This window comes from Bacteroides sp. Phil13 (assembly GCF_001940965.1).
GTDB lineage: Bacteria > Bacteroidota > Bacteroidia > Bacteroidales > Bacteroidaceae > Bacteroides > Bacteroides intestinalis.
Genome location: NZ_MSHA01000022.1, coordinates 20,953 through 78,623, shown reverse-complemented (window position 1 = coordinate 78,623; position 57,671 = coordinate 20,953). Strand labels below are relative to the sequence as shown.

At 43.9% G+C, this 57,671-nt stretch carries 47 protein-coding genes and 1 riboswitch (1 of these 48 running past the window's edge); of the genes, 25 read left to right on the top strand and 22 right to left on the bottom strand.

Annotated features, from left to right (window positions below; all coding sequences use genetic code 11):
* Both BWI44_RS03370 and BWI44_RS03365 read left to right on the top strand, forming a co-directional pair.
* Positions 1 to 674, top strand: the 3' portion of a protein-coding gene (locus tag BWI44_RS03370; protein ID WP_021967368.1) for an HlyD family secretion protein. 316 nt of this gene lie to the left of the window's left edge; only the last 674 of its 990 coding nucleotides appear in the window; the start codon falls outside the window, past its left edge; it ends in the stop codon at positions 672 to 674.
* A gap of 19 nt (positions 675 to 693) precedes the next feature.
* Positions 694 to 3,063, top strand: coding sequence for an ABC transporter permease (locus BWI44_RS03365; RefSeq protein WP_286811545.1), 2,370 nt, complete (start codon positions 694 to 696; stop codon positions 3,061 to 3,063).
* On the opposite strand, the gene BWI44_RS03360 is transcribed toward BWI44_RS03365, so the two are convergent.
* Together BWI44_RS03360 and BWI44_RS03355 are read right to left on the bottom strand one after the other, a co-directional pair.
* On the bottom strand, positions 3,045 to 3,641 hold the full coding sequence (locus BWI44_RS03360; RefSeq protein ID WP_286811463.1) for a cob(I)yrinic acid a,c-diamide adenosyltransferase: 597 nt from the start codon (positions 3,639 to 3,641) through the stop codon (positions 3,045 to 3,047). The genes BWI44_RS03365 and BWI44_RS03360 overlap by 19 nt on opposite strands.
* Positions 3,642 to 3,667: 26 nt before the next feature.
* Positions 3,668 to 5,005 carry a cobyrinic acid a,c-diamide synthase CobB gene (locus BWI44_RS03355; protein WP_286811454.1) on the bottom strand — a complete coding sequence of 446 codons (1,338 nt, stop codon included), beginning with the start codon at positions 5,003 to 5,005 and terminating at the stop codon, positions 3,668 to 3,670.
* Between the two features lie 82 nt (positions 5,006 to 5,087).
* On the opposite strand from BWI44_RS03355, the gene BWI44_RS03350 reads away from it, so the two are divergent.
* Both BWI44_RS03350 and BWI44_RS03345 read left to right on the top strand, forming a co-directional pair.
* Positions 5,088 to 6,518: a RapZ C-terminal domain-containing protein gene (locus BWI44_RS03350; RefSeq protein ID WP_115501878.1), complete on the top strand. Its 1,431-nt coding sequence runs from the start codon at positions 5,088 to 5,090 to the stop codon at positions 6,516 to 6,518.
* 60 nt (positions 6,519 to 6,578) lie between these two features.
* On the top strand, positions 6,579 to 7,319 hold the full coding sequence (locus tag BWI44_RS03345; protein WP_117707446.1) for a nucleotidyltransferase family protein: 741 nt from the start codon (positions 6,579 to 6,581) through the stop codon (positions 7,317 to 7,319).
* Here BWI44_RS03345 and BWI44_RS03340 read toward each other — a convergent pair.
* Positions 7,314 to 8,303, bottom strand: a complete 990-nt coding sequence (locus tag BWI44_RS03340) for a hypothetical protein (protein ID WP_044532548.1) — start codon at positions 8,301 to 8,303, stop codon at positions 7,314 to 7,316. The two genes, BWI44_RS03345 and BWI44_RS03340, sit on opposite strands and share 6 nt — an antisense overlap.
* 144 nt (positions 8,304 to 8,447) lie before the next feature.
* Between BWI44_RS03340 and BWI44_RS03335 the strand changes: the two genes are divergently transcribed.
* The 11 genes from BWI44_RS03335 to BWI44_RS03285 all read left to right on the top strand — a co-directional run bounded on the left by BWI44_RS03335 (position 8,448) and on the right by BWI44_RS03285 (position 23,410).
* Positions 8,448 to 10,331 carry a DUF4139 domain-containing protein gene (locus tag BWI44_RS03335; protein WP_502688824.1) on the top strand — a complete coding sequence of 628 codons (1,884 nt, stop codon included), beginning with the start codon at positions 8,448 to 8,450 and terminating at the stop codon, positions 10,329 to 10,331.
* Between the two features lie 206 nt (positions 10,332 to 10,537).
* Entirely contained in the window at positions 10,538 to 11,116 is a 579-nt protein-coding gene (locus BWI44_RS03330; RefSeq protein ID WP_115501876.1) for a DUF4251 domain-containing protein, read from the top strand.
* Positions 11,117 to 11,479: 363 nt separating this feature from the next.
* Positions 11,480 to 11,730, top strand: a riboswitch (cobalamin riboswitch).
* A gap of 51 nt (positions 11,731 to 11,781) precedes the next feature.
* Positions 11,782 to 13,824 carry a TonB-dependent receptor plug domain-containing protein gene (locus tag BWI44_RS03325; protein ID WP_286811439.1) on the top strand — a complete coding sequence of 681 codons (2,043 nt, stop codon included), beginning with the start codon at positions 11,782 to 11,784 and terminating at the stop codon, positions 13,822 to 13,824.
* 7 nt (positions 13,825 to 13,831) lie between these two features.
* Positions 13,832 to 14,086: a sirohydrochlorin cobaltochelatase gene (locus BWI44_RS03320; protein ID WP_306440567.1), complete on the top strand. Its 255-nt coding sequence runs from the start codon at positions 13,832 to 13,834 to the stop codon at positions 14,084 to 14,086.
* Positions 14,087 to 14,230: 144 nt separating this feature from the next.
* Positions 14,231 to 15,649, top strand: coding sequence for a precorrin-3B C(17)-methyltransferase (gene cobJ, locus BWI44_RS03315; RefSeq protein WP_044532418.1), 1,419 nt, complete (start codon positions 14,231 to 14,233; stop codon positions 15,647 to 15,649).
* 11 nt (positions 15,650 to 15,660) lie between these two features.
* The gene (locus tag BWI44_RS03310; RefSeq protein ID WP_044532419.1) at positions 15,661 to 16,929 is read left to right on the top strand and encodes a bifunctional cobalt-precorrin-7 (C(5))-methyltransferase/cobalt-precorrin-6B (C(15))-methyltransferase; all 1,269 of its coding nucleotides are present in this window, start codon (positions 15,661 to 15,663) and stop codon (positions 16,927 to 16,929) included.
* A complete protein-coding gene (gene cobM, locus BWI44_RS03305) occupies positions 16,926 to 19,016 on the top strand; it encodes a precorrin-4 C(11)-methyltransferase (protein WP_286811427.1) in 2,091 nt (696 codons plus the stop codon). Before BWI44_RS03310 ends, cobM begins: the two co-directional genes overlap by 4 nt.
* A 107-nt stretch (positions 19,017 to 19,123) precedes the next feature.
* Positions 19,124 to 21,019, top strand: coding sequence for a cobalt-precorrin-5B (C(1))-methyltransferase CbiD (gene cbiD / locus BWI44_RS03300; RefSeq protein ID WP_117691375.1), 1,896 nt, complete (start codon positions 19,124 to 19,126; stop codon positions 21,017 to 21,019).
* Between the two features lie 106 nt (positions 21,020 to 21,125).
* The gene (gene kdsR, locus BWI44_RS03295) at positions 21,126 to 21,929 is read left to right on the top strand and encodes a 3-ketodihydrosphingosine reductase (RefSeq protein WP_007662998.1); all 804 of its coding nucleotides are present in this window, start codon (positions 21,126 to 21,128) and stop codon (positions 21,927 to 21,929) included.
* Between the two features lie 107 nt (positions 21,930 to 22,036).
* Positions 22,037 to 22,306 (top strand): hypothetical protein, encoded by a 270-nt coding sequence (locus BWI44_RS03290; protein ID WP_195208950.1) that lies wholly within the window; start codon positions 22,037 to 22,039, stop codon positions 22,304 to 22,306.
* Positions 22,307 to 22,732: 426 nt separating this feature from the next.
* Positions 22,733 to 23,410 (top strand): porin family protein, encoded by a 678-nt coding sequence (locus BWI44_RS03285; protein ID WP_195208949.1) that lies wholly within the window; start codon positions 22,733 to 22,735, stop codon positions 23,408 to 23,410.
* 1 nt (position 23,411) lies between these two features.
* Here BWI44_RS03285 and BWI44_RS03280 read toward each other — a convergent pair whose 3' ends face one another.
* The 8 genes from BWI44_RS03280 to BWI44_RS03245 all read right to left on the bottom strand — a co-directional run bounded on the left by BWI44_RS03280 (position 23,412) and on the right by BWI44_RS03245 (position 31,425).
* A complete protein-coding gene (locus BWI44_RS03280; RefSeq protein ID WP_195208948.1) occupies positions 23,412 to 24,773 on the bottom strand; it encodes an MATE family efflux transporter in 1,362 nt (453 codons plus the stop codon).
* Complete coding sequence (locus tag BWI44_RS03275) at positions 24,770 to 25,783, bottom strand: ABC transporter ATP-binding protein (protein WP_195208947.1); 1,014 nt, start codon at positions 25,781 to 25,783, stop codon at positions 24,770 to 24,772. Before BWI44_RS03275 ends, BWI44_RS03280 begins: the two co-directional genes overlap by 4 nt.
* A 24-nt stretch (positions 25,784 to 25,807) precedes the next feature.
* Entirely contained in the window at positions 25,808 to 26,845 is a 1,038-nt protein-coding gene (locus BWI44_RS03270) for an iron chelate uptake ABC transporter family permease subunit (RefSeq protein WP_007663004.1), read from the bottom strand.
* Positions 26,842 to 27,996, bottom strand: coding sequence for an ABC transporter substrate-binding protein (locus BWI44_RS03265; RefSeq protein WP_118422654.1), 1,155 nt, complete (start codon positions 27,994 to 27,996; stop codon positions 26,842 to 26,844). The genes BWI44_RS03270 and BWI44_RS03265 overlap by 4 nt, the downstream gene beginning before the upstream one ends.
* Positions 27,997 to 28,112: 116 nt before the next feature.
* Positions 28,113 to 29,468 (bottom strand): FAD-dependent oxidoreductase, encoded by a 1,356-nt coding sequence (locus tag BWI44_RS03260; RefSeq protein WP_138293300.1) that lies wholly within the window; start codon positions 29,466 to 29,468, stop codon positions 28,113 to 28,115.
* 4 nt (positions 29,469 to 29,472) lie between these two features.
* The gene (locus BWI44_RS03255; RefSeq protein WP_195208945.1) at positions 29,473 to 30,063 is read right to left on the bottom strand and encodes a DUF417 family protein; all 591 of its coding nucleotides are present in this window, start codon (positions 30,061 to 30,063) and stop codon (positions 29,473 to 29,475) included.
* 86 nt (positions 30,064 to 30,149) lie between these two features.
* Complete coding sequence (locus BWI44_RS03250; RefSeq protein WP_195208990.1) at positions 30,150 to 30,998, bottom strand: helix-turn-helix domain-containing protein; 849 nt, start codon at positions 30,996 to 30,998, stop codon at positions 30,150 to 30,152.
* Positions 30,999 to 31,155: 157 nt separating this feature from the next.
* The gene (locus tag BWI44_RS03245) at positions 31,156 to 31,425 is read right to left on the bottom strand and encodes a branched-chain amino acid transporter permease (RefSeq protein WP_007663012.1); all 270 of its coding nucleotides are present in this window, start codon (positions 31,423 to 31,425) and stop codon (positions 31,156 to 31,158) included.
* Positions 31,426 to 32,133: 708 nt separating this feature from the next.
* On the opposite strand from BWI44_RS03245, the gene BWI44_RS03240 reads away from it, so the two are divergent.
* From BWI44_RS03240 to BWI44_RS03215, 6 genes are all read left to right on the top strand, one after another.
* Positions 32,134 to 32,844 carry a precorrin-2 C(20)-methyltransferase gene (locus tag BWI44_RS03240; RefSeq protein ID WP_007663014.1) on the top strand — a complete coding sequence of 237 codons (711 nt, stop codon included), beginning with the start codon at positions 32,134 to 32,136 and terminating at the stop codon, positions 32,842 to 32,844.
* A 92-nt stretch (positions 32,845 to 32,936) separates the two neighbouring features.
* The gene (locus tag BWI44_RS03235) at positions 32,937 to 33,332 is read left to right on the top strand and encodes a DUF1573 domain-containing protein (RefSeq protein WP_138293298.1); all 396 of its coding nucleotides are present in this window, start codon (positions 32,937 to 32,939) and stop codon (positions 33,330 to 33,332) included.
* 135 nt (positions 33,333 to 33,467) lie between these two features.
* Positions 33,468 to 35,459 (top strand): OPT family oligopeptide transporter, encoded by a 1,992-nt coding sequence (locus BWI44_RS03230; protein WP_007213898.1) that lies wholly within the window; start codon positions 33,468 to 33,470, stop codon positions 35,457 to 35,459.
* A 10-nt stretch (positions 35,460 to 35,469) separates the two neighbouring features.
* The gene (locus tag BWI44_RS03225; protein ID WP_115501865.1) at positions 35,470 to 36,339 is read left to right on the top strand and encodes an alpha/beta hydrolase; all 870 of its coding nucleotides are present in this window, start codon (positions 35,470 to 35,472) and stop codon (positions 36,337 to 36,339) included.
* Positions 36,340 to 36,354: 15 nt separating this feature from the next.
* Positions 36,355 to 39,570, top strand: a complete 3,216-nt coding sequence (locus tag BWI44_RS03220) for a glycoside hydrolase family 2 TIM barrel-domain containing protein (protein ID WP_195208944.1) — start codon at positions 36,355 to 36,357, stop codon at positions 39,568 to 39,570.
* Positions 39,571 to 39,658: 88 nt separating this feature from the next.
* Complete coding sequence (locus tag BWI44_RS03215; RefSeq protein ID WP_117694231.1) at positions 39,659 to 40,444, top strand: N-acetylmuramoyl-L-alanine amidase-like domain-containing protein; 786 nt, start codon at positions 39,659 to 39,661, stop codon at positions 40,442 to 40,444.
* A gap of 373 nt (positions 40,445 to 40,817) precedes the next feature.
* On the opposite strand, the gene BWI44_RS03210 is transcribed toward BWI44_RS03215, so the two are convergent.
* Entirely contained in the window at positions 40,818 to 41,939 is a 1,122-nt protein-coding gene (locus tag BWI44_RS03210) for a PspC domain-containing protein (RefSeq protein ID WP_115501863.1), read from the bottom strand.
* A 52-nt stretch (positions 41,940 to 41,991) separates the two neighbouring features.
* Positions 41,992 to 42,318, bottom strand: coding sequence for a PadR family transcriptional regulator (locus BWI44_RS03205; RefSeq protein ID WP_007218263.1), 327 nt, complete (start codon positions 42,316 to 42,318; stop codon positions 41,992 to 41,994).
* A 246-nt stretch (positions 42,319 to 42,564) separates the two neighbouring features.
* On the opposite strand from BWI44_RS03205, the gene BWI44_RS03200 reads away from it, so the two are divergent.
* Complete coding sequence (locus tag BWI44_RS03200; protein ID WP_286811384.1) at positions 42,565 to 43,065, top strand: GNAT family N-acetyltransferase; 501 nt, start codon at positions 42,565 to 42,567, stop codon at positions 43,063 to 43,065.
* A 78-nt stretch (positions 43,066 to 43,143) separates the two neighbouring features.
* On the opposite strand, the gene BWI44_RS03195 is transcribed toward BWI44_RS03200, so the two are convergent.
* The 4 genes from BWI44_RS03195 to BWI44_RS03180 all read right to left on the bottom strand — a co-directional run bounded on the left by BWI44_RS03195 (position 43,144) and on the right by BWI44_RS03180 (position 48,904).
* Entirely contained in the window at positions 43,144 to 44,706 is a 1,563-nt protein-coding gene (locus tag BWI44_RS03195; RefSeq protein WP_195208942.1) for a peptide MFS transporter, read from the bottom strand.
* A gap of 94 nt (positions 44,707 to 44,800) precedes the next feature.
* The gene (gene ybaK, locus BWI44_RS03190) at positions 44,801 to 45,280 is read right to left on the bottom strand and encodes a Cys-tRNA(Pro) deacylase (RefSeq protein WP_044270263.1); all 480 of its coding nucleotides are present in this window, start codon (positions 45,278 to 45,280) and stop codon (positions 44,801 to 44,803) included.
* 3 nt (positions 45,281 to 45,283) lie between these two features.
* Positions 45,284 to 48,112, bottom strand: a complete 2,829-nt coding sequence (gene uvrA / locus BWI44_RS03185; RefSeq protein ID WP_195208941.1) for an excinuclease ABC subunit UvrA — start codon at positions 48,110 to 48,112, stop codon at positions 45,284 to 45,286.
* Positions 48,113 to 48,904, bottom strand: coding sequence for a T9SS type B sorting domain-containing protein (locus BWI44_RS03180; protein WP_278577515.1), 792 nt, complete (start codon positions 48,902 to 48,904; stop codon positions 48,113 to 48,115).
* A gap of 98 nt (positions 48,905 to 49,002) precedes the next feature.
* Here BWI44_RS03180 and BWI44_RS03175 point away from each other — a divergent pair, with 98 nt between their 5' ends.
* On the top strand, positions 49,003 to 50,781 hold the full coding sequence (locus BWI44_RS03175) for a LysM peptidoglycan-binding domain-containing protein (protein WP_118294572.1): 1,779 nt from the start codon (positions 49,003 to 49,005) through the stop codon (positions 50,779 to 50,781).
* Between the two features lie 27 nt (positions 50,782 to 50,808).
* Positions 50,809 to 51,489, top strand: a complete 681-nt coding sequence (locus tag BWI44_RS03170; RefSeq protein ID WP_118294571.1) for a porin family protein — start codon at positions 50,809 to 50,811, stop codon at positions 51,487 to 51,489.
* 76 nt (positions 51,490 to 51,565) lie between these two features.
* Here the strand turns inward: BWI44_RS03170 and BWI44_RS03165 are convergent, their stop codons facing one another.
* The 5 genes from BWI44_RS03165 to BWI44_RS03145 form a co-directional block, all read right to left on the bottom strand.
* Positions 51,566 to 52,024, bottom strand: coding sequence for a DUF4293 domain-containing protein (locus BWI44_RS03165; RefSeq protein WP_195208939.1), 459 nt, complete (start codon positions 52,022 to 52,024; stop codon positions 51,566 to 51,568).
* 77 nt (positions 52,025 to 52,101) lie between these two features.
* Positions 52,102 to 52,437, bottom strand: a complete 336-nt coding sequence (locus BWI44_RS03160; protein ID WP_007663044.1) for a DNA-directed RNA polymerase subunit omega — start codon at positions 52,435 to 52,437, stop codon at positions 52,102 to 52,104.
* Positions 52,438 to 52,454: 17 nt separating this feature from the next.
* Complete coding sequence (locus tag BWI44_RS03155) at positions 52,455 to 53,279, bottom strand: outer membrane protein assembly factor BamD (RefSeq protein WP_118294569.1); 825 nt, start codon at positions 53,277 to 53,279, stop codon at positions 52,455 to 52,457.
* A 151-nt stretch (positions 53,280 to 53,430) separates the two neighbouring features.
* On the bottom strand, positions 53,431 to 53,856 hold the full coding sequence (locus BWI44_RS03150) for an ACT domain-containing protein (RefSeq protein WP_007663046.1): 426 nt from the start codon (positions 53,854 to 53,856) through the stop codon (positions 53,431 to 53,433).
* Between the two features lie 96 nt (positions 53,857 to 53,952).
* Positions 53,953 to 55,251: a phenylacetate--CoA ligase family protein gene (locus BWI44_RS03145; protein WP_118294796.1), complete on the bottom strand. Its 1,299-nt coding sequence runs from the start codon at positions 55,249 to 55,251 to the stop codon at positions 53,953 to 53,955.
* A 115-nt stretch (positions 55,252 to 55,366) separates the two neighbouring features.
* On the opposite strand from BWI44_RS03145, the gene uvrB reads away from it, so the two are divergent.
* Complete coding sequence (gene uvrB / locus BWI44_RS03140) at positions 55,367 to 57,415, top strand: excinuclease ABC subunit UvrB (RefSeq protein WP_195208938.1); 2,049 nt, start codon at positions 55,367 to 55,369, stop codon at positions 57,413 to 57,415.
* The last annotated feature ends 256 nt before the right edge of the window (positions 57,416 to 57,671 follow it).

Below are 57,671 nucleotides of genomic sequence, written 5' to 3'. Positions count from 1 at the left end.
CACGCCGGCAGATCATCGCCACCGCCCAGCAACTCTGGAACAAAACCAAGAGTGACCTGACCCTGGCACAAACAACTTACGGGCGCATCCTGACACTTTATAAAGACAGTGTCGTCACCTCCCAACGGAAAGATGAAGTAGAGGCCATGTACCGTGCCGCACAAGCTGCTGAGCGCGCCGCTTACGAACAATACCAAATGGCCGTAGACGGAGCACAAAGCGAAGACCGCGCATCGGCACGCAGCATGGTAGATGCTGCACGCAGTACAGTAGATGAGGTGTCCGCCCTCCTTGTCGATGCACGTCTGACAGCACCGGAGGCAGGACAGATTTCAACTATATTTCCCAAGCGTGGAGAGCTTGTTGCACCAGGCACACCTATCATGAACCTTGTCGTTATGAATGACGCTCATGTTGTACTCAATGTACGCGAAGACCTGATGCCACAATTCAAGATGGACAGTATATTCCACGCAGATGTCCCTGCCATCGGTAAAAAGAACGTAGAGTTCCGTATTTATTATATCAGTCCGCTGGGTAGCTTCGCCACTTGGAAATCAACCAAACAGACGGGAAGCTATGATATGCAGACCTTTGAAATACATGCCCGTCCCACACAAACGGTAGAAGGGTTGCGTCCGGGAATGTCGGTGCTGCTTACTATTAATGATTAACCGATAATCTGTGTGAATGATGAAAAGTCCGTTATACAATGTACTCCACCGCGAACTTTGCCGTATGACCTCCCGCAGGTTATACCTCGGCGTATGCCTCGTACTGCCCCTATTCTGCTTATTCTTCATGGCAACCATTTTCGGTAGCGGACAAATGGAGAACATTCCTATTGGCATTGTCGATCAGGACAATACTGCCACATCCCGGCAAATCGCACGAAATATATCTGCCGTACCCACTTTCAGCGTCACACGGCATTTTACCGATGAAGCCGCCGCCCGGCAAGCCGTGCAACGCAAAGAAATATATGGTTACCTGTCTATTCCTACCGGCTTTGAACAGCATGCTACGACAGGAATGGATGCCACGCTTTCTTACTACTACCATTATGCTCTCCTCTCCGTAGGTAGCGAGTTGATGGCGGCTTTCGAAACCGCGCTGGCACCTGTCGCTCTCTCCCCCATTGCCATGGAAGCCGTATCTTTAGGGCTCAATCAGGAACAGATAACCACATTCCTCCTGCCTGTACAAGCCAGTATGCACCCTCTTTATAATCCCGACCTAGATTATTCTGTTTATCTGGGCCAACCTTTTTTCTATGTCCTGTTCCAGATACTCATCCTGTTGATGACAGTATATGCCATTGGCAGCGAAATCAAGTTCAATACAGCACAGGAATGGCTGACCACAGCACGAGGGAATATTCTGACTGCCGTCATCGGTAAACTATTGCCTTATACATTCATCTTCTCAGTAATCGGTATATTGGCAAATTATATCCTTTATGGAGTAGTACACATTCCTTTCCACGGTAGCTTACTGATGATGAACCTCATGACACTGATTTTTATCATCGCCACGCAAGCACTCGCAGTGTTTATATTTTCCATCTTCCCACGGATAGCATACATTATCAGTATCGTATCCATGATCGGTTCATTGGGTGCTACTCTTTCAGGTGTCACCTTCCCCGTAACAAGTATGTATCCTCCGGTACACGCAGCATCCTATCTGTTTCCCGTCCGGCACTTCACTGAAATCTCACAGTCGATGATTTATTTTGACTCAGGTTTCGGGTATTACTGGCAATCAGCAGCTATACTTTTGCTTTTTCCACTACTGGCATTATTGATACTGCCGAGATTGAGACACTGGATTTTGAAAGATGCAGTAGAAGAAGATTCAGCCCCTATCCACAGTACGGCATATTCCTCCTCAATAGCCACTATCATTTTCAGGGAATGGCGTGCCATCAGCACCAATGCAGCAATCCTCCTGGTATTAATAGGCGGAATCTTTGCTTACGGCCTTCTCTATAACCTGATGTATGCTCCCAACCTTGTACGGAAAACTCCGGTTGCAGTTGTCGACAATTCTCATTCGGCTCTCAGCCGCGAATATATCCGGCTACTCAATGCAACTCCACAGGCCTCAGTCTACGCACTGACACCCAATTACCTTGAAGCAAAAGAGTGGCTGAAACAGAGCAAAGTAGACGGTATCCTATATCTTCCCGCCGATTTCGACGCCCGTGTAGGCCGTGGGGAACAATCGGTCTTTAGTGTTTACGCCGCAACGGATGCTTTCCTGAATTTCAAGAATCTGCAAGAAGCTTCTTCCCGCGTGATGCTTGCCGTAAACGATGCACACCGTGCAGAGGGTGCCGTATTCTTGCCACCACAGGGATTACTGGCAGTAGCCTCATCCGCACCTGTCAATGTAGCGGGCACAGCCCTATATAATTATACGGAAGGATATGGTTCATATCTTATTCCGGCAGTTATGATTATCATTATCTTTCAGACTTTATTAATGGTGATAGGAATGGTGACGGGAGAAGAGGCAGAACGAAACAGACGCCCTATTTTCTCGAAACAATCTCAACTCAATATGAATCTTACCTGGCGCCAAGCATTATATAATGTTTCCGGAAGAACCTTCGTTTACGTTATGCTTTATTTCATCTTTGCCTTATTTTTATTAGGCTTACTCCCCCATTTTTTCAGTATCCCTAATATTGGAAACGGCAGAGACATTATCACAATGATGATTCCCTTCCTGATAGGAACGAGTTTCTTCGGACTGGCTGCATCACGTTACTTCACAGACTCTGAAGCACCTTTACTAATGATCGCCTTCTTCTCCGTAGGCTATATCTTCCTGTCCGGTGTCTCTTATCCACTTGAACTAATGCCATGGTATTGGCAGGCAGCACACTACGTAGTTCCGGCAGCACCTGCCGTGCTTGCTTTCGTCAAACTGAATTCAATGGGAGGAGATATGGCAGATATCCGTCCGGAAATGATCACCCTGTGGGTACAAGTGGTAGTGTACTTCTTGCTGAGTTTATGGGTATTCAAGCATAAGCATTATCGTTTTCGTTTATAAGCAAATGATTGCCACCGTTCCTCATCCCATCCCTGGCGCTGCATTTCCATACGGGCCATGACAAAAAACAGGTCGGAAAGTCGATTGATAAAACGCAATATATCTTCCGGTACAAGATCTTCCCGATTCAGCGTCCAAAGCCTGCGTTCGGCACGACGGGCTACGGCACGGGCAAACTGTAATTGAGCCGACACCTGCGTTCCACCCGGTAGCAGGAAATAGCCGTTGTCTTCAAGCTGAAGCATCATTGCGTCCATAGCCTGTTCGCACCGCACTGTCATTTCCATAGCATGAAGTTCGTTGGGATTGCCACTACCCGGTCTCTCCGGATCCGCATCCCGTAAGCCGGAAGGGGTTGCAACATGACTCATCACCACCATCAACTCACGTTGTATATCATGGAGTAATTCCTGCCATGCATCTTTCACCGGAAGCAACGACCTGACAATTCCTATCACCGTATTCAGTTCATCAATGCAACCATTGGCTTCAATGCGGATATCATCTTTCGGAACACGCTCTCCACCGTGGATGCCTGTCATTCCTTTATCTCCTGTTTTAGTATAAATCCTTCTCATAAATTACAGGTATATCTTACATTATTTCACTCTCCCGGAACTTGTTCGAATAATGACCAAATTCCCGTTTCTCCCCAATACAAATGCGTATAACTCGCTATCAGGTTTTTATAACAAAACACGGCTGTATTCACGGGGTGTCCTTTAGCATTATAAACTTGCACAGCCGAAGCAAGCTTCTCATCCTGCTCAATGATCCGTGAATAATGAAACTCATGTCCACGCAGCTTCACCCCACGAAAATCAAAGCTTCTATACCCCATTGCCAAACGCATATCATCCTTGCAAGCGGAAACTTTCATAGGTAATGCGTCTACCATTTTGAAAGCTGTATAGGGATCTTTGCACATCACCAGTTCCGAAGCCAGATACATCATACCACCACATTCAGCAATTGTTTTTCCTCCCCGCTCAATATGAGCCTTGACTGAATCTATTACACGGGGGGCGGCACTCAATTGAAGCGCACGATTTTCCGGATAACCTCCGGGCAGATAGAGCAAATCCACATTATCCGGTACTACCGCACTGTTATCTTCCGGATCGAAGAAAGTAACCGTACCAAACTGATTCAGATAATCAAGATGTTCAGCATAGATAAAGGAGAAACTTTCCTTATTGCATGCCACCCATATATTTCCGGATAAAGAGACATTCTTTTTGACTTCTGTGGTGACATCCACCTCCCGGCGTGTGATCTGCAACAAGAGATCAAGATTCAATTGTGCGTCTAGCTGCTTCAGCAGTGTCTCAGTGATACCATCTTCATCTTTACGACTGAAATCCAGTCCCAAATGCCTGCTTTCCTCTTTCAAAGCATCGAATTTCCGCAAGCAACCCAAACAAGGCACATTCAGATCATCGCAAATCTCACGCAACATTTCCTCATGGCGGTCGCTCCCCACCTGATTGAAAATAACGCCTGCAACTTCCACTTGCGGATCAAAATCCAAATAACCTTTAATCATTGCTGCCAGTGAATAAGCAGCCGACTTAGCATTTACCAACAACACAACAGGAAGATTCAAAATCTTTGCAATCTCTGCCGATGAACCTTTACTACGGTCGTATCCGTCGAACATGCCCATCATACCTTCTACGATACAGACATCCGCATCTTTGGCATGTGAAACATACACTTCATGCATATGTTGTTCGGAAGCCATAAAAGGATCCAGATTGTAAGATGGAATTCCGCAAGCTTTTTCATGATACTTCGTGTCGATATAATCCGGCCCGCACTTATAGGGCTGTACACGTAGTTTTTTCTGCGTCAATAACGTCATCAACAATCGACTGACAGTGGTTTTTCCAGTGCCCGAAGTAGGCGCCGCTATCAGAAATTGGGGAATATTTCTTATCATACCGCACAGATTTATTTCCCGCAAAGGTAGTATATATTCCCTAAAACTCTTACCTTAGCTGCCCAAATAAAAGTAAATTACTATGATTACTGAAGAACTCAAGAAATTATATTGTACGTATACCGGACACGAGCCGGGAACTATTGAAGAACTTCCTTCATCCGGCTCCAACCGTCGTTACTTCCGCCTTACGGGCACCCCTACCCTTATCGGTGTCAGCGGGACTTCCCTCGAAGAGAATCAGGCTTTCCTCTATATGGCAGACCATTTCCGCAAGAAAGGACTACCCGTGCCACAAGTCGTAGCAAAGAGTGATAACGATGCATTTTATCTGCAGGAAGACTTGGGAGACACTCTCCTGTTCAATGCCATCGAAAAAGGACGCAAGACCAGTGTTTTTGATGAAGAAGAGAAGCAACTTCTGCGCAAGACAATGCGTCTGTTGCCTGCCGTACAGTTCTCCGGTGCAGACGGAATGGACTTCTCATATTGCTACCCACAGTCAGAATTCAACAGTCGCAGCATCTTATGGGATTTGAATTACTTCAAATACTGTTTTCTGAAAGCTACCGGAATGGAGTTTCAGGAAGACCGTCTGGAAGATGATTTCCAGAAAATGGCAGACGTGTTGATGCGCAGTAGTTCGGCCACATTCATGTATCGTGATTTCCAGAGCCGGAACGTTATGATTAAAGAAGGTGAACCATGGCTCATCGACTTCCAAGGCGGACGTAAGGGGCCTGTTTATTATGATGTGGCTTCCTTCCTGTGGCAAGCCAAGGCCAATTATCCTGAGAGCCTTCGCAAAGAGCTTTTAAAGGAATATCTGGACTCTCTGTGTAAATACCAGCCTGTGGACGAGAAATATTTCTATGCTCAATTACGTCATTTCGTATTGTTCCGTACCATGCAAGTGCTGGGTGCTTATGGCTTCCGTGGCTATTTCGAGAAGAAACCCCATTTCATCCAAAGCGTCCCCTTTGCTATTGAAAACCTGCGACAGCTATTGCAGGAACCCTATCCCGAATATCCGTACCTCTGTCATGTGCTGAAAGAGCTTACTGAACTGAAACAATTTACTGACGACCTCCAGAAGCGCCGTCTTGTAGTAAAAGTCACCAGTTTTGCATATAAAAAGGGGATACCTGAGGATTCAAGTGGCAACGGTGGTGGCTTTGTATTCGACTGCCGTGCCGTAAACAACCCCGGTAAGTACGACCGTTATAAACCCTTCACCGGACTGGATGAACCTGTTATTCGCTTCCTAGAAGACGATGGAGAAATAACCACGTTCCTCGAACATGTATACGGTCTGGTAGATGCTTCCGTGAAACGATACATGGAACGTGGATTTACGAACCTTTCCATTTGTTTCGGATGCACTGGCGGGCAACACCGTTCGGTTTATTCAGCACAACACCTGGCAGAACATCTGAACCAGAAATTCGGAGTACAGGTAAATCTGATGCACAGGGAACAGAATATTGAACAGACTTTTAAAGCGAAAAACTAAAGAATAAGTAGAGGATAAAAATATTGGTCTAAACTTCCGATAATTCAAGAAATAAAAAGAATGAAAGCAATGATATTTGCCGCAGGCCTCGGCACCCGCCTGCGCCCACTGACAGACAATATGCCCAAAGCACTTGTCCCCGTAGCAGGCAAAACGATGCTGGAGCGTGTCATCTTAAAGCTAAAAGATGCCGGCTTCCATGATATCACCATAAACATCCACCATTTTGGAGGTCAGATTATAGACTTCCTCCGCGCAAACCAGAACTTCGGTGTGGATATTCATATCAGTGACGAACGGGGTGAACTGCTGGATACCGGTGGTGGTATTAAAAAAGCCCGTCCTCTGCTGGAGAGCAATGAGCCTTTCCTTATACATAATGCCGATATCCTGACGGACCTGGATCTCAATGCTTTCTACCACCACCATCTGGAAAGTGATGCAGATGCCACTCTGCTCACTAATCACCGGAAAACATCCCGTTATTTGTTGATGAATCAAGATAACCGCCTTTGTGGTTGGACAAATCTTTCTACAGGCGAAGTACTCCCCAAAGAACTTGATTATCCCAGCGATCATTATCAGCTGCAAGCCTTTGGCTGCGTCCATGTCCTTTCCCCCTCTATTTTCCGCTATATGAAAGATGAACGCTGGACTGGGAAATTTTCCATTATTCCGTTTTACGTGGATATCTGCCCGGAAGCACGTATTCAAGGATTTCCTATAGACAGCGAAAACTGGTTTGATGTGGGCAAGCCAGAGACACTTGCAAAGGCAGAAGCCTATTATGCGTCTTTATAAAACAGGTTTCATCTTCACCAACTGCCCCTGGGTATCAAATAAGTATTCGTAGTTGAAGGAACCGTAAATACGATACTTCCAGCGGGCACTTTTCTCAAAACGGCGACTGTCATCCAGAATGGTCGCCTGATAGACGGTCTCCAATTCATGAATGAACTCTTTAGATTCCGGGTCCGGGTATCTATAAGTGGGGATAATAACACGTATATCAGGATATTGCTCTCGCAGATTTTTGATTTCTGTACGGACAGCATCTCTTTCATTAGAATTCAGAAAAAAGAGCAAGCATACCGGTTGTCCCTGCCCTGCAATGTCCGAAAAGAGCAAACTGTCTTTCTCTGCATACTCCACTTGTTTGAAATTAACAAAACGATCTCCCGGCTTCAGGCTACGGGTAGCATCCAGCATCCGTTTCAATCCTATCAATACAGATGTACTGTCGCGCATTTGTGAAGGAGTTTTCTGATACAATGTCTCCAGTTCATCCGGATAGATTGCCGCCCAACGGTCGAACACCATCCAGCCTATTGCATTCTGCGCATTGTCGAATACAAACTGCCGTGTAGCTTCCAACGGAAAAAGATCTTCATGCCAAAGTTTCCAAAGGCGTACGTTTTGTGAATGGGAATTGGTACTCTTATCCGGCACAGGCATTGCAGGTGGGACTACATTTGACAACGTCAATTTCCCTCTTTCGGGATAAAAGAAATTCATACTGCCGGGATGCTCCATTCCATAGATATGCAACGTATCTTCTTTTCCGGAAAATGAAACTTCCCCGTTTCTGATAATAGCGAAGTCCAGGGGAGCTTTCCCATAATCACGGTCACCCGTCATACGGTCAGCACCATATCGCCACAGGTAGACCGTATCTCCTTCGTAAGCGTCCAGTCCGGTGCAATGCACAATAAAAGTCTGTTCTTGCGATTGGCAACTGATGAGTCCCAGAAACAAAGAGTAAAATATCCATTGATTGATTTTCATAAAGCCCAGATAGATTAAGTAAACAAACACATTGTACAAAAGAACAATCTTTTCAGTAAAGATGCAAGCAAAAAAGACAATATATAAAAGCAATTGTTAATGAAATATCCATATATTTGTGACATAACATTAAAAAGACTGACTATGAAACGACTGAGATTAGGACTATGGGCATGTTTCTGCCTTTGTGCAGCTACCACCCTTATGGGACAAAACAAGGTGAAAACTACTGCCGAAAAGGTAATGCTGTTCATTGACGGCGCCCAAGTGACGCGTACCAAACAAGTAGATATTCCGGCAGGAAATTCAACGCTCATCTTTACCGGATTATCTCCCTATATGGATGCACAAAGTATGCAGGTCAGCGCAAAGGGAAAACTCACCGTTACGGCAGTCAACCGGCAATACAACTATATAGACAGCCTTGCCGTCAGCGAAAAACAACAAAGCCTGCAAAAGGAGCTTAAAAAAATAGAGAAACAGCAGAAAGAACAAAATGCCGAGCTTGGACTTATCAATGCCGAATATGAAATGCTGAAAACAAATTGCTCCGTCAGCAATAAGAATACCGCTACTTCTCTGGCCACTATCAAAGAAGTGAATCAATATTACTCCGGACAATTGAAAACTCTGAAAACAAAAGAACTGGCTATCAATGAACAGATAGCCGAACTTGCCATCAAACAGGGGCAACTGAGCTCTGAACTGGCACAACTAAGTGGTAAATCTCTAACCCCTATGAGTGAAATTATGGTCAATGTAAATGCGCCAGCAGCTTGCAAAGCTACATTCACCCTGAACTATTATGTAAAAAATGCCGGTTGGTTCCCTTCCTATGATGTTCGTTCCGGTAGCTTGGCCGAGCCTATCTCCATCATCTACAAAGCCAATATCTTTCAGAATACCAAGGAAGAGTGGAAGAACGTAGAATTATCCCTTTCCTCCTCTAATCCTTCCACCGGAAGCGTAGCCCCCACTCTGTCTACTTACTGGTTGGATTACGGACTTGCAGCACCACGCTACAATTTGAATCTCAATGGAAACACTGTTTCAGGAATCGTTCTTGATAATGAACGTACGCCCGTAATAGGTGCTACCGTTACCATTCCGGGGACTACGATAGGAGCCATAACCGACATAAGCGGTAAGTATTCTATAACTATTCCCAATGGACAAAACAAACTTCAATTTTCATATATTGGCTATCAGACTCAGACCAGAGATATACAAGGGAATATTATGAATGTTACCCTTCAGGAAGATACACAGGCTTTGGATGAAGTAGTGGTAGTAGGTTACGGCGCTGAAAAGAAACCTCTTATGGCAGGTGCTGTCTCCGGTCTTAAGGTAAACCATAAAAGAGATATTCAATACGAAGAAGAAGCCAGCATGGCCCTTGACGTTGAACAAAGCCAGGGACAGATGGGCTACGAATTTGAAATAAAAGTGCCCTACACCATTCCTTCTGATAACAAGCCTGTAGTTGCTGAAATCGGTCATTACGAATTACCCGCTTCTTATACTTACCAAAGTACTCCGAAGATAGATAAAGATGCTTTCCTGATTGCCCAGGTAACCGATTGGGAAAAGCTGAACTTACTTGAAGGCGAAGCAAATGTTTATTTTGAGAATACTTTCATTGGCAAGTCCATTATGAATGTCACCCAACAGAACGACACACTATCCTTCTCTTTAGGTCGTGATAAACGTATCATGATACAGCGTACGAAAGAGAACGAATATACCTCACGCAAGTTTATGGGTTCCAATCAGACGCAATCCATTGCATGGAAACTTTCTGTCCGCAATACGCGTCCAGAGCCTGTCACCCTTACGCTTTACGACCAACTACCCGTATCACGCAACAATAACATTACCGTAACAGCAGAAGAAATCAGCGGCGGCAGTCTGGATGAAGCGAAAGGTATCATCACCTGGCAAATTACCTTACAACCCGGCGAACAACGTGATTTAGCTTTACGTTATAAAGTGAAGTACCCTAAAGGGCGAAACTTAATAATAGAATAATGCTTTTCTTAATTAATCTAAAGACAAGTTGATAGACCATCTGCTCCATACAGGCAGATGGTCTATGCAACAGAAATGTATTCAAGAAAGAAATAACATAACAGTGTATTAATTATAATAAATATTAATTCATATAATATTAATATAGATCACATGCATCCTTTTCATTTTTTGATTGTTTATTCTAACAAAAGAAAGAAGAAGTTATGAAAAAGATTATCGTATTATTGATGTTGGTTTTCATAGGTGCATCTACAACAATCTATGCACAGGAAAGTCAAAGTGAAAGTCGTCGTGCTGAACGTAAAGCACAACGTGATGCAGAAAAAGCTCGGGAGAAAATAGAAGAAGAACGAGCATACACTGATGCAGTACAAGCCATAAAGGAGAGAAAGTTTGTATTGGAAGCGGATCGTGTAACATTCAAAAGAGGCCGTAGTGCTTTTGTTACATCCAATACCAATTTTATCCTTTTAAATGGTGACCGGGCATCCGTACAGATTGCTTTCAATGGCGCCTTTGCAGGTCCTAACGGAATTGGAGGTGTTACAGTGGATGGCACTGTAGGTGAAGTAAAAACCACCACCGACAAAAAGGGGAATGTAACTTGCAATTTTAGTGTGACAGGTGTAGGAATCTCAGCACAAGTCTCTATCAGGCTCACTCGTGGCCGCAACAATGTATCTGCCACAGTAAATCCTAATTTCAACTCGAATAGATTAACACTGGACGGTAAACTCGTTCCATTGTCCGAGTCGAATATATTTAAAGGACGGTCGTTCTAATTATTGTAATTGAACACTTGCGGCTGCAAGAGCCTGCGCTTGTACAAATGAATATTCACACTTGTACAAGCGCAGGCTCTCGCAGCCGCAAGTGTTTTTTATGAGAAAAAGTATAGAACATCATCCGGACAACGATTATTTAATAATGCCTCAATGTCTTCTAATAGCCGTTCATCGTTTACCGCCATTAGGCGTTGAAACAAAAGTTGTTTACGTTCTCCTGTCGTCATAAAGTACCGTATTAATTACATACTACAAATATAGAGTTTTTATTTATGATTCATCCTTTCGATGTTTTTATACATACTTCTACTTTCCTAAACATAAAAGCCTAAAATACTTTTCCTTATCTAAAGATATGTTTATCTTTGCACCCGCTTAGGTGATGTGAAGTGTGTTCAACACTCCACATAAAAGGGAATCCGGTGAGAAACCGGAACAGTGCCCGCTACTGTAAAGCCTTAATTTTGTTTCAGATAACGCGAAACAAAAAACGGGAAGTATTCATTGAAGAACTTCCAGAAACCACTGTCCAACAAATGGGAAACCAAGGATGGGAAGGTTACTTTCCGTAAAGGCTGAGTCAGGAAACCTGCCTGGGTAATCACATAATTAACGCCGTCTCGGGGTCAAGAAGGCAAGTATTAATTCTTATTTATCAATCAATGAAGAAACAGAATTGGCTGTTCATCCTCATGGGAGGATGTGTAGCAATGAGTGCATCTGCACAAGAGACAAAACAGAGTCAAGACCTGAGTGTAGAACTTAATCCCGTTGTAGTAACAGGTACAGGTACGCATCACAGACTGAAAGACACCCCAACACCAGTGGAAGTAGTAACAGCGAACGACATTAAAAAGGCTGGAATTACAGATTTCCGTGAGGCGATGACTGCTTTGGTTCCGTCGCTGTCTTTCTCTACCAACTCAATGGGAGACTACCTTATGCTAAACGGACTGTCGAACAAGTATGTGCTTATACTTATTAATGGCAAAAAGCTAACAGGAGACAGCAGTAACAACATCGACCTGAACCGCATTGACATGAGTAACGTAAAACGTATTGAAGTCCTGAAGGGTGCCGGTTCCGCTCTTTATGGTAGTAATGCTATTGGTGGTGTAATCAATATCATTACAAACCAACCGATAAATGACATAACAGTTACCAGCAATACAAAGGTAGAAGAGCGTGGACAATTCACCCAGACTGCCAACGTAGACATCAAAACAGAGAAGTTTGCTTCTTATACTTCTTATCAACGTCGTCAGGTCGATGGTTGGACTCTCACACGTGTAGATGCAGATGGTGAAGCGAGAGACCAACATGATGCTAACGCTTTCTATACGGACAATTATACCCAGATGTTTCAATTTACACCGAACGACAAACTGTCAATGTATGTTGAAGGTAGTTATTATGACCGTACAGTTAAACGTCAGCCCGAATACCTGAAATACAATCTGACATACGATGCATACAGTTTAGGAGCAGGAGCTAAATATAATTTCAACAAACGTTCTTATATCCAGTTTGATATTAAGAATGATAATTACGATACCAATTATCTGTACACCAATGAGGATGGAGATAACAAGGTTGGAGACGAAGTGCGTCAGAAACGGCAGCACTATTATAGCGGAAACCTGAAGTCATTATTCCGCTTTACGGAAAATACCCGTACCATATTCGGAGTGGAATATATACAGGAAACTCTGGATCGACCTTCATTCAACGTTGATGAACGCGCATACACTTGGGCTGCCTATGCACAAGAAGAAATCACTTTGTTTAAGAACTTACAGATACAGGCAGGATTGCGCTATGTATATCACGAAACAGCCAAGAGTAACGTTACACCCAAACTTGCCGTAATGTATCGTTTGGGCGATTTTACCATTCGCGGACAATATTCGGCAGGATTCCGTGCCCCAGGACTTGATGAGCTATACAAATACTCTTATTCTCAAAGAGGAACCAGAGCAGGAACATTAAGTGCCGGAAACAAGAATCTGGATGCAGAGAAAAGCAACTATGGCTCCATCAATTTAGAGTTCAATAAGAAATGGTTAACAGTGGGAGTAACCGGATATATCAACGAGTTACGCGATATGATTGTAGCGCGTACCGTTAAACTATCCGAATTTTCAGAGGCTGAACAAGCAGCTTTCCAGGAAATCGCAAACGAATTATATGGTGGCAATGCCAAGCTGGGTAATATCCAAAACTACGTCAACAACGATAAAGCGTTAATCAAAGGATTTGAAGTGAATCTGAATGCAAATCTGGGTTATGGTTTCTCTTTAGGCGGTAATTATACCTTTGCCGACGCCAGAACTAAAGACAGTGAAACTGGCTGGCACAAAATAGAGCGCAGTGTTCGCCACTCGGGTAATGTAAACGCAAACTATGCGCATGCTTGGAAGAGCTATCGGCTAAATGTCAACCTGAATGGTCGTGTACAAAGCAAACGCATCCATGAGACTTTAAAAAATGATGAATGGATTGACGAATCCGCTCCCGGATTTGGTTTATGGAATATCAGCACAAGACATACTTTTGACGGCTTAAAATACTTTACCATAGAACCGGGCGTAGGAATCAGCAATATTTTCGATTACAGCGATCGCCGTCCGGATGCATCCCATCTGGCCTCTCTTACACCGGGACGCACATTCTATGTAAGCCTTTTATTACGTTTCAAAAAATAATCCCACAATATCTATTTATGAGGAGGGTTATCCTACACTGGACGCTACACTGGCACAGTTGAAAGAGACACGCCCGAAACAAGTAACACTGATACCGTTGTTGCTGGTATGCGGTAATCATACGAAAGAAGACATCGTCGGAGTATGGAAGCCGGAAATGGAAAAGGCAGGTTATCAGGCCAATGTCCGCATGCAGGGACTGGGCGAACAACCCGCTATCCGGAAGTTATATATGGAACACATTGAGGCGTTGCTGAAATAGCTACACCCTTTCCTTCTCAGGGCTACACCCTTTGCCTCGGATGGCTACACCATTCCGGGTAAAGGGTGTAGCCCTTTTTACAGCCTTTTATGCCCGAAGTTTAAAGAATAGAGCGTATCTTTGCGCCGTAGAAATAAAAGCGATATGAAACAGCCAAAGATAATAGTTGCCGGCATCGGTCCGGGCAGCGAACAAGACATCACGCCCGCAGTTCTGAATGCGGTTCGCGAAGCGGATGTAGTAGTGGGATATAAATATTATTTCCGTTTTATCCAGCCTTATCTCCACCCTGAAACAGAATGTATAGATACGGGCATGAAGCGGGAACGCACTCGTGCGGAACAGGCATTTGAATTGGCGGAACAGGGAAAAACGGTTTGTGTCATCAGTTCCGGTGACGCGGGGATTTATGGAATGACTCCGCTGATTTACGAGATGAAGCGGGAACGGAACAGCAACGTCGAAGTGATTGCCTTTCCGGGTATCAGTGCTTTTCAGAAAGCGGCTTCACTGCTGGGTGCTCCTGTGGGACATGATTTCTGTGTGATTTCTCTTTCCGATCTGATGACACCGTGGGAACGGATTGAGCGTCGCATCCGTGCGGCAGCCATGGCTGATTTCGTAACGGTTGTATACAATCCGAAAAGCGAAGGGCGGTATTGGCAACTCTATCGACTGAAAGAGCTGTTTCTCGCAGAAGGACGCGCTCCGGAGACTCCGGTAGGTTATGTACGCCAAGCCGGACGGGAGGAACAGGAAGTGCATCTGACGACACTCGCTGATTTCAATCCCGAAGAAGTGGATATGTTTACGGTCATCCTGATCGGTAACTCGCAGTCTTATGCGTGGAACGACAAGTTCATTACTCCCCGGGGATACTATAACCGTCCGGATAAGGATGAACAACCGACTAAGGGGATAGGTCAAAACATCATGATACAAAGTTTCCGGACCATTGAGTCGGAACTAAAGAATAAGAATATTCCTCTGGATCATAAATGGGCTTTGCTGCACGCCATCCACACCACAGCTGATTTTGAAATGGAAAAGCTGCTATATACGGACAAAGGTGCTGTGGAAAAGCTTTATCAGAGAATAGCGGACGGCCGGTTGAAAACGATTGTTACGGATGTGACGATGGCTGCCAGTGGTATCCGCAAAGGAGCTTTACAACGGCTGGGGGTAGAAGTGAAATGTTATCTTTCCGATGAACGGGTAGCAGCAATGGCAGCGGAAAAAGGGATCACCCGTACACAAGCCGGTATACGTCTGGCGGTGGAGGAACATCCGGATGCCTTGTTCGTATTCGGTAATGCGCCAACGGCTTTGATGGAACTTTGTGATCTGGTACGTAAAGGAAAGGCTGTACCAAGCGGTATTATTGCCGCGCCTGTGGGTTTTGTACATGTACAGGAATCCAAACACATGGTGAAGTCGTTCATGGAAATACCCAAATTGATAGTGGAGGGACGAAAAGGAGGAAGTAATTTGGCTGCAACGCTGGTGAATGCAATCTTGTGCTACAATGATGCGGAACAGTTAAGGCCAGGACGGGATGTGTAAATAAATACGCTATGATACGAAACTTTATCATCATAGGTATGGACGACAACCGGGAACCTTTCTTCCCGCCCGAAGTGCTACGGTATATCCGGGAAGGAAAAGTTTTCTCCGGTGGCTTGCGGCATCGGGAAATTGTAGAGAAGTTACTTCCGGAAGGTGCGGAGTGGATTTCCATAACAGTTCCACTGGATAACGTCTTTGCCCAATACGAAAACATTTTTGCAGACTTCGAGAAGAAGGCTTCCGATGCATCGATTGTCGTATTTGCATCCGGAGATCCTCTGTTTTTCGGCTTCGCCAATACGGTAAAACGAAAACTGCCCGATGCAAAGATACGCCTCTACCCGGCTTTCAATTCCCTGCAAACATTAGCGCACAGGCTGGTGATGCCCTACGACGATATGCGTACCGTCTCTCTGACAGGACGTCCGTGGCAGGAACTGGACAAAGCACTCATAGAACGTGCCCACAAAATAGGCGTACTGACAGATCGGGAGCATACCCCTGCTACTATCGCCGCGCGGATGTTGGAATACGGATACACCGATTACACGATGTACATCGGCGAGCACCTCGGCAATCCCGAACGCGAACGCATCCGGCAACTGGGCCTTGAAGAAGCCTCAGAAGAGGTCTTCGAGCACCCCAACAACCTGCTACTCTATGCAGACACCTCATACAAATCTATGCAGACACCCTGTACTGATCTATCAGAGTTCAGGAATCACCTCACCCGCCCCTTCGGTCTTCCCGACGAACAATTTGCCCATTTGGACGGACGTGCCCGCATGATTACCAAAGCTCCGATCCGCCTCCTTACCTTGCAGGTATTGGAACTGAATCGCCGCCGTGTTTTTTGGGACATAGGTTTCTGCACAGGCTCTGTCTCCATCGAAGCCCGCCTGCAATTCCCGCATCTTACGATTGTTTCGTTCGAGATACGTCCCGAAGGAGAAGAACTGATGCGCATCAACTCCCGACGTTTCGGTGCGCCGGGAATCACAGCCTTAATCGGAGATTTCCTGCAAACTGATCTGGAAGCTCTCCCCCGCCCCGACGCTGTCTTTATCGGCGGACACGGTGGAAAATTAGAAAATATACTGGTACGCCTGAAAGAAGTATTGCAGCCCAACGGTTGCATCGTCTTCAACTCCGTGTCCGAAAGTAGTAAGGAGCTATTTCGTCAAGGAGTTCATGCTGCAGGAATGACCTTACATTCCTCTCTGCGTATCATCATCAACAATTTTAACCCTATAGAAATAATGAAAGCAACGATATGAAAACAGCTATCCTTTTAGTAACAGGCAACAGCCTCAGCCTGGCCGAGACACTGCACCAAGAAATGAACGACTCCGAAATATTCACACTCGAACATTTTCCCGGTTGCACTTATATCTCATCCCTTTCCGATTTCATAGAAGAGAATTTCGACGAATATGATGCATTCATCTTCATTTGTGCCATGGGCATTTGTGTCCGCACCATTGCCCCCCATGTAAAAGATAAGCACACCGACCCAGCCGTGATCTGCGTGGACAGTATGGGGCGCAATGCCATATCCGTATTGTCCGGTCACATCGGGCAAGCCAATAAAATCACCCAAGATGTCGCCCACATTTTAGGGGCGAATCCCGTCATCAGTACCTTGAGTGACAATAGCGGATTATGGGCTCTTGACACCCTCGGACAAGAGTTCGGTTGGGAGGTTTTGGTAGGTATGTCGCACGCATACTATAAAAATATAGAACTCCTCGACGACGAAGAAGAAAGCGATGAGGGGGAAGATTACAATGAAGAAGAAGAGTACGGCGAAGATGAGAATGAAGAGTACGACGAGGATGAGGATGAAGAGTACGACGAGGATGAGGATGAAGAGTACGATGAGGATGAGGATGAAGAGTACGACGAGGACGAGGATGAAGAGTACGATGAAGATGAGGATGAAATTGAGGATGATAACAGTATCATACTTCAAATGAGGGACGGTACCAATTACAACGAGAGAACCAAGGAATTCAACGTCATCATTAACCTCTTCGTCAACAAATACCGTACCGCCCTGTTACTTGAAATCCGCGATGAAGGTACTGACTACCTGGAACATACCCGACCCCAACACGTCGACGTCTATTACCATCGCAGCGACATGGATCTCAGCCAGTACAAACTGCTGATTATCGTCAGTCCCTTTATGTTCTTCGACCCCGCAATAGCCCACATACAGTATATTCCTAAAATATTGCATGTCGGCCTCGGACTCGCACTCGATCCCCCCGAATTCGAAGAACTATTCGTCAATCTCGTTGTAGGCGCACCCGGTAAAAACATCTGCGGGCAAGCCATCAAAGAAGTAGCCACCATCGATGTGAAACGCAACGTAGAAGTGATAAAAAAATTACAGAAACTGGTCGACGTCCGCTTCTATACGGCCGAAGAACTGAGCCAGGTAGAAGTTCCCAATCCCAGCACCACCGTACAAAAGTACATGGGCACGCCCAGTGTATGCGAAGCAGCAGCCATACTCTCATCGCATCACGGTGTGCTATATGCCGAGAAATTCAAAGGCATCAGCAAAAAATCCACCTTCGCCATTGCCATCGAGAACGGATACCTGCGTCAAGGGCACATCGAAATCGTCGGCGCCGGTCCGGGTAATCCCGACCTTATCTCCGTGCGTGGAAGGCAAATGCTGGAGAAGGCAGATCTTATCCTCTACGCCGGCAGTCTCGTCCCCCGCGAACTGACATTCTGTGCCAAACCGGGTGCTACCGTCCGCAACTCAGCCTCTATGGACTTGGAAGAACAATTTGCACTGATGAAGAAATTCTATGATGAAGACAAATTCATCGTCCGCCTGCATACGGGCGATCCCTGCATCTACGGTGCCATTCAGGAACAGATGAACTATTTCGACCAGCATCACATGAGTTATCACATCACACCGGGCATTTCTTCCTTCCAGGCTGCTGCCGCTGCGCTGAAGTCTCAGTTTACCATTCCTGAGAAAGTGCAGAGTATCATCCTTACCCGCGGCGAAGGACGCACCCCCATGCCGGAACGCGAACAACTCCACCTGCTGGCACGCTCGCAAAGCACCATGTGTATCTTCCTCAGCGCCGGCATTGCCGAACAGGTGCAGGAAGAGCTCTTACAGGAATATCCCGAAACCACCCCTGTTGCCGTTTGCTACCACCTTACCTGGAAAGACGAGCGCATCTATCGTGGAGAGTTGAAGAACCTTGCAAAGATTGTGAAAGAGAACAACCTAACGCTCACCACCATGATTGTCGTAGGTGAAGCCATCGACAACCGCGAAGGCCTTTCCCGGCTCTACGCCCATGAGTTCAAACATCTCTTCCGTAAATAAGAAGGGAGTGATAAGGTGATAGGGTGATAAAGTATCTGTATTATATATCACGGAGTGCTATCACTTTATCACCCTATCACTTTTTGTTCAACTAAAACCTAAAAGTAATGATATTAATATTAGGTGGAACCACCGAAGGACGCATCGCTGCCCGTACCCTTGAAGAAGCCGGAAAACCATTCTACTACTCTACCAAAGGAGACGAGCAGGAAGTAACTATGCACCACGGTATCCGCCTGCATGGTGCCATGGATAAACTGGACTTGGAGCGCTGTTGCCGGGAACATAACATTCAATTACTGGTAGACGCTGCCCACCCCTTTGCCATACAACTACACCAGACCGTAGAGAAAGTAGCCCATACCCTGAACCTGCTTGTCATCCGATTCGAACGTATTTATCCGCCACGCGATGAAGAGCACATCACCTGGTGCGATGATTTTGAAGATGCCATCCGGCAAATCAGGAAAGAAGATATCTTCACCCTCCTGGCACTGACAGGGGTACAAAGCATTGCCAAGCTAAAGCCCCTCTGGCAGGAAAGTGCCTGTTGCTACTTTCGTATCCTTAACCGTGAGAGCTCCCGCCGCCTGGCCGAACGTGAAGGTTTTCCCAAAAAATATCTGCATTACTACCATGCAGGCGAAGACGAACGCATCCTGTTACAGCGACTTCACCCCGAAGCCATATTGATAAAGGAAAGCGGACTTTCCGGAGGATTCAATGAAAAAGTGGAAGCTGCCCTTCAGGAAGGTATCCGCATTTTTGCAATCCGTCGTCCGCCAATGCCCGGAAGTTTTATGATAGTGAACGGTGAACATGGCCTACGCCGGATGATTGAAAAGCATCTGCCCGATTTTTACCCTTTGCGTAGTGGTCTGACTACGGGTACCTGTGCAGCCGCGGCCGCTGTAGCTGCAACCTGGGATATTTTCAATGTTCAACGCCAGCCCCGACCCGAAGAATTCCCTGTTATTCTCCCTAACGGAGAAACCATTTATGTTCCCGTCGAAGAGCAAGAACTCTACCCGCATCCCAGCTGTGTAAACGATGACTGGAGGCTGGAGGCAGATGCCACTGTCATCAAAGATGCAGGTGATGACCCCGATGTAACCAATGGCATGCAAATCAAGGCCAATGTTGCCGTGCCTTTCCGTTTTGACGATCCAACACCCGCAGAACTTGGTGCTGATGATTATACCGTTATTGTCTGTGGAGGCGAAGGTGTAGGCATTGTTACCCTATCGGGTTTAGGACTGGAAGTGGGAGGACCTGCCATCAACGTTACTCCCCGCAAAATGATTGAAAACAATGTAAAGGCATGCCTTCAACGACTTGGCATTTCCAAACAACCCAATCCTTTTGCCGTCACTATTTCCGTGCCGGGTGGCGAAGAGATAGCCCGGCGGACTTTTAATCCCCGTCTGGGTATAGAGGGTGGTATTTCTATCATCGGAACTTCGGGTATCGTGAAACCTTTTTCTTCCGAAGCATTTATAGATTCCATCCGCAAATCTATGGAAGTAGGTCGAGCAACAGGAAGCCCGCGCATCGTCCTTAATTCCGGTGCAAAGAGTGAAAAGTATGTCCGAGGGTATTATCCCGAACTGCCTGTACAGGCATTTATTCATTACGGAAACTTCATTGGAGATACGATAAAGATTGCCGCAGATTTGGAAATCAAAGCGGTGACTTTGGGTATCATGATAGGAAAAGCCGTGAAGTTGGCAGAAGGCAATCTGGATACGCACAGCAAACAGGTGACGATGAATAAGGATTTCCTACGTGAAGTAGCACTTTCTACCGGATGCGGCGGGGAAACACTTGCTGTTATCGAAAAGATAACATTAGCCCGTGAGTTATGGACATTGCTCTCTGCTGAAGATTTGCAAGCTTTTTGCTCCCGTTTACTCGAACTGTGTCATCAATATTGTGACCCGTTGCTACCTGAAGGAGAGCTAACGATTCTGCTCATCAGCGAAGAAGGGAAAATAATTACATAGAATAAAAAAAACAAGTTTTACATGTAGTCTATCAGGCTGAAAGTCCTACGCTATATAATAAAAGCCCTTCAGGTTATATGCGAAACTTAAATTAAAAACCTCAAATATGAAACACCCTCAAATAATCCTCGTCACCGGTGCTTCTTCCGGTTTTGGAAGAGTCATTGCTACGCAGTTGGCTGCACAAGGACATATCGTTTATGGCTCCAGTCGGAAAGCAGTATCCGATAATCCCGGCTTCACAATGTTGCAATTGGATATTACTGATCCTGCATCAGTATCCAATGCCATATCGACAATTCTGAAAGAGCAAGGTAGCATTGATGTACTTGTCAACAATGCCGGGATGGGTATCAGCGGAGCTATCGAACTCACTACCGAGGAAGAGATACAGCGCCAGATGAATACGAATTTTACGGGTGCCGTCCGTATGTGTGCAGCAGTACTGCCTTTCATGCGCGAAGCCGGACACGGACGAATCATAAATATCAGTTCCATTGCAGGCGTCCTTGCCGTTCCCTTTCAGGCTTTCTACAGTGCATCAAAGTTTGCGATTGAAGGATATAGTGAAGCACTTTACCAGGAAGTAAAACCACTGGGTATACAAGTTTGCGTAGTCGAACCGGGAGATTTCCAAACTGGTTTCACAGCGCAGCGGCAAGTGAGCCAGACCACTCTCTCCCATCCACAATACGAAGAGAGTTTTGCAAAAGCCATGCAAAATGTAGAGTTGTCTGAAAACAATGGTTGCCGACCGGAAAAGTTAGGCAAAGCAATCTGCAAACTGGTAAATAGCCGCCGCCCTACTTTCCGCACAAAGGTCGGTCCGTGGGAGCAAGTATTCTTTGCCCGCATCAAACCTATGCTGCCGTTTAGTCTGGTAGATTGGCTGATCAGGAAATTCTATTAATTAGCTGTGTAGCTCATCCCCTTTGGGCAAAACTTTATAGAATAACATTTTGTGTGTTCTTTCCAAAACACTACCTTTGTGGCATACCCATTCAAAAAGGAGGATGTATGACAACTTTTGAATTAAAACGTAGTATTTTACAAGATATCAATGCATTGATGGATGATGAAGCGGCGATGCGCCGTATAAGTCGTTATATACGTCGTTTGCGTAATTCTACATCAACAAAAGATGTAGCACATGAAGACATGATTCTGTATACAATGAATGAATTACATGAGCGAATTGATAAAGCAGAAAAAGCGATCATCGAAGGAAATGTAATTGATTCTGAAACAGAAGACGCCCAATTAGCAGATTTCATGCGCACACTATGAAAATAAAGACTTATCCTGAAACTACTCAGGAGCTACGCAAGATTGCCGCTTTTTGTAACAGCAATGGGGCATTGAGATTGCACACAGGTTGATTGAAACCTATCAGAGAAACAAAAAACGTCTTTCTTCCAATCCTTATATGGCTCCAATAGAGCCTTTATTAGCAAATCGGGAGTATGTTTACCGAGGATTACTCATTCATAAATATTGTAAGGTAATATATCGCATAGATGAAACTGCGGGCATAATTTATATCGTAGATGTATGGGATACCCGTCGTGAGCCCCACGAAATATAGCACAGCGACTCGTAACCCGTAGCTTGTAGCTCGTAGCTTATAATATTCCCCCAACAGGAATTGTATGTAATCATATAATTTATATCTTTGCGAGCAAATAAACATCAACCCCTTACAAGGTTCAAGTAATGAAACAGACTATTCTCACTATTTTCTTTGCAATCATAGCATTGGGAGCAAGTGCCCAATCCCCTATCTCCTTTCAGGTAAAAGCCGGAGTCGGTACCTCCAACTTCTATGGAGAAAATGTAGAAAGTGATACACGTATCGCCTACAAAGTAGGTGTCGGCATGAACTATGAACTCAACCGCACATGGGTGTTTCAACCATCACTGAACTTCGTATCGATAGGTGCCCGTGAAGAAGTGGAATACGTAGGCAAAGTGAATATGAACGAGTTGTATATCCAGCTCCCCATCATGATGGCCGCCCGCCTCAACCTTGGAAAGAATTACAGTGCTTCCTTGAGTGCCGGCCCGTATATTGCCTATGGCGTAGGCGGAAAGACATCCGGCGAGATGGAGGAATATGATTACAGTAGTGAATACAATCCTAACAGAAGCTACAGATTCCGTATAGATACTTTCGGTAACCGGATAGATGACAAAATGGGAAACAAACGCTTTGACGCCGGCCTTATGTTCAGCCTCAACATCGAATATCACAAATTTATATTCGGAGCAGAGCTTCAATTAGGAATGATCAAGGTAAACGACCAGCTGGATAATCTATTGCAATCATCCGGCATTGAGAAATTCTCTCCCAAGAATCTCGCTTCGTTCTTCACCGTAGGATACCGTTTCTGATTTACAACTGCCCCGCCTGCTTTCGTTTCATTTCATTCAGTACACTGCATGTCAACGGTATGGCAAGAATGAACGTAAGAAGGTCAGCAACGGCCTGACACATTTCCACACCCTGCAAACCCAGATAATGAGGCAGGATAAAAATCAGCGGAATAAAGAACAATCCTTGGCGGGCAGAAGAAATAATGGTAGCCTTTACCGGTTTACGAATCGTCTGCAACATCATATTACTCATCACAATCCATGAACCCAACGGAAAAGTAATGAACTGCCAACGCAAGGCAGCAGCACCTACTGCAATTACATCCGGGTCTCCCTTACGGAACAGAGAAACAATCTCTTCTGCAAATCCCATGCCTGCCAGCGCACACACCAGTAAGAAAATGAATCCCACCTTTACACAAAACCAGAATCCCTGACGAACACGCGCATACAATCCTGCACCATAATTGAAGCCGCATACCGGCTGAAAACCTTGCCCAAAACCTATCAGAAATGCATTAATGAACATTGCGATACGGGTAACAATAGACATGCCCGCAATAGCCGCATCTCCATAAGCCCCGGCAGCCACATTCAGCAAAATAGTAGCTACACTCGCCAGCCCCTGACGGGCAAGCGAAGGAGTACCACCACCGATAATTTCCTTTATGAAAGCCAGTGAGGGCGTGAAGTTCTTGAAACGGATACGGATATTGCCTCCCTTTCTACCCATATACAACAACAGGGAGAAGCTACATATCTGACTGATGACTGTAGCCAGCGCAGCACCCGATATCCCCATATCAAAAACAAAAATCAAGATAGGGTCCAGTATCACATTAATCACCGCACCCGATACGATTCCTACCATCGCATACGCTGCATTTCCTTGGAAACGAATCTGATTGTTCAGTACTAACGAAGCAGTCATGAAAGGGGCACCCAGCAATATGATGCCTAGGTATTTCTCCGTATAAGGCAGGATAGTAGGTGTAGAACCCAATCCTAACGACAACGGGGTAAGGAAGATAAGTCCCACTACTGCCAGAAATATACCCATAAACAATGCCCAGAAGAAACCGGTAGCCGCCATCTTCTCTGCATTCCCAGTCTCCTGCGCACCGAGTTTCCGCGAAATATAGTTCCCCGAACCATGTCCGAAGAAAAAGCCCACCGCCTGAATAATGGACATGACCGAGAACACAATACCTACAGCCGCCGTCGACTGAGTATTGATCTTCCCCACAAAGTACGTATCCGCCATATTATAGAATGACGTAACCAACATACTGATAATCGTAGGTACAGCCAATGATACTATCAGACGGGGCACCGGGGTGGTAGTCAGATAGAGATAATTATCTTTTGTCGAATGTCTCATAGAATTTTCACAATCTCTGCAAGCAGTTCACCAATGGTTTGCACAGTCACCGCTTCGCCGTTTACCGGGTGTAGTACAAAAGTACCGTCCCCTTTCAAATCTCCCGTTTCAATATAAACGTCCGACTCCACGTTTCGGTTTGCCAGAATACCATTTCTTTGCAAAGCTTTCCGCACCATAGCGTATTTTTGTCCGTGCCCGACAATACGGATATGGGAAGTATACTCATTGTTCACCCGGAATAATCCTGTCTCCAGATCAAACACAATTCCTTTACGGGCAAAGAAACCACTGAGGGTTCCATCCAGTGAAAGGTCTTCGGGAGTTCCGATAGTCACCCCGTTCACCTTATCCATCAACCAGATTTTATCCGCAATCTGCAAGGCAAGTTCCAGGTCATGTGTAGACAGGAAAATAGTCTTATCCGTCTGCCGGCTCAGCTGATGGAGCAATTGCATCATTTCCACTTTACTCGGGAAATCAAGAAAGGCAGTGGGCTCATCCAGGAAAATCACCGGAGTTTCCTGAGCCAGTGCCTTGGCAATCATCACTTTTTGTCGTTCACCATCACTCAGTGTATGTACCATGCGATGTGCCAAGTGAGATATTCCGACCAGGTTGATAGCATGATCCACTACCTCTTTATCTTCTTTGGAGAGTGTTCCCCAGAAACCGGTATATGGACTGCGTCCCAGACCGATAAGTTCCACAGAAGTCATATTGCGGATGTCGCACTTTTCAGTCAGGACTACACTGATCACTTTTGAAAGCTGTTTGTCCGTATAAGAGCCAATCTCTTTTCCCTGTATACGTATTTCACCGGATAACTTCGGTTGAAATGCAGAAAGTGTACGCAACAATGTAGACTTCCCCACCCCGTTGGCACCCAGCAGACAAGTCAACTCCCCGCTATTGATTCCGGCACAAATATCGCTTGCCACGACTTTCACATCTCCTTTACTAGGATAGCCAATGGATAGTTTCTCAATATGTATAGTTTCCTGTTTCAAGACCTCTTTATTTTCAATTCTCAATTATTCTTCCAGTTCCCCTTTACGCTTCCTGAAGAGCACAGATGCCACCACCGGAGCACCTACCAAAGCTGTCACCGAGTTCACCGGCAAAGCTCCTTCAAATCCCGGCATGCGGGCTATGAGGTTACACACCAACGCCAACGAAGCCCCTACCAACAAAGTGGCAGGCATCAGTATCCGATGGTCGGATGTATGAAATATAGCCCGGCAAAGATGGGGAACAGCCAGACCGATAAACATAATCGGACCGCAATATGCCGTCACAATCGCTACCAGTACACCTGAACAGGAGATCACCAACAGGCGTGCCCGCTTGATGTTCAGCCCCAGATTCCGGGCATATCCATCGCCCAGCAGCAACAAGTTCATCGTCTTTATCAGCAGAAACGAGAGTGGCAACAAGACCACCATGATACAGACAAACAGTATCATCTGATCCCCCGACACACGGGCAAAACTACCCAGTCCCCAAATGACGTATGCACGAATATCTTCCTCCACACTGAAATATTTCAATACGCCGATAATGGCACTTGCCACATAACCGATCATCACACCGATAATCAGCAGCGTCACATTTCCCTTTACTTTCTGTGAAACGTATACGATAAGCGCCATCACGGACAGTGCTCCGATAATCGCTGCAATGGACAACGCCACTTCTCCCATATATCCGAGCTTGCTCAATGCCACACCGCCCATCGCTCCCGATAGCAATACCACACAGGCTACTCCCAGGCTGGCACCCGAACTGATACCCAACACTGACGGTCCTGCCAGCGGATTCCGGAAAACCGTCTGCATCTGCAAACCACTCACCGATAGCCCCGCTCCCGCCACCAATGCCGTCAATGCCTGCGGCACACGGGATTTCCAAATGATATTCTGCCAGATAATGGACTCATCTGTATTCCCCCATAAGATGTTCCAGACGGAACGAAAAGGAATATGGACAGAGCCTAACAGCAGGTTCAGTAAGAAAAACAGGAATATAGATGCCAGTATCACCAACATCAGGAGCAGTGTCGGCCTTTTCATTGCAAACGTGCGTAGTATTTCGGTTGGTAATCAGGTAATAAATTGGGGTGGAACGCATGGATCAGATCTTCCAGCACTATTTCCGGTTCCATTGGCATACTTTCGTAGAAAGGTTGCTCGCGCATATTGCAATAAATAACGCCTTTGTCACGGAATGCACGGAAGTCGGCATAACGGGGATCAAGGGATTTCAAAGCGTCATAAGAGAATGTGCCGTCGTAACTATTCACAATACGCCAGTAATCGGCACTCTCCGCTTGGCTGTATACTGTTTCAAAATCTAGTGTAACGCCACCGGAACGGGGATCGTCTTTCAAGAAGTAATCGGCTCCCGCATCACGGAACAGCTCGGCCAGGAAGCTCTTACCGCCTACTGCATACCAGTTTCCTCCACGTATCTCACCGCTGAATACTACCGGACGCTTCTTTACATCAGCAGCCAGTTGTTTCAGATCGTTATAATGCTTTTCTATTGCAGCAAATTTTTCATTTGCCTCCTCTTCCTGTCCAATAAACAAGCCGATGAATTTAATCCATTCCGCCTGTCCCAGCGGAGTCATTTCCTTATATCCCAGGTGCGGAACCAAAAGTATTCCGATTTCACGCATCGTATCATATCCGCCACGCTTGAAAGGGGAGATAAAAATGACATCCGGATTCACACTCATGATCACTTCATTATCAAAATTACCTTCAATTCCTATTTTGGCAGTCTTACCCGACTTCAGGCGCTCATTCATTTCTTTGTTGAACAAGTGGCGTGTACTGGTTATACCCACCACCTTATCGCAGGCTTCCAGTTTGATGAAATTGGATAATTGTAAAGAAGTCATGCAAATGACACTGCGTACCGGTGTTTCGATCACCGTATAATCAGAAGGAATCCTTTCGGGTTTCGTCCCCCGGGGCACCAATGCATAATGGAAAGTATTACTACTTTCATTTTGAGGATCACGCAAGTCCACCAAGCGGACATGATTGGGGAGATATTTCACTTCAAACCCTTGGGCATAAACCGGATAAATAGAGTCTGTGGCTGATACGGAGGCTGTGATAGCCTGTAAATCAATAGAGTTTTGTTTGTTTTTCGGGCCACAAGCCACACATAAAATACTTAAAAGGGAGACAGTTATTGCAGTAGTTCGTTTCATGACAATAAAAAGGTATAGAATTCGAGCACAATATTCGTCATTTTTGGGGAGATACGCAAATACCCGTCCTGTAATTTAACCGAATTTGTGCCCGAACACCTCTTATATAAGAATGTCTAAAAATTCATCAGATCATTCAATGCTTCGCTCATACTTGGATGTGTAAATATATAATCACGCAAGAAAGTATATTCCTGTCCCGTTTTCATTACAATAGATACGATATTAATGATCTCACTTGTTTCCGGTCCGAACAGGGAACAGCCCAGAATCTTATTTGTATCGGCATCCACTACTACCTTAAACAATCCGTCAGTCTCACCTAAAGTACGTGCCCGCGGAATGGCTGCTACGGGAAGTGTATTCACCTTTATGTTCAGTCCTTTCTTACGGGCTTCCGTCTCACTCAGCCCCACACGTGCCAAAGGAGGGTTCATAAATACCGAATAACTCACAGGCTCACGGTCGTCCGTACGCCGTTCTCCTGCACCAAACAAATCCTCACGGATAATGCGGTAATCGTCCAATGAAATATAGGTGAATTGTAATCCGCCTTTTACGTCGCCAATGGCACGGATGGCCGGATTAGTAGTACGCAACCATTCATCTACAATAATGGCTCCCCGTTCATTCACTTTCACGCCGGCAACTTCCAGGTTCAGTCCCGAGATGTTCGGACGACGCCCTGTTGCCAATAAGATAGCATCTCCTTCCAGGTGATGGATTTCATGAGTTACAGCATCCTCATAAATCACTGTTGCACCGTCCACGGATTGTACCTTTGCGTTGAGATGGAATACAATACCTTTCTTTTCCAATACGGTCTGTACGCTGGCGGCAATATCCCTGTCTTCGCGCTCAATCAGTTCGGGATACCCTTCGAGTACCGTCACCTCCGAACCGAAAGAAGCATACATGGAAGCAAATTCCAAGCCGATATAACCTCCACCCACGATTACCAGCCGTTCGGGAAGTTCTTCCAGTTCCATGATGGAAGTGCTGGTGTATACGCGGGGATTCTCTTTTATTCCATCAATAGGTGGTACAATGGTTTCCGCACCGGTATTTATAAAGATCTGAGAAGACTGCAATTCAATTACTTCTGTCTCCGTCCGCACTTCTACCACATCAGGACCAGCAAACGATCCGACACCTGTATACACCGTCACATTAGGATTATCAGCCAGATTATGATAGTTCTTATTCCGCAGGAAGGAAGTCACCTCTTCTTTACGACCAATGGCCTGACGATAATAATCCTTCTTCTCTTCCCACGTAGCCTTTACCGGAGTTTCCTTAGCCAGATGTACCAACGTCTTTGTAGGAATACAGCCGATATTGATACACGTGCCTCCATACATACGATCTGAACGTTCTACTATGGCAACCGTCTTCTGACGTTTTGCAAATTCGGCAGCCAGGGTCTTCCCACCCTTGCCGAAACCAATGATAATGGCATCATACTTTTTCATATCTTTATTTTTTTAAATGTTCCAGTACACTCTTCGCACTGTCTGCTAATATAACAATTGCACCGGCCAAAATGGCTATATCTTTTATAACTAATCTTCCTGCACCGGTCAATAAAGGGAAACCAAACTCTCCACTGCCCAGGTTGGGCACCCATACTTCGGGTGTGGTGACAAGGAAAGAAAGCGTTCCGAGAGTCATGATAATAGCAAGTCCCGCACCTACCAGTCCTACTTTCGGCCAAAATATGCCGAGGAATGTAAGGATACCGATGCTCATAATAAGAATACCCAATCCGTGAGAAAAACCATACGTATTATTCTCCTTGTGCCACTCATGCTTCGCGGCATCAAATTCTCCTTCTTTCAGCTTATACTCTTTATAGTCGGGAACATCGTGTGTATAGAAGAAGCTCATGAAAGGGCTGTTTGCCACAAAAGGTACGATGCCTTCCGCTTCATAATTCCAGAACTTCAATCCGCCGATCCAAACGAAAATAACCAGAATTGCCACACGGATAAGATTGATACCTAACTTTTGAGTAGATGCAGCCAGTGTCAGGGCTGCTACGAACATAGATTTTAATTTTGTTTCCATACGATTATTGCATTAATGAATTGTTTTGTTTTTCTGATGCAAAAATCGGGGTTTATGTCGGGGTGTGAAATGGCAATTCCACCGTATCAGTTGGCAATATTTCCCGTTGTGTTCGATTTACGGAAATCAGATACACTTTCACCGGTCATTTTCTTGAAAAAACGGCTGAAAGTGGACAAATCTTCAAAGCCCAGCAGTTCGCTGATTTCCTTGGCACTTTTAGGGGTATAGAGCAATAATCTCTTGGCCTCCGACTCTATCCGTTCATGGATAATACGCAGCGGGGAAGATACTCCGCAGGAGGCAAACAGATTGGAGAGTGTCTTTGGGGAACGGAATAACAGGTCGGCATAATCCTGTACCTGCTTCTTTTCGCGGAAGTGCTGGTCAACCAGAATATAAAAACGGCGGACGATATCAAAGGCTTTTTCCTGTTCCGGCGTGACGCCACACTTTTCACGGGCAATGCGGGTACAGGTGATGATAAAACGTTTGAGAATGATACGTAGCATTTCCTCTTGCAGATTATCGCGAACGGCGGACTCCTGCCGGAAGATACGAATAATGTCATTCAGGTTGGCGGATTGTTCCGGCGAAAGTTTCAGTTTCATCACTTGGGAAGAACCATGAAAAAGGAAACCGTTACAGGATACTTCGTCATCATGACCGAATATACAGTAGAAATTGCTGTTGAACAGAAAAGTGAGGTACTCTCCCTCCACCGATTTAATTTCAATATGTTGCAAAGGAGTAAGACTTATGATTTCGCCCTGTTCCAACTGTATGGGAATATGGTCTATCTCCAGAGTCAAGTTTCCACTCCGCACCCAAATGAACTTATATAAAGTAGTATCCTGTTGCAGTGCTTTATTTTCGTGGAAACAAAAGGTCATTGCCAAGTTCCCGTTCAGGCGGGTATTTAATTGATAATCTATCATGATGTTAAAAAGTTAGAGTTCTTTGTCGTATGCCGAAATACAAATATACGCTATTCCGGAAGCTAATGCAAATAAAAGAAGCAATCTATTTCATCATCTCCGCTTTTCGTAATGCCCTACCCCATGTAAGGTCATATTTCGTTATAACTATATTTTAGTTTATGAGTAGAATATACAATCCAGTCCCTAATAAAATAGAGCAAGCCATATTCTTAAAAAGCATTTGAATAACGACTACACAGATACCCGATAGTATTTCCGGAGTGCCGTATGAAGGTGATAGAAAATCTATATCTTTATAGCAATAAACTACCAACATACCGAATATAACCGGAGGTAGTACTCTACCTAAATAGTTTACATATTGGGGAGTATGCGCCGAAGACCTGAAAACCCAGAAAGGAATCCAACGGGTAAAAATCACAACAAAATCAACTACCCCATTAATAACGACAAACAGCGTTTTTAAAGAATAACAGAAACGTTTTTAAAGAATGTACCCAACGTTTATTAAAAACGTAAAAGGGGTACTTAAAAGCAAAAAGCGATAAATACAAACAAAAAAGGCGATAATCCTTATGAGGAAGTATCGCCTTTATCGTTTTTCGTATGTTATTATTCCAAGAACGGATATCCCCAATTCTCAACAATAAAATTATATTACTAAAAACAAGAAAACCAGCAGTAATAATACATATCCGCCAAAGTCCGGAAAAGAAAGATTAGATTTTGTCATTTGCTAAGTTTTTTAGGTTTACTATTAAAGTTATGTTCTCTTCAAAGCCCTACAAATATACTACATAAGGAAGGCGAAGTCAAGTCTTTCAGCCGTTTTTTCTAACTGTTTTCAGACTTTACATGCTAACCTTTTCTCGTACAGATCTTTGCTTCATTGAACGGCAGACAAGTATATTGATAGCATCAAGTTGGCAAGCAAGCTATTATTGCATTCGGTTCATTAAAAAGTACCGTTGCACCAGAGCGTTTGACTTTAGTAAGCAAGAAAAGGTAGATAAACAAGAAATCGGGTTTTATTTTGTTTTATATTCAGAAAATCCCCAATTTTGCACTCCCCATAAAAGTTATTATGAGGGTGCTTATCACTAAACACTAACCATTAATCACTAACAAAATGTCCAACCCCGTCATATTCGTATCCCTCGGTCCCGGAGAACCGGACCTTATCACCCTGAAAGGCTTGAAAGCCCTGCAAAATGCCGATTGTATCTTTTGTCCTGAAACTCGCACCATAAGCGGACAGATATTCTCGCGGGCTGCCGGCATACTGCACGCGCTGGATATTCCGGATACCACCCTCTCCCGCTTTGCATTGCCTATGAGTAAGAACCGGGAACAGGCTTTCGCAGCTTACGATAAAGTGTATAGCGAAGCTTCCCTTCTTCACAAAGAAAATAAAAAAGTCTGTATCGTTGCCGAAGGAGACGCAGGTTTCTATTCTTCCATACACTATATCTTTGAAAAACTACAAGCCGACAATATTCCTGTGCAACACATTGCCGGTATCCCCGCCTTCATTGCAGCAGGTGCCTGTGCAGGACTTCATATTGCCAGCCAAGAGGAACGCCTGACCGTCATTCCCGGTATCATTACCGCCGAAGAAATAGAGAAATATATGGAGGAAAAGACTACCATTGTCATCATGAAACTTTCTCAATGTATCGAAGAAGTTCACCGTTGCATCCATCTCCATCCCGAATATAACTATCATTATTTCGAGAATATAGGCATGGAAAAAGAGAAATACCTGCATGATACAGAGCTGATTTCGGCACTCTCTTTCCCTTATTTTTCACTATTAATCATACGCCACAGCACCTTCTGAGGCGCATTTAATACTATTTCGCACATCATTGGATTAATTTTCACAAAAATGCCTTACCTTTGCCCACTGTGTAATACAAAAGATTTATAGACATGAAAAGACTTACATTGTATATGTTTATGCTCGTACTGAGCATTGGTTACGTTTCGGCACAGGGGAAAGCTGATATTAAGTTTGATAAAACCTCACATAACTTCGGTACGTTTTCTGAAAATGATCCGGTAGTAAGTTGTGTATTCACATTCACCAATGTGGGCGATGCTCCGCTGGTTATACATCAAGCCGTAGCTTCCTGTGGATGTACAGTTCCCGAATATACTCAGGAACCCGTATTGCCGGGCAAAACCGGAACCGTTAAGATTACTTACAACGGAACAGGCAAGTATCCGGGACACTTCAAAAAGTCCATCACTTTGCGCACGAATGCCAAAACAGAAATGATGCGACTCTTTGTAGAAGGAGATATGACACCGAAAGATGTAAAATAAGCATCTTTATATATAAGAATAAAGGAGAATTTTTCAATTCTCCTTTTTTTTTGCTTTCTTTGAAGCTGATTTGGATAAAATAAACAATTAATTGACGACATAATAACTATAAAACATAAAAGCAATTAAGAAACTATGAAACAAGAAGAAGAGAAATTGACCGGTCTACCGGAAAATGCATTCCGTGAACTGAAACCGGGCGAAGTCTACAACCCGTTGATGAGCCCTGACAAGAAGTACCCGGAAGTTAACCTTTGGTCTGTATTATGGGGTATCGCTATGGCTATCCTCTTTTCGGCTGCGGCAGCCTATCTGGGATTGAAAGTAGGACAAGTGTTCGAAGCAGCCATTCCTATTGCAATTATTGCCGTGGGCGTATCAGGCGCAGCCAAACGTAAGAATGCGTTAGGTGAAAATGTTATTATCCAATCCATCGGCGCCAGTTCCGGCGTTATCGTGGCAGGTGCCATCTTTACCCTGCCCGCCTTATACATTCTGCAAGAAACTTATCCGGAAGAAATCACAGTTACTTTCACCCAAGTATTCATCAGTTCTCTGTTGGGAGGTGTGTTGGGTATTCTCTTCCTCATTCCGTTCCGTAAATATTTTGTAAGTGATATGCATGGCAAGTATCCTTTCCCCGAAGCAACAGCTACCACACAGGTACTGGTATCGGGCGAGAAAGGCGGAAGCCAGGCCAAACCGTTGTTGCTGGCAGGTATTATTGGAGGTTTATATGACTTCATCGTTGCCACATTCGGCTGGTGGAACGAAAATTTCACCACACGTGTATGCGGCTTTGGTGAGATGTTGGCTGATAAAGCAAAACTGGTATTCAAAGTGAATACAGGTGCGGCCGTACTTGGTTTGGGCTATATTGTAGGTCTGAAATATGCTTCTATCATCTGTGCCGGTTCACTGGCTGTATGGTGGATTATCATTCCGGGAATGTCCATGATCTGGGGTGACAGCGTGCTGAACCAGTGGAATCCATCAATTGTGGCTACCGTAGGTAGCATGGCTCCCGAAGAAATTTTCAATTATTATGCCAAGAGCATCGGTATCGGTGGTATCGCTATGGCCGGTATCATCGGTATCATCAAGTCATGGGGTATTATCAAGAGTGCTGTAGGACTGGCAGCTAAGGAGATGGGTGGAAAATCCAATGTAGAAGCCAGCATGAAGCGTACTCAGCGCGATATTTCTATGAAGATTATTGCTATCGGTTCTATTATAACGCTGTTACTGGTATTCTTATTCTTCTACTTCGATGTGATGCAAGGCAGTTTGCTGCATACTGTGGTAGCTATTCTATTGGTGGCAGGTATCGCTTTCCTGTTTACGACTGTGGCTGCCAATGCCATTGCAATCGTAGGTACGAACCCGGTTTCCGGCATGACGCTGATGACATTGATTCTGGCATCGGTAGTGATGGTATCTGTTGGTTTGAAAGGTCCTGAAGGAATGGTAGCTGCATTGGTAATGGGTGGCGTTGTGTGTACGGCACTATCTATGGCAGGTGGGTTCATTACTGACTTGAAAATCGGTTATTGGTTGGGTAGTACACCCGCCAAACAGGAAGCCTGGAAGTTCCTCGGAACGATTGTTTCAGCTGCAACCGTAGGTGGTGTAATGATTATCCTGAATAAGACATACGGATTTACCAGCGGACAACTGGCTGCTCCACAAGCTAATGCGATGGCGGCAGTTATTGAACCGTTAATGAATGGCGTGGGTGCTCCCTGGTTGCTTTACGGCATTGGTGCAGTACTTGCTATCGTACTGAATGCATTCAAAATTCCCGCACTGGCATTTGCATTGGGTATGTTCATTCCATTACAACTGAACATTCCTCTCGTTGTGGGTGGTGCTGTGAACTGGTACGTAACCAGCCGTAGCAAGGATGCTGCTCTCAATGCAGAACGTGGCGAAAAAGGTACGTTGCTGGCATCCGGTTTCATTGCCGGTGGTGCACTTATGGGCGTAGTCAGTGCAGCAATGCGTTTCGGAGGTATCAACCTGGTGAATGATGCCTGGGTAAACAATACGTGGTCAGAAGTACTGGCATTGGGTGCTTATGCATTGCTGATAATTTACTTTATCAAGGCTTCGATGAAAACCAAATAATAGAAATACAATGAGAACAATTTTATTTATCACAGCATTGTTTATGTCAACTCTGCTATCTGCTCAGAAGCCCGTTGAGATACCCTTGTGGCCCAACGGTGCTCCTAATACGAATGGCCTGACAGGAGATCAGGAAGATTTGAACGGCGGCCGTGTGGCCAATGTCGTTAATCCGACCATCACGGTTTATCGTCCGGCAAAGCCGAACGGTATGACTATCTTGATGTGTCCGGGCGGCGGATATGCCCGCCTGGCAATGAATCACGAAGGCCATGACATGGCATCTTGGTTCAACACACAGGGAATCACGTATGCTGTTCTGAAATATCGTATGCCGAACGGGAACCGCGAAGTGCCCCTCTCAGATGCAGAACAGGCCATCCGCATTATTCGTCAACATGCCAAAGAATGGGGTATCAATCCGAATCAGGTAGGCGTTATGGGTGCATCGGCAGGAGGACACCTGGCTGCTTCTCTCTCTACACTTTACAGTAGTGATGAAACGCGTCCGGACTTTCAGATATTACTTTATCCGGTAATCTCGATGGTACCGGGCATTACTCATGGAGGTTCGCGCAAGAACCTTCTTGGTGATAATCCGACCAAGGAACTGGAAGACGCGTATTCTCTGGAACGTCGTGTATCTCCCCGCTCTCCACAAGCTTTCATCGTACTTTCTGCTGATGATGGCGCTGTGCCGCCCATGAATAGTATCGGCTACTTCCTTGCTCTCAACCAACAGAAAGTTCCCGTATCCATGCACATCTACCCCATTGGCGGACATGGCTGGGGCTTCCGTGATAACTTCACTTACAAACGCCAGTGGACAGAAGAACTGGAGAAGTGGTTGCGTGACGGGGTGAAATTCGAGAAAAAATAATTAATATATCAACTCATGAAAAAATTGACTTTTATCACCTGTTTCGTATTACTACCCCTCGCCCTTCAGGCACAGGAAGACCGTTACGACCAGTTGACCAATCCGAAGTTGACCAGTATCAACAAAGAGGCTCCCCGAAGTACATTCACTTCTTATGCCACCGAAGAAGATGCTATCGTCAACGACCGGACGAACGGAGCCAGCCGCCTATCCCTCAACGGGAAATGGAAGTTCAACTATGTGGAAAACTTTGCCGACCGTCCCACAGACTTCATGAATGTGCGTACTGATGTGAACCGTTGGCCGGACATCAATGTGCCGGGTAACTGGGAGCTGCAGGGCTTCGGTACTCCGATCTACGTCAACCAGCCTTACGAGTTCTGTTCTAAGGGTTACGAACCTTATTGGGACAAGCCTAATCCGCCTTATGTACCCAAAGACTGGAATCCGACAGGAACATATCGCCGTGATTTCGTTGTAGGTAATGACTGGGATGGAAAAGAAATCTTCCTCAGTGCGGACGGTGTACGCGGTGCTGCTTTCTATTACATGAATGGCAAGTTTGTAGGTATGAGCAAGGATGCTAAAACTCCTGCCCGCTTCAACGTTACCGCCATGATCAAAAAAGGTAAGAATATGATTGCCATTCAGGTACACCGTTTCTCGGATGCCAATTATCTGGAATGTCAGGACTTTTGGCGCATCAGCGGTATAGAGCGCGATATCTATCTCTATGCCACGCCCAAAATCCATATTGCAGACTTCAAGGTAGAGACTCCGCTGGATTCTTATTACAAGGATGGTATCCTGCAACTGAAAGTGAAGCTTACGAACGAAAGTGATATAAAGTCTCCTTATGTAGTTTCCTATCGTTTACTCGATGACCAGGATCAGCAAGTAACCCAGTCCTCTACCCGTGTGGAAGGTGATCAGACCGAAGTAGAATTCACGAAGAAAACCCTCCATGGTGTAAAGCATTGGACGGCTGAAACACCTAATCTTTATACACTCGTCATCAGCCTGAAGCGCACCAATGGCGAAGTAATAGAAGCTACCAGTTGCAAGGTAGGTTTCCGTACGATAGAGATTAAGGATAAGCAACTGCTTGTAAATGGCGTGCCTATCCTTATAAAAGGTGTGAATGTACACGAGCATAATGAATACACGGGGCATTACGTTCCGGAAGATCTTATGATTAAGGATTTCGAACTCTGGAAAAAGTATAATGTGAACACCGTACGCACTTGCCACTACCCGCAACAGGAACGCTTCTACGAACTTTGCGACCAATATGGTATGTACGTAATTGATGAAGCAAATATTGAAAGCCACGGTATGGGTTATAACCTCAATGTAGGTGGTACTTTGGGTAACAATCCGTTATTCATGAATGCTCACCTCGACCGTACCATGAATATGTACGAACGCGATAAGAATCATCCGTCTGTAATCATCTGGTCATTGGGTAACGAAGCTGGAAACGGACTGAACTTCTACGTTACTTATAATACTCTGAAGATGCTCGATAGCCGTCCTATCCAGTACGAACGTGCCGGATTAGAATGGAATACGGATATTTATTGTCCGATGTACTCTTCTCCCCAATCTATTGAAAAGTATGCCCAGAATAAGGAAATGACTCGTCCGCTTATCCTGTGTGAATATGCTCATGCTATGGGTAACAGTCTTGGCAACTTCCAGGACTATTGGGATGTAATTGAGAAATATCCGATATTACAAGGTGGTTGCATCTGGGACTGGGTAGATCAAGGCTTTGCCGCCAAGACCAGCGACGGACGCAAATACTGGAATTATGGTGGTGACTACGGCGATACCGGAACTCCTTCCGATGGCAACTTCTGCATCAATGGTGTAGTTTATCCCGACCGCAGTATAAAGCCCCAGACTATTGAAATGGGTAAGGTTTATCAGAACATTAAATTCATTAAGTTCGATCCGCAAACCTGCACGGTGCAGATACGCAATGACTTCTCATTTACTGATCTAAATAAATATGATTTCCATTATGTCGTTCGCGATCATGGAAAAGAGATTTATAAAGGTCAGATGGACAATATCAATGCTGCTCCGGGCAAGACAGCTACCAGTGCATTCCTGCAAGGTATTCCTAAAGAAAAGAATACTACGGGAGATGTACGCATCGAGTTCTATGCAACCATACGTAATGCAGAACCTTTCTTACCGGTTGGTACGGTAATCGCACGTGAACAAACTTATGTTCATCCGTTCTTTAAGAAAGAAGTGGTACGCATGGATCCCGCTAAAGTAGATGAAGTCTTTTCACAGGTTGTTTTCAGCGGTGATGATTTCAAAGCTACATTTGATAAACAAAGTGGCTTGCTGACCTCTTATATCTATAAGAAACAAGAGTATATCCATAACGGTCAAGGTCCGCAACCTTTCTTCTGGCGTGCACCTACCGATAATGATTACGGAGCAAAGCTTCCCACTCGCCTGAAAGCATGGCGCGAGGCCAGTTACCAGACACCTAAGGCAGAATCGTTCAATGTTTCTAAAGATGGTGACAAGTCCATTGTAAAAGTTACCTATCGTTTTCCGCAGGTAGATGCGCAGTGGGAAATTACCTATAAAGTCTTTGCCAATGGCATTATCAAAGTGGATAATCGCTTTGTAGCCGAAGGTACGGAAACTCCAATGATACCCCGTGTAGGTTTGCGCATGCAATTATCGGAAATATTAAACGACCTTACTTACTACGGCCGTGGTCCGGAAGAGAACTATCGTGATCGTCGCACTTCCCAGTTTATCGGAGAATATACTACTCCGATAAAGGACTTGTACGAACCGTACATCCGTCCGCAAGAAAATGAGCATCGTACGGATATTTACTGGTGTGCACTCACCACTAAACAAAAAGCCGGTTTACTCTTCATTGCCGACCGTACGTTTGAACTGAATGCTTCCAACTATCTGCTTGGAAGTCTGGATAGCGGCGAAACCATCGACAATGGTGCTCCACGTACCAACGAAACGAATCACCGTCACCTCACCGACCCACAACCTGTAAAACAGGTAGATATGTTTATCGACTATCGTATGATGGGTGTAGGTGGTGATAATAGTTGGGGAGCTATAGCACACGAACCGTATCTGATTCGGCCCGGTGTAGAAAATGCCATTGAATACGGCTTCTCCATCGTACCATTTGACAAAAAGGCGGATTACAAAAATTTAATCTATCAATATTAAATTTAATCTGTCCAAATTAAGAATTTATGAAAAGGATGTCGTACTTTTGCGACATCCTTTTTTATTTATATTAATAAACGAAAGAACAATGAAAACAATGATTACCCTCCTGTTCAGTGCGCTTTGTGTAGCTACTGTCAGTGCTCAGACAGATGAAAAAGACAACGCCATGCTGAACAATGGAATAAATTTTCTGGATATTCCTTACGTAGCACACACGTTGGAAGTTACTGATGGTGAAGAAGAACTTATCATCAATTGTGATGAAGTAGATTGCACCACCTTTGTAGAATATACTCTTGCTATGGCCCTCTCTCCTACCGAAGACGGGCAGATAGCCGAAGGCGATTTTGCCGATAAGCTCCAGATGATTCGCTATCGCGACGGAAAGATAAACGGTTATACTTCCCGCCTGCACTACATTGCAGACTGGGTAAACAATGGTGTTCGTAACGGTTTCCTGGAAGATGTAACAACAGCTAACAGTCCATATATACAGCAAGTTTCTCTTTCCTACATGTCTTCTCATCCCAAGCTATACAAGCAGCTAAGTAACTCTCCGGAAAACGTAGCAAAGATGAAAGAAATAGAAAAGTCATTGAATGGTCAGGAATTCCATTATGTTCCCAAAGATAAACTACCATTCGCCGGTCTGCCTTGGATAAAGAATGGTGACATCATTGCTATTACTACAAATACTCCGGGACTGGATGTAGCCCATATGGGTATTGCTTTCTATGTAAACGGCAAACTGAGTCTGCTGCACGCTTCTTCTAAAGAGAAGAAAGTAGTTATTTCTAAAGTGACTTTGGGACAGATGCTGAAGAAAAATAAAAATTGGACGGGAGTCAGAGTGCTAAGAATGAAAAAATAAACTTTAGATATTTATTATCAAAATAAATACGGAAACTGCCATTAATGGAGATTCTGTGTAAACAATAAGCACTTTTCAATCAAAAAGCGTGACCTTTCATCAAAAAGGGTGTAGCCTTAACCACAAAAGGGCTACACCATAAGAGTAAAAGGGTGTAGCCATCCAAACTAAAAGGCTACCCCCTTTTAAAATGTCCTACAGATAGTTGTAGCCCATATTTTAAACGCTAAAAGAAAAAAAACATCTACTTTTTTGCCTTCACCCATATAAAAGATGTAATCATATTTATAGGATTTATGGTTAATTAAAAAAATAGCTTGGAGATATCTTTGATAACATCTCCAAGCCCCCAGAAAAACTTAATAACAACTTGTTACCCTCGCATCAGCAATTCCGGGAATGTAAATCCTTGCATGGTATAGCAGATAAAGAAGATGGTAGCACTAACAATCCACAGAATAAGCAATGTCCACTTCAACCCGGAAACCATAGGTTGCCAATTGAACACCGGACGGAAGATTGCGAAAACAAGGCTAACCAGAGGAATACCTACTACGAGGATACCTGCAATATATAGTACGATGGCTGACAAAGGAGATGTAGGCAATACAAAATCAATATCCGGAAACCAGGACATCAACGCTGCACCACCCCCAATAGCAACTGCAATAGCGGCAATGAGCAAAGCTACAAATACAATACCGAAAACAAACAGTACCGGACTGCAAATGATAGCCACAATAACCAGACAAATCTTCAGGAACCAACCGACAATCATTAATAATGTATCACCAGTCCTTTGCATAGAAGTACGAGGTTTATCAGACTTCATATAATCGTTTACATTATTGGTAACTCTCTCAAAACCATCAGTCACAGTCTTTCCTATGTTCTCTACCGTAACAGCTTCACCACGCATGTTCAACTTCTCAGCTGCTGTACGAGCTTCGGGAATCACTATCCAGCAAATGATATAGAGAGGAAGTAAAAACTTGAAACCAAAGATTGCACAAAGAACAAAAATCAAACGGAACCAAGTAGAATCCCAACCTAAATAAACACTAAGTCCCCCTATCACGCCACCCAGCATTTTATCGTCCGGATTGCGATACAAACGGCGACGGGTTGAAGTATAAGAAGAATTATTATCACCATTCCAGGAACCGGAACCATAACTTTCACCGGAGGCACCCTTCGTATTTCCGGAACCGGAAGCAGCATTCTCCTCAGTCCCTGTTTCCATCTCTTCAGGTTTCCCCATACGATTGATTACTTCTTCTACATCAGTTATAGTGATAACCTGAGAGCCAGCAGTCAGCTTCTCTAAAAAAAGTTCAGAGATGCGGAGTTCGATGTCATTTACAATCTCGTCAGCACCGGCTTGTCTTCTAAAGTGCAGTTTCAGATTGCATAGATAGTTATCCAAAAGGCGATAGGCGTCTTCATCAATGTGGAAAACAGTTCCGCCCAAATTTACTGTTAATGTCTTTTTCATTGCTATTTGTTTTTAAAATTTATACTGATACGAGGTTTTTAATATCCTGAATCTAATAGTTGGCTATATGATTCACTGTTTCATTCAACTCACGCCAAGAGACTTCCAACTCTCCAAGAAAAACTTCCCCTTTCGGAGTGAGCTTGTAATATTTACGTGGTGGTCCTTGTGTGGACTCTATCCATTCGTAACTTAATAGATCGTCATTCTTCAGACGAGTGAGCAGCGGGTAAAGCGTTCCTTCCACTACGATCAGCTTGGCTTCCTTTAGTTTCTGGATGATATCCGAAGCGTAGGCCGGTTCTTTGTGAAGCAGTAGCATGATGCAATACTCTAACATGCCCTTACGCATTTGCGACTTTACATTATTTACGTCCATCTCTTATTGGTTTACGATTCGACAATTTTCTATTTTACAGCAAAGATAGCAACTGATTGAAATAGAGCTTTTCTTTGTATGACACAAATATATGCATTATCCTAGTACTATGCAATACAAAGTACCTTGTATTTTATTTAATTAACACTATTTTCTATTCACACCTTATTAATAAAGCACCAAGGGAGAGAATAACATATAAGAGAAAAATGTATCTTTGCGGAAAAGATATAAATACAACGAACTATGTTAAATATCAGAAAAGCAACTACAGCCGATTGTGAGCTGATTCATAAACTTGCATGGCAGATATTTCCGGAGACTTACAAGGACATACTTTCACCGGAGCAAAACGATTACATGATGGAATGGATGTACTCCATAGAGAACATCCGCAAGCAAATGGAAGAAGAAGGACATGTATATTTCATTGGATACAAGGACAAAGAAGTGTGTGGTTATGTATCTGTGCAACAACAAGGTGAAGATCTATTTCACTTACAGAAAATATATGTACTCCCCTCCTTTCAAGGATCACATTGCGGTAGCTTCTTATTTCATGAAGCCGTCAAATATATCAAGGAAGTACATCCTAGTCCATGCCTGATGGAGTTGAATGTGAACCGTAACAATAAAGCGCTGAATTTCTATGAACGTATGGGAATGAAGAAATTGAGGGAAGGGGATTTTCCGATAGGAAACGGATATTATATGAATGACTTTATAATGGGGCTTGAGATTCAATGAAAGAATGAAAAAATTAAAGGCTGCGCAAGGTTCTCTTTTGAACTGCGCAGCCTTTAATTTTTAATTTTCAATTTCTAATTATTCCGTTACTCGTTCTAACCATTTTACCATGCCAAACATAACGCCCATTGACACAAGACAAATAACAAAGAATACAGTCCAACACTGCCAGATAGGAATCTTGTTATACATCATAGGACCAAGGAATAAGAAAAGATTTCCTATTGCTGTTGCACCCAACCACAAGCCTTGACACAAGCCCTGAATATGTTTGGGAGCTACCTTAGAAACAAATGAAAGCCCCAATGGTGAAATGAAAAGTTCAGCTACAGTCAGGAAGAAATAAACCACTATCAATACCCATGGTCCGGCTTTCAACCCAGCTTTGGCAGAATCCGCCATTGCCTTAAATTCAGTACCTGACGGGTAACCTTGCATTGCCGAATAAATAGTAAGGAATAAGAAGGCAAGTCCTGCAATACCCATACCAATGGCAATCTTCTTAGGAGTAGAGATTTGCTGACCACGACGGGAAAGCGCACCAAAGAAGAGCATGATGAGCGGAGTAAGTACTATCACAAAGAATGGATTCACAGCCTGCCAAATTTCGGGTGCAATACTATCGGTTACTACGAAGTCGCGGGCAAAAAGTGAAAGCGACTGTCCGTTCTGGTGGAATGAGAACCAGAAGAAAATCACGATACCTAATACAGCAAACAGCGCATACAAACGTTGCTTTATCTCCTTTGCCATAGCTGCTTTCTCGGCAGGCGTATAAGTCACCGATTCCAGTTTTTCCTTCTTGCCCGGTGTAGGGAATACCTTCCGACACGCAATGAAAATGAAAAGAGAAATAAGCATAGCTACTACCGAAGCTATGAATGAATAGTGGATACCTGTATTAAATACGTCAAGATACTGAGTACAGAAAACGCTCAAATCAGTTGTTACCGTGCCTCCTACTTTGACAACCAGTTCATTTAGGTTAGAGAGATTATCAGAAGCCATATTGCCACCTTCCTTAATATATTGATGGCACAATGCAGGCAGATCAGCGTTGTACATCATGCTATGAACCTTCAGCCACCATTCTCTGAGCAGGGGAGCAACAAAAGGTGCAATCAACCCACCAATATTGATAAATACATAGAATATCTGAAAGCCGGAATCACGACGGCTCTTAGCCAGCTTCAAGGCTTCAGGTCCTTTTTTCTCAGCTTCTTTCTCAAGGTTGTCGTACATCTGGCCTACGATAGCCTGTAAGTTTCCTTTAAAAAGTCCGTTACCGAAAGCAATGAAAAACAAAGAGACACAAGTCAAAGGAAGCAACCAACCAATATTTTCAGCAGTGGACAGTACAGGAATAGATAGAATGACATAACCCAATGACATCACTATCAATCCTGACATGATTGTTCCTTTATAGTTTTGCGTCCTATCGGCAATAATACCGCCTACCAAACTCAGTACATAGATACCACAATAAAAGACTGAGTAGATAATGGAACTGGTTTCGTCACTCAGGCCGAATTTGGAGCAGAGGAACAGTACCAGTACGGCATTCATGATGTAGTAGCCGAACCTTTCGCCCATATTGGAGATAGCAGCTGCCAACAGACCTTTAGGATGATTCTTGAACATAGATATAAGTTTTTTAAATTAGTAATTAGATTGATTTTCGTTTATTAAATGCAAATATATACATTTTGCTGAAATAACCTGTAAAAAAGTGAAATTAGTCATGAAAAAGGATGCAAACTTCAGCATGAACCTCCTTAATTAAATCATTTGGATCAAGTTTAAGTTGCAGGCCACGCTGACCCGCACTTATGTAGATATAAGGATAATTGAGACAAGATTCATGAATGTATGTAGGGAAAGGTTTCTTCATACCGATAGGAGTACATCCACCACGAATATATCCCGTCAAAGGAAGTAATTCTTTCATCGGAATAAGATCACACTTCTTATTACCGGAAGCTTTAGCCGCCAATTTTAAATCTACCTCATGCTCACCGGGGATGACACATACGAAATAGCCATTCTTATCGCCATGCAGGACAAGGGTTTTGAATACCTGTTCGATATTCTCCCCCAAACTATCAGCCACATGAATAGCGCTTAAATCGTTTTCATCCACCTCATAGGGAATGAGTTCGTATGGTATTTTGGCTTTATCCAAAAGCCTCGCCGCATTCGTCTTATTGATTTTCATAATTTATCCTTTTAATTCTTCTCGCAAAAACTTAGGGGTATATCCCTTCTTACTCTTGGCCACTTCTTCCGGTGTGCCGCAACTGAGGAGTTGCCCCCCACCCTTACCACCATCAGGTCCCATATCGATGATATAATCAGCCATCTTGATAACATCCAGATTATGCTCGATGACAATCACTGTGTTACCTTTGTCCACCAATTTATTAAGCACATTCATCAGTACGCGAATGTCTTCGAAATGAAGTCCGGTAGTAGGCTCATCCAGAATATAAAGGGTTTTCCCCGTATCTCGCTTGGAAAGTTCCGTAGCCAATTTCACACGTTGGCTTTCACCACCGGAAAGGGTGGTGGAAGATTGTCCCAACTTTATATATCCCAGACCGACTTCCTGTATTACCTTAATCTTATTCAAAATCTGTGGCACATTTTCAAAGAACTCCACCGCACGGTTAATGGTCATATCCAGTACATCAGCAATAGATTTTCCCTTGAAGCGCACTTCCAATGTCTCACGATTATAGCGTTTGCCATGACAGACTTCACAGGGTACATATACATCGGGCAGGAAGTTCATTTCAATTGTTTTGTAACCATTTCCCTGGCACGCTTCACAACGTCCGCCACTCACATTAAAAGAGAAGCGCCCCGGTTTATAACCGCGTATCTTGGCTTCCGGTAATCCTACAAACAAATTACGAATATCAGAAAAGACTCCCGTATAAGTGGCTGGATTAGAACGCGGTGTACGCCCCAACGGAGACTGATCCACATTTACCACCTTATCGATGTTTTCCAATCCTTCAATACTATCGTATTCCAGAGGATCCTGAAGCGAGCGATAGAACTTCTGCGAAAGAATAGGTTGCAATGTTTCGTTGATCAGCGTAGATTTTCCGCTGCCGGATACACCAGTGACACAGATCAACTTACCAAGAGGAAATTCCACATTTACCCCTTTCAGGTTATTCCCCCGTGCACCACGCAGCCAAAGGCTATGCCCATTACCTTCACGACGTTTTTGGGGTATTTCTATCTCACGTTCCCCATTAAGATATTGTGATGTCAACGTATGCGTCTCCAACATTTCCTTGGGAGTTCCTGCAAAAACAACCTCACCACCCAAGCGTCCGGCTTTCGGCCCCATATCAATCACATAATCAGCAGCCATCATCATATCCTTATCATGCTCCACAACAATGACGGAGTTACCGATATCCCTCAGCTCTTTCAGAGAATGAATTAGCCGCTGGTTATCCCGCTGATGCAAGCCAATACTCGGCTCATCAAGAATATAAAGTACATTCACCAATTGCGAACCGATTTGAGTAGCCAAACGAATACGCTGACTCTCACCACCAGAAAGAGTTACAGAACCACGGTCAAGGGCAAGGTAATCCAGTCCCACATCCAACAGGAATTTCAGACGGGTACGGATTTCTTTCAATATCTCAACAGCAATTTGTTTCTGCTTATTATCCAGATACTGATCGACATTCATCAGCCAGTCATAAAGCTCATTGATATCCATACAAGACAGTTCATAGATATTCTTATCATGGATACGGAAATGAAGAGCTTCTTTATTCAATCTTGCCCCTTTACATTCAGGACATACAGTAGTTTTAGCAAATTGCTCCGCCCACTTTTGTGCAGTAGCAGAAGCATCTTTTTCCTGTAACATCTGAATATACTTCACCACCCCCTCAAACGTTACAAAGTAATCGGAAGAAGTACCGATAAGAGAGCTTTTAATCTTAATACGTTCATCCGAACCGTAGAGGATTTCATCAATGGCTTCATCCGGCAATTCCTTAACAGGAGTTTTTAAGGTAGCTTCATATTTCTCCAATAAAGCGGCAATCTGCCAGAAAATCATGCTATTCTTGTACTTACCTAATGGAATGACAGCTCCTTCGTATATAGAAAGTTCCCGATCGGGAATCACTTTTTCCACATCAATCTGATTCACAACTCCCAATCCCTTACATTTAGGGCAAGCACCTTGCGGAGAGTTGAATGAAAAATTGTGGGGTGCCGGCTCACGGTAGGACAACCCGGTAACAGGACACATTAACCGCTTACTATAGTGACGAACATTTTCGGATTGCAAATCAAGTATCATCAACAAGCCGTCACCTTGCTGCATCGCGGTAGCCACACTGTTTTTCAGACGAACGTCATCTTTATCCGTCACAACCAGCTTATCAATAACTACTTCTATATCATGATTCTTATAGCGGTCCAACTTCATACCGGGCAATGCCTCCTTGATTTCACCGTCTACACGAACATAGAGATAACCTTTCTTACGCACCTGTTCGAACAGTTCCTTATAATGTCCCTTACGAGTACGAACTAATGGAGCCAGAATATAAATTTTCTTGCCTTTATAATCATTCAGAATTAAATCAAGAATTTGCTCTTCAGTGTATTTCACCATTCTTTCACCCGAAAGATAAGAATAGGCTATACCGGCACGTGCATAAAGCAAACGTAAATAATCATAAATTTCCGTTGTAGTGCCGACTGTAGAGCGGGGATTCTTATTCGTCGTTTTTTGTTCAATAGAAATAACCGGACTCAATCCCGTAATCTTATCGACATCGGGACGCTCCAGATTTCCCAGGAAATTGCGGGCATACGCAGAAAATGTTTCGATATACCGACGCTGTCCTTCGGCAAAAATCGTGTCGAATGCCAACGACGACTTGCCGCTTCCGCTTAGTCCCGTAATAACGGTAAGACTGTTACGGGGAATTTCCGCATCGATATTTTTTAGATTGTGCACGCGCGCACCATATACATTGATGTATTCTGTTTCTTCTGTCATTTATCTTAATATATTAATATCACTTTTAATCTTATAATTAACTCCATCTGCTCCCTCCGCTTCTACCACTATAAAATAAACACCTTCGGGAACATTCTTTCCATGCGCAGTACCATCCCATCCTGCATCAATATTCTGTAATCCCCAGCGGTAAAGTTCCTGTCCCCAACGATTGAAAACATACGCATTGAAGCGAACCAGCGACTTATGCTTTACACGGAACACATCATTCACTCCGTCGCCATTAGGTGAAAAAGCATTCGGTACTTTAAGTTCCGATTCAGTAATACGAATCATAAAAGTGCCAGAAGTATTCGTTTCTTCCGTCTCAATATCCGTCATAGTCAGACGGACATAAAACATACCGGATTCCTGAAAACTATAAATAGTTTCAGCATCAAAGCGCGTCAGGAAAATATCATTGAAAGCTGCGTCGCGAGAGAAGTTCCATTCATAACGAAAGTTTGCAGTCTCATCCGACGACTCCCCGGAGTCTTCATCTCTCCACATAAAACGAAATTCAAGAGGAGCGGCACCCGTATAGGTATCATCCGGAAAGATAGAAACATTTCCTTCCGGAGCTGCTCCGTTTTCGGAAAGCAAAATAGCCACGGGAGACACTTCTAAGAGTCCTATCCTTCCCCCGTCAGCCCACACCGGTAAATACCCGAGCAACAGTATCGCCACACAACCGATATATGAAAACAATCCGCATCGCATAATACCTGCAAAAATAACGGTTTCCCAGCGAATATCAGCGGATACATAAGATTTTTCAGTTTTAAAATGCACAATATTATTTCTTAACGCATTCCTTTCGTTAAATTTAGGCAAAATCCTTACCTTTGCGGCTACTTTGGGAAATTGTAAACGTAAACCAACGATATCGAATGAGAACGATTAACCGGATTTTCTGCTCCTTGCTGCTCGCCGGTGCATGCAGTCTCGGAGCAATTGCACAAGAGAACCAGTCATATTTTCTGCATACCATTGAAAAAGGGCAAAGCCTTTATTCCATATCCAGTATGTATGGTGTCACACAGTCGGACATCGTGAAGTTGAATCCAGGAAGCGATGAAAAAATATTTGTAGGACGCACTTTACGCATTCCACGCACCGCTGCCAATACTCAGACAGAAACTTTCCATACTATAGCCCAGGGCGAAACCCTGTATCGGTTGACCGTTAAATATGGTATATCCGCCAAAGCTATTTGTGATGCCAACCCCGGACTGAGTGCCGAGAATTTTCGCATCGGACAGGTAATACGCATACCTTCCGCCAGCGAAGCAGGTATAATTACTACGGAAACCGTTAATGAGCCTGCAATTCCCTTAATTCAGGGACCTGTACAATCTCGTTGCCGGGATATGCACAAAGTTAAGCGGAAAGAAACTGTTTACAGTATCAGTCGTGAGTATGGTATTTCCGAAGCAGAACTGATAGCAGCCAACCCGGAATTGAAAGGTGAAAACAAAATAAAGAAAGGTACTTTCCTCTGTATTCCTTATCCTACTGCGCAAGTAGAGAAGCCTACCCAGCCACAGGTAGTGCCCAGTGACACCCAATTATTCAGTGAAAATAAGAAAACAACAGAACGTTTCAGTACGATTAAAGCTGCCTTGATTCTTCCTTTCCTGGATGTTTCCAAGAGTGAGGCTGCCCGTATGATAGAATATTATGAAGGCTTCCTCATGGCAGTAGATAGTTTGAAACGCAGTGGAGTTTCCATTGATTTGTACGCTTACAATTCCGGTCCTGAGAGTGCTTCTCTGAATCCAATCCTCTCCAAAAAGGAGATGAAGGATATGGATATTATTTTCGGTCCGTTATATCCACAACAAATCAAGCCAGTGGCTGATTTCGCCCAGAAAAATGATATTCGTCTCGTGGTACCGTTCTCATCAAAAGACAACAGTGTATTCCGCAACCCCGCCATCTATCAGATTAATACTCCTCAGTCATATCTTTACTCAGAAGTATACGACCACTTTGTTCGCCAATTCCCCAATGCTAATGTTATCTTCATAGAGGCCAGTACAGGCACAAAAGATAAAGCTGAATTTATCAAAGGATTAAAAGACGAACTGAAAAACCGTTCCATTCCAATGAAATCCCTGAAAGAGGATGCAACAGTAGAATCCCTGAAAACAGTATTACGCTCCGACCGGGAAAATATATTCATCCCTACATCGGGAAGCAATGTGACTCTGATAAAAATACTTCCTCAACTAACCTTATTGGTGCGTGAAAATCCGGAAAGTAACATCCATTTGTTCGGTTATCCAGAATGGCAAACTTACACCAAGGATCATTTGGAAACCTTCTTTGAACTGGATACTTACTTCTATTCATCATTCTATACCAACAATTTGTTACCTGCGGCTATCAGCTTCACTAAGAATTACCGCAGATGGTATGGCAAAGAGATGGATGAACGCTACCCAAAATATGGTATGTTAGGCTTTGATACCGGTTATTTCTTTCTGAAAGGCTTGTCACGCTATGGCTCTGAGTTAGAGAAAAATATGCAACTCATGGATCTGGTACCTATTCAAACCGGATTCAAGTTCCAACGTGTAAACAATTGGGGTGGCTTTATCAACAAGAAAGTATTCTTTGTACGCTTCACCAAAAATTATGAGTTGGTGAAACTGGATTATGATTGATAACAGAAGGTTTTAAACTCAAAGACAATGAAGATAAAAAATATTATAGGATCCGTCCTGCTACTTACCGTATGGGCTTTGCCCGGCCATGCACAGATAGGCGAACAACGCCATAACTTAGCAGTAGGTTTTAACGGCGGTATCAATATCAATAGCGTCAGCTTCTCTCCTACTGTCCGGCAAAAAAGCTTGATGGGTATCAATGGTGGTCTGACAATGCGCTATATCTCCGAAAAGTATTTCAGTATGATTTGCGGCGCACAAGTGGAATTAAATTTCTCACAGCATGGTTGGAGCGAATTTGATGAAGATCACCCCGAACTGGAATATACACGTACAATGAATTATGTGGAAATTCCGCTTCTGGCACATTTGGCTTTTGGTAAAGACCGTGGAGTACAATTTTTTATCCATGCAGGTCCACAAATAGGTTTCTTTATTAGCGATACCAGAAAGAAAAACGATGCATGGGAAAATTTTACAACTCCGGAACAGCATGATAAGGATGTGGAAAATAAATTCGATTATGGTATTACGGGAGGAGCAGGACTGGAGCTACGTACTAAAGCCGGAAATTTCCTCATAGAAGGAAGATACTATTATGCCTTATCCGACTTTTATAAGAGTACCAAGAAAGACTATTTCTCACGTTCGGCACATGGTACTATAGTGGCTAAGATAACTTACCTGTTCGATCTCAAAAAATAATTCTAAGATAGATAAAAGAAGGCGCCCCGGAACTTTTATATAGAAGTCCTGGGGCGCTTTTTTTATTTGATCTCTTTTATCTCAATCGGTCAGCTGCTTTCACCATTACCTCATCACGATAGATAGCACGGAAAGACAGATAATTTAAAATGATAGAAATAGCAGGAAGGCAAAGTGCCCAGCCTAATTGGAAAGTCATTGCATCCAAATCATCTTTCAGCATAAACATAAATACAAAAAATGCTGCATAATATCCGATCAATAAAATACTATTGAATACCGTCATACGAACCTGCAACATTCGGTTACGGAAGAGAAAGATAGTACAAAATGCCACGACTGCACTTAAAAACAAAATTCCGAATAACCCCCATGTAGATTGAAAGGTGTCTTCCGTCAGCGTCACCCCCAACGGCTTAAAAATATATGTAGTCACTCCGTCAGAAGCAATAAACTGTCCTACAGGCAAACACATGGTAGCTATTAGCAAACCTGTCACTATTAATAAATAAATAGATTGAATACGTTGTATCATTGTTATTTTCCTTGATTAAAACAACAGAGGTGTGTCCAAGCAAAATTTACTTGAACACACCTCCGTAGTAATTTCATTTACTGTAATTTTTCTTTTTCCTTAGCCGGGTTACGATAATAGATCTTACCTTCAACGTACTCTTGCGTTGCAATCAACGTCGGTTTCGGCAACTTCTCATAGTAGCGTGAAATTTCAATCTGCTCCCGATTCTCGAACACTTCTTCCAGATTGTCATTATAGGAAGCAAACTCTGCCAGCTTCTTAGAAAGATCATTCTTGATCTCTACACTGATCTGATTTGCACGCTTACCTATAATAGCTACGGTTTCATACACGTTACCGGTATCTGCACACAACTCCATCATGTCACGGGTAACCGTGGTACCAGGAGCATTTGTCTTCTTATAATCCATAAATATCTAAATTAATATTATCCTATATCTGTTTGCTTATCCCCATCCAACATCTTCTCGGAATCCTTAAATATCTTCTCGGCCTCCTTCATATATTTACTTTCAGGAAACTCATTCTTGAAAGCATAATATTCATCCACCGTTTCACGATAACGCTCTGCTCTCTTATCTTCCACACTATAAATGGCCATTTCATATTTGGCACGCAAAATAAGGATAGACAGATCTTCGCGAAGATTCGTATAAGGATAATCCTTCAAAGCATTTTGTGCAGTAATCACACAAGACTGATAGTTATTTCCCAAATAGTTACCCAAATTGTAATACATTCTGGCTGAAAGATACTCTTTCATTACCAACTTATCCTGCAATTTGAATATCATATCCTGAGCTTCATCTTTCTTTGAACTCTGCGGGAAGTATTCCATGAACATCTGCAACTGCTGAATAGCACTGTAAGTACCAGACTGGTCGAGACGAGGTTCCGGAGTATCCAGATACAATGCCTTACCTGCATGGAAACGTGCCAATTCAGCAAACGTACCGCGAGGATATACATTATAATATTGGATAAAACTCTGAGCTGCCGTTTGGTAGTCTTTCTGGTTATAATAGCTCATACCCAGCATGTAGAGGGATTCCTCTGCTTTGTCTGTACCCTTGAGGATAGCAATTAACTCATTAAGCAACGTTGCTGCACGGTTGTACTGCCCTTTTGCGAAGTAGTTCTTTGCCGCCTCATACTTATATTCATAGTCGGTGCTTTTTAACAGTTTATTGTACTCTCCACACGAGGAGAGCAATATTGCTGCAAGCAAAGTTATTAAGATATTCTTCTTCATTCTTAGCTTTTCAAATAATGTGCAAAGATAAAGGTTCGCATCGAATAAAGCAACGATACGAACCTTAATTTTTCAAAAACCAGACATTGACCGACAAACGCCCGTCTATTCACGACAAAACGGAATAATGAACGGTCGAAAATAACGGTCATTATAATTTATACAAATCACTTGCTGCAAGCAGGTCCACTTTCTTTTCAGTCAGCACACGGATGCAGTTCTCCATGTCATTGGGACGGATGATAACATTAGCAGTGTTACCATTAGCAAACGAATACATGTATTCGATGAAAACACCTTCATCGGACAAGAAACGCAGAACCTTTGACAATGATCCCGGAATATTGGGACAACTAATGCCTACCACATCCGTTACATTCACTGCAAAATGATTATCTTTCAAAGCTTTATATGCCTTATCCGGTTCAGATACAATGCCACGAAGAATACCAAAATCAGCATTCTCGGCAATACAGAGAGCGGAAAGATTGACACCTTCTTTCGCAAGCACTTCAGTCACTTCGGTCAGACGGCCAGACTTGTTTTCAAGGAAAATAGAAAGTTGTTTTGCTACCATGATCTTAATTATTAATGATGAATGATGAATGATGAATGATAAATTACGGACATCCCACAGGAAATTAATAATTTATAATTCATAATTTATAATTAATTAAAGTTTCCGATTATCAATCACCCGTTTAGCTTTACCAACACTGCGTTCAATGCTGCGAGGTTCTACCAGACGTACATCTACTCCCAGCCCAAGTACGCTCTGCAGGCGAGCTGCTAATTTCTTCTTTAACGCTAGCATCTTGTTTATTTCATCCGAATAGTATTCCGGGCGTACTTCAACCTGCAACTCCATAGTATCAGTATTGTTCTTACGGTCTACAATCAGAAGGTAATGCGGCTCAAATTCCGGCATTTCAAGGATAACGGATTCTATCTGAGTCGGGAATACATTGACTCCACGAATAATAAGCATATCATCACTACGACCGAGGATGCGATCCATACGAACAAGCGTACGTCCACAAGTACATTTGTCATAATGCAGAGCGGTTAGGTCCTTGGTGCGATAACGCAACAAAGGCATCCCCTCTTTAGTCAGATGCGTAAAGACCAGTTCACCCGTTTCACCCGGAGCCACAGGTTCCAATGTATTCGGATTGATAATTTCAGGAAAATAATGATCTTCATTGAGGTGAGTACCATGCTGACATTCACACTCATACCCCACACCAGGACCGGCTATTTCACTCAATCCATATATGTCATAGGCTTTTATACCTAATTTTTCTTCAATTTCATTACGCATATTCTCTGTCCAGGGTTCTGCACCAAAAGCACCAATCTTCAACCTGAACTCTTCGCGTGGAAGACCGGAGTCTTTAATGGCATCCGCTAGATAAAGAGCATACGAAGGCGTACAGCAAAGCACCGTAGAACCAAAATCATGCATTAAAGTAATCTGCTTCTCTGTGTTACCACTTGACATCGGAATAACAGAAGCACCTATGTTCTCCGCACCTGCATGTGCACCCAGACCACCGGTAAACAAGCCATATCCGTAAGCCACATGAAAAAAGTCGGAACTATCTGCACCGTATGCTGTAAATGCACGTGAAAGGCATTCTGCCCAAGAAGACAAGTCCTTACGGGTGTATCCCACTACAGTAGGTTTTCCTGTGGTACCGGACGAGGCATGGATACGTACGATCTGGCTCATAGGTACAGCACAAAGTCCGAAAGGATAATTATCGCGCAAGTCGTATTTTGTAGTAAAAGGAAGTTTTACGATATCGTCTATACTGTTAATATCGTCCGGGGTAATTCCCAGTTCCTGCATTTTTTTACGGTAGAAAGGAGTGTTGTGATAAACATGCTCCACAATCTTTTTGAGGCGAATGCTCTGGATTTTGCGAAGGCTTTCACGATCCATACATTCGATGCTTTCATTCCAAATCATGTCTTTGTTGTATTACATTGATGGTTATTATTAATTCTTATTTCCTGCAAAGGAATAAAAAAATTTTGTTTATCTCAAGTATTTTCCCGAATATTGCCGTCCATAAGGAGAGAAAATGAATAAATTTGAATTAACATCCGCCTATAAGCCAACCGGAGATCAGCCGGAAGCTATTGCAGAGCTCACTGAGGGCGTACTTCAGGGGGTTCCTGCACAAACATTACTTGGTGTCACCGGTTCGGGAAAGACGTTCACCATAGCCAATGTGATTGCCAATATCAATAAACCAACGTTAATATTGAGCCATAACAAAACATTGGCAGCGCAGCTTTACAGTGAGTTTAAAGCTTTCTTCCCCAATAATGCTGTAGAGTATTACGTTTCTTATTATGATTATTACCAACCCGAAGCTTATTTGCCGTCTTCGGATACCTATATAGAAAAGGACCTTGCCATCAATGATGAGATAGACAAACTGCGACTTGCAGCCACCTCTTCCCTACTCTCAGGCCGGAAAGATGTGGTAGTGGTGTCTTCTGTATCTTGTATATACGGTATGGGAAATCCGTCAGATTTCTATGAGAATGTGATAGAAGTACAACAAGGAAAGGCATTCAGCCGGAATGTTTTCCTACGTCGTCTGGTAGACAGCCTCTATGTACGCAATGATATTGATCTGAACCGCGGAAACTTCCGTGTGAAAGGAGATACAGTAGACATCTATCTGGCTTATGCAGATAATCTGCTGCGCATTATTTTCTGGGGAGATGAAGTAGACAGTATCGAAGAAGTCGATCCGATAAGCGGTGTGACCATCGCTCGTTTCGACGCATACAAAATTTATCCAGCTAACCTCTTCATGACTTCCAAAGAGGCCACCCTGCGGGCTATCCATGAGATAGAAGATGACCTGCATAAACAGGTGCAATGGTTTGAAAGTGAAGGACGTCCCTTTGAAGCAAAGCGCCTCCAGGAACGGGTGACATACGATATGGAAATGATACGCGAATTAGGTCATTGTTCCGGCATTGAAAACTATTCGCGCTACTTTGACGGCCGTAGTGCCGGTAGTCGTCCCTATTGTTTATTGGACTTCTTCCCGGAAGACTTCCTGATCGTTATAGATGAAAGCCATGTGAGCGTACCTCAGATACGTGCCATGTATGGTGGTGACCGTGCCCGTAAAATCAACCTTGTAGAATATGGTTTCCGCCTTCCGGCTGCCATGGACAATCGTCCATTGAAATTTGAGGAGTTTGAGGAAATGGCAAAACAAGTAATTTATGTAAGTGCCACACCCGCCAATTATGAATTGATTCAGTCGGAAGGCGTTGTTGTGGAACAGGTTATTCGCCCTACAGGCTTACTGGATCCGATTATCGAAGTACGTTCCAGCCACAATCAGATAGACGATCTCATGGAGGAAATCCAGATTCGTATCGAAAAGCACGAACGTACGCTGGTCACTACACTTACTAAGCGCATGGCAGAAGAATTGGCGGAATTCCTGCTGAATAACAATGTGAAATGCAACTATATCCATAGCGATGTAGATACATTGGAACGAGTCAAGATTATGAGTGACTTGCGTGAAGGTTTATACGATGTACTTATCGGTGTCAATCTGTTGCGTGAAGGATTAGACCTGCCGGAAGTCTCACTCGTGGCAATTCTTGATGCAGACAAGGAAGGTTTCCTACGCTCACACCGCTCACTGACGCAGACTGCCGGACGTGCCGCCCGAAATGTAAACGGTATGGTTATCATGTATGCCGACCGTATCACAGAAAGCATGCAATTGACAATTGACGAAACCAACCGTCGCCGTGAAAAGCAACTAAAATATAATGAGGAACATGGTATCACTCCTCAACAAATCAAAAAGGCGAAGAACCTCAATGTATTTGCGCCCAATACTGCACAGGAAAATGGCTTTACCGAAAAAGGAACAACCACTCCCCGTCCCTATGTCGAGCAAGAAAGTTCCGCCAGCATTGCTGCCGACCCTATTGTGCAATACATGTCCCGTCCGCAACTGGAAAAGAGTATCGAACGTACCCGAAAACTCATGCAGGAGGCTGCCAAGAAGCTCGACTTCATCGAAGCAGCACAATATCGGGACGAATTGCTGAAAATGGAGGATATGTTGAAAGAGAAAACATAACACATCTGTGTTGCTTTCTCTCTTCCCGACTATCCGAACCGTGTCAAGTCCGTATTTACTCCGTATCTATACGCTTGGACTTGGTACGGACTTGGTACGGCGTTGATACGGAGTTGGTAGGTAGAAGATGAAAGGAAGCGTTCTTTTTCTTAAAATAAGTAGAATTAGAAGTTATTTTGGCTAATAAGTGTTATTAAACATACTTTTTCTTTTGGATAATTTGCAAGTATTCCAAAAGTCCGTATCTTTGCAATGT

Excerpts from the sequence above, each read along its gene's own strand:
- BWI44_RS03255 (WP_195208945.1), bottom strand. The coding sequence starts at position 30,063 with ATGGAAACAAAATTAAAATCTATGTTCGTAGCAGCCCTGACACTGGCT.
- BWI44_RS03165 (WP_195208939.1), bottom strand. The coding sequence starts at position 52,024 with ATGATACAACGTATTCAATCTATTTATTTATTAATAGTGACAGGTTTG.
- BWI44_RS03350 (WP_115501878.1), top strand. The coding sequence starts at position 5,088 with ATGATTACTGAAGAACTCAAGAAATTATATTGTACGTATACCGGACAC.
- BWI44_RS03200 (WP_286811384.1), top strand. The coding sequence starts at position 42,565 with ATGTTAAATATCAGAAAAGCAACTACAGCCGATTGTGAGCTGATTCAT.
- BWI44_RS03225 (WP_115501865.1), top strand. The coding sequence starts at position 35,470 with ATGAGAACAATTTTATTTATCACAGCATTGTTTATGTCAACTCTGCTA.
- BWI44_RS03215 (WP_117694231.1), top strand. The coding sequence starts at position 39,659 with ATGAAAACAATGATTACCCTCCTGTTCAGTGCGCTTTGTGTAGCTACT.
- BWI44_RS03230 (WP_007213898.1), top strand. The coding sequence starts at position 33,468 with ATGAAACAAGAAGAAGAGAAATTGACCGGTCTACCGGAAAATGCATTC.
- BWI44_RS03280 (WP_195208948.1), bottom strand. The coding sequence starts at position 24,773 with ATGAGACATTCGACAAAAGATAATTATCTCTATCTGACTACCACCCCG.
- uvrA (WP_195208941.1), bottom strand. The coding sequence starts at position 48,112 with ATGACAGAAGAAACAGAATACATCAATGTATATGGTGCGCGCGTGCAC.
- BWI44_RS03355 (WP_286811454.1), bottom strand. The coding sequence starts at position 5,005 with ATGATAAGAAATATTCCCCAATTTCTGATAGCGGCGCCTACTTCGGGC.
- BWI44_RS03345 (WP_117707446.1), top strand. The coding sequence starts at position 6,579 with ATGAAAGCAATGATATTTGCCGCAGGCCTCGGCACCCGCCTGCGCCCA.
- BWI44_RS03175 (WP_118294572.1), top strand. The coding sequence starts at position 49,003 with ATGAGAACGATTAACCGGATTTTCTGCTCCTTGCTGCTCGCCGGTGCA.
- BWI44_RS03265 (WP_118422654.1), bottom strand. The coding sequence starts at position 27,996 with ATGAAACGAACTACTGCAATAACTGTCTCCCTTTTAAGTATTTTATGT.
- cbiD (WP_117691375.1), top strand. The coding sequence starts at position 19,124 with ATGATATTAATATTAGGTGGAACCACCGAAGGACGCATCGCTGCCCGT.
- BWI44_RS03195 (WP_195208942.1), bottom strand. The coding sequence starts at position 44,706 with ATGTTCAAGAATCATCCTAAAGGTCTGTTGGCAGCTGCTATCTCCAAT.
- BWI44_RS03365 (WP_286811545.1), top strand. The coding sequence starts at position 694 with ATGAAAAGTCCGTTATACAATGTACTCCACCGCGAACTTTGCCGTATG.
- BWI44_RS03145 (WP_118294796.1), bottom strand. The coding sequence starts at position 55,251 with ATGATTTGGAATGAAAGCATCGAATGTATGGATCGTGAAAGCCTTCGC.
- BWI44_RS03220 (WP_195208944.1), top strand. The coding sequence starts at position 36,355 with ATGAAAAAATTGACTTTTATCACCTGTTTCGTATTACTACCCCTCGCC.
- BWI44_RS03270 (WP_007663004.1), bottom strand. The coding sequence starts at position 26,845 with ATGAAAAGGCCGACACTGCTCCTGATGTTGGTGATACTGGCATCTATA.
- BWI44_RS03340 (WP_044532548.1), bottom strand. The coding sequence starts at position 8,303 with ATGAAAATCAATCAATGGATATTTTACTCTTTGTTTCTGGGACTCATC.
- ybaK (WP_044270263.1), bottom strand. The coding sequence starts at position 45,280 with ATGAAAATCAATAAGACGAATGCGGCGAGGCTTTTGGATAAAGCCAAA.
- BWI44_RS03150 (WP_007663046.1), bottom strand. The coding sequence starts at position 53,856 with ATGGTAGCAAAACAACTTTCTATTTTCCTTGAAAACAAGTCTGGCCGT.
- BWI44_RS03170 (WP_118294571.1), top strand. The coding sequence starts at position 50,809 with ATGAAGATAAAAAATATTATAGGATCCGTCCTGCTACTTACCGTATGG.
- BWI44_RS03310 (WP_044532419.1), top strand. The coding sequence starts at position 15,661 with ATGATACGAAACTTTATCATCATAGGTATGGACGACAACCGGGAACCT.
- BWI44_RS03360 (WP_286811463.1), bottom strand. The coding sequence starts at position 3,641 with ATGAGAAGGATTTATACTAAAACAGGAGATAAAGGAATGACAGGCATC.
- BWI44_RS03235 (WP_138293298.1), top strand. The coding sequence starts at position 32,937 with ATGAAAAGACTTACATTGTATATGTTTATGCTCGTACTGAGCATTGGT.
- cobJ (WP_044532418.1), top strand. The coding sequence starts at position 14,231 with ATGAAACAGCCAAAGATAATAGTTGCCGGCATCGGTCCGGGCAGCGAA.
- BWI44_RS03210 (WP_115501863.1), bottom strand. The coding sequence starts at position 41,939 with ATGAAAAAGACATTAACAGTAAATTTGGGCGGAACTGTTTTCCACATT.
- cobM (WP_286811427.1), top strand. The coding sequence starts at position 16,926 with ATGAAAACAGCTATCCTTTTAGTAACAGGCAACAGCCTCAGCCTGGCC.
- kdsR (WP_007662998.1), top strand. The coding sequence starts at position 21,126 with ATGAAACACCCTCAAATAATCCTCGTCACCGGTGCTTCTTCCGGTTTT.
- BWI44_RS03330 (WP_115501876.1), top strand. The coding sequence starts at position 10,538 with ATGAAAAAGATTATCGTATTATTGATGTTGGTTTTCATAGGTGCATCT.
- BWI44_RS03160 (WP_007663044.1), bottom strand. The coding sequence starts at position 52,437 with ATGGATTATAAGAAGACAAATGCTCCTGGTACCACGGTTACCCGTGAC.
- BWI44_RS03290 (WP_195208950.1), top strand. The coding sequence starts at position 22,037 with ATGACAACTTTTGAATTAAAACGTAGTATTTTACAAGATATCAATGCA.
- uvrB (WP_195208938.1), top strand. The coding sequence starts at position 55,367 with ATGAATAAATTTGAATTAACATCCGCCTATAAGCCAACCGGAGATCAG.
- BWI44_RS03285 (WP_195208949.1), top strand. The coding sequence starts at position 22,733 with ATGAAACAGACTATTCTCACTATTTTCTTTGCAATCATAGCATTGGGA.
- BWI44_RS03155 (WP_118294569.1), bottom strand. The coding sequence starts at position 53,279 with ATGAAGAAGAATATCTTAATAACTTTGCTTGCAGCAATATTGCTCTCC.
- BWI44_RS03240 (WP_007663014.1), top strand. The coding sequence starts at position 32,134 with ATGTCCAACCCCGTCATATTCGTATCCCTCGGTCCCGGAGAACCGGAC.
- BWI44_RS03260 (WP_138293300.1), bottom strand. The coding sequence starts at position 29,468 with ATGAAAAAGTATGATGCCATTATCATTGGTTTCGGCAAGGGTGGGAAG.
- BWI44_RS03325 (WP_286811439.1), top strand. The coding sequence starts at position 11,782 with ATGAAGAAACAGAATTGGCTGTTCATCCTCATGGGAGGATGTGTAGCA.
- BWI44_RS03335 (WP_502688824.1), top strand. The coding sequence starts at position 8,448 with ATGAAACGACTGAGATTAGGACTATGGGCATGTTTCTGCCTTTGTGCA.
- BWI44_RS03205 (WP_007218263.1), bottom strand. The coding sequence starts at position 42,318 with ATGGACGTAAATAATGTAAAGTCGCAAATGCGTAAGGGCATGTTAGAG.